Origin of the sequence: Actinomycetospora sp. NBC_00405 (assembly GCF_036044095.1) — a bacterium.
Lineage (GTDB): Bacteria > Actinomycetota > Actinomycetes > Mycobacteriales > Pseudonocardiaceae > Actinomycetospora > Actinomycetospora callitridis.
This window is the reverse complement of record NZ_CP107938.1, coordinates 5499620-5555142: the sequence shown is the minus strand read 5'-3', so window position 1 is coordinate 5555142 and position 55523 is coordinate 5499620. Positions and strand designations below refer to the sequence as shown.

Sequence of the window (55523 nt, the reverse complement as noted above, 5' to 3'; positions counted from 1 at the left end):
GGAGGACGGCGACGAAGCTGACCGACGACTCGTGCGCGATGCCGTGGACGAGCGTGAAGTAGCTCTCGCCGTTCTCGGCCTGCAGGTCGGGGAAGACCTTCGTCCCGCCGTAGATGCTCGAGCCCTCGGGCAGCGACGGGTGCGGGATCTCCTCGAGGCTCTTCTTCTCGACGTCGGAGAGCTCGGTGCTGGTCATGCGGTTCTCCCTCGGAGACGTTCGGTGGAGCGGGAACGTGGTGCGCCCTGCGCACCCGACGGCGTCGGGCGCGAGGGGAACTCGGGGGTGCGGGGTCCTCGCCGACCCCGCCGGGGTCCCGGTTCCTCGCTGAGATCAGCTCACCAACCGACCATTTCCGAAGTGTTTCTTCGTGACTACGAGAGCGGGTCGACCTCCGCCCCGTGTTTCGCGGTCATGACGGGGGCGGGGGTGTCAGCCTGGGGGCCATGCTGACGCTCAACGTCAGCAAAGCCCCCAGCTGGCCATCGAGGCGACCGGTGCACATCCGCCGAATGCGTCCACAGGCCACGGGCGAGGACTCACGCATCGGGCGGACCAGCAGTCACCGTCGACGGCATGCGGCGAGGTGACTGGGCGCTCGAGCCCGAGATGCTGTGGGCGGCGAGCAACGAGGGCGTGATCACGGCCCGCGAGCTGGAGCGGCTCGGGGTCCCTGAGGGGACCACCTACCGTCGGTGCCGCGACGGCGGCCCCTGGCAACGACTCGGCCCCGGAATCGTCGCATTGCACAACGGCACGCGGACCTGGCGCCAGCACCTGATCGCAGGGCTCCTCCATGCCGGGGACCACGCCGTGATCACGGGACGCGCGGCGCTCCGTCTGCACGGTCTCCGCCAGGGCCCCGAGCCCGACCGCGTGCACCTCCTGATCCCCCATGCGCAACAGGTGCGCAGCTGGCGGCTCTTCCACGTCGAACGGACGTCGCGGATGCCCCGTGCGATCGAGCGGGCGGGCCTCGCCGTCGCGCCCCTCTGCCGGGCCGTCCTCGACGAGGTCCGCGCTCTCCGGGACGCGCGGGAGATCGCGGCGTGCCTGGCCGAGCCCGTCCAGCGCCGGCTGGTGACTCCGCAGCAGCTGCTCGAAGAACTCGACGCGGGGTGCCGCAAGGGCAGCTCGACCCCCCGAGCCGTTCTGCGCGCGATCGAGGACGGCGTGAGATCGGTCGCGGAGTTCGACGCGCGGGCGTGGTGGCTCGCTCAGCCGGAGCTACCGCCGGCGCGCTTCAACGTGCGAGTCCTGGACGCCGCTCACCGGCAGGTGGGCATCGTCGACGTGCTCGTCGAGGAGTACGGGTTCGTCTGGGAGATCGACTCGACGGAACACCACTTCGCCACCCCCGACCAGGTCGAGGCCACCTTGTGGCGTCAGCGCGCTCTGCGAGCCGTCGGGCTGCACCTCGTCAGCACGCGCCCCTCCCAGCGACGCGACGATCCGGACGGGACCCTCCGGGACCTTCTGGACGGGCTGGCCGTTGCTGCCGCGCTGCCCCCACCGCGTGCAACGTTCGAGGACGACATCCGCCGCGTCGCCTGAGTCGCTCTCTCGAGCTGGGGGATTATCTGACGTTGAACGTCAGCATGGCCCCCACGCTGGCACTCCCGGACCCCCGCCCCCAGGACCTACGGGTCGATCGGGGTGGAGCCGTCGCCGGTCTCGACGGGGCCGGCGGGGTACGTGGTCGTGGTGGAGGACGACGAGCCGGTGGCGACGGCGAGGTTGTTGACGACGCTCGACAGGAACACCGTGATCGAGGTGCCCGCGTCGGCCAGGGTCGAGGCGCCGCCACGGGTCGTCGAGGCGGCGTCCTGGGGGTCGGAGACGATCGCGAACAGCACCAGGATGATCACGATGGTCCCGATGACGCGTGCGAGCATGCGCCTAGCATCACCCTTTCGTGACGAACGGTAAACACCGGGGTGGCTCTCAGTTGCCGAGAAGGCGATGAGCGGCGATGTCGACGAACCCGATCGGCGGTGGCAGCGCCATCGCCCGGTCGATGTCGGGTGGGCCGACCGGACGCTGGGGCTCCGGGACCCTCGCGGGGATCGATCGCGGTCGGCGGGCCGTGCGGGCCAGCAGACGGTCGCCGACGACCGTGCCGAGGTACCGGTCGGAGGGGTCGAGGACGTCGTCGCGCGGCTCGGGGGACGACTCGTGCGACCACGGGAACCAGCCGATCCAGCGGTCCCGGGTGTTCCAGACGTACGGCATCCCCGGGCGGTACCACGCGATCCAGCGCCCGCCGGAGTCGTAGAGGTGCACCGCGAGACCCACGCTCACGCCCCGGCCGCCGCCCGGTAGCGCGCGACGGCCACGCCGACGACGTCCGGGTGGTCCCCGAGAGGCTCGGCGACCAGCGCGGCGCCCGCCGAGGAGAGCCACCGGTGGAACGCCCCGGGCGCGAGCAGCCAGGTCGCGATCACGCTGCGGGGGCCCCGCGCCGCGGTGGACTCGACCACAGAGGCGACCCGCGGCTCCCCGCCCGCGATGTAGCCCACCGGCACGTCGTGGCCCACCCGCGCGGTCAGCAGGGCCGCGGCGGTGCGCAGGTCGTCCTGCGCCACGGGGTCGGTCGACCCCGCCGCGGCCAGCACCACCGTGTCGCCGGTCTCCGCGCCGGCCTCGGCGAGCCGGTCGAGCAGCACGCCGACCAGCGCCGGGTCGGGCCCGAACGGCTCGGCCACGACGACGTCGTCGCGTCCCGTCGCGGCGAGCTGCTCGGGGACGTCGACCCGCACGTGGAACCCGGAGGCGAGGAACGCCGGCACGACGACCACGGGGCCGGGCAGCTCGTCCAGCACGTCCGGCAGGGACGGGGCCGCCACCCCCGCGTACGCCAGCCGCACCTCGATCCCGGGCAGCGCCCGGTCCACGGCCGTCGCGAGCCGGTCCCAGGTGGCCTGGCCTGCGGGGTCCTCGGTGCCGTGGGCGAGCAGCAGCAGCGCGGGTGCCGTCACGGACGGGCCAGCACGGCGGCGTGCTCCTCCAAGCGCTTCACCATCGCCCCGAGCCGGAAGCGCTCGGGCGCGATGCCGACGACGCCCAGGCGCTCCAACGGCGCGGCGGTGACCGGTCCGACGCAGCAGGCCAGGACCTCGCCCGAACGCAGCGCAGCGAGCACCTCGTCGCGCATGCCCCGGCCCTCGGCGCGGTGGACGAGCCCCTCGACCGCCGGTGCGCTGGTGAACGTCACGGTGTGCACCTCGCGGGCCACGATCGCGTCCAGCAGCGTGTCGATGGCGGGCAGGTCCGGCGGCGGCTCCCACCGGTACACGGTCACGGTCACCACGTCGGCGCCGGCCGAGCGCAGCGCGGCGAGGAAGTCGGTCATCGGGTCGCCGTGCAGCTGCACCGCGATGCGCCGGCCGTCGACGCCCTCGTCGAGCAGGTGCGCCAGGACCTCCGGCGACGACTCCGTCTCGTCGGCCGACCACGCCTCGCGCAGCCCGGCACCGCGGATCGCCCCACGCGCCTTGGGGCCGCGGGCGAGCAGCGTCGCCGAGCCCAGCATCGCGTTCAGGGCGTCGCCCAGCCCCCAGTCCGACGCCACCTCGAGCCAGCCGCGGAAGCCCTGCCCGGTGGTGGCGACGACGACCGCGGGCGGGTCGGCGAGCAACGCCCGCGTCGTCTCCGCCAGCCGGGCGTCGTCCGAGAGCGGCACGATCCGCATCGTCGGCCCGTGCAGCACCTCCGCGCCCTTGCGCCGCAGCAGGTCGAGCTGGTCGTCGGCGCGGCGGTCGGCCGTCACGCCGACGCGCCATCCCGCGAGCGTCTGCGCGCTCACGGGCGACCGATCTCCGAGGACACCACCCGCACAGGATAGGTCGCCGCGACCCCGACGGTGCGGGGCTCGGCCGACGTCACGCCTCAGACCTCCGCGTAGGACATCCGCCGGCCCGTCCCGGGATCGGTCGCGGCCTTGCCCGAGCGCATGTAGACCACGTAGGTCACGACGAAGCAGACGGCGTAGAAGGCGACGAACGACCAGAACGCCGGGGTGCCACTGCCCGCCGTCCGGAACGACGACCGGAACGCGAGGTTGATCAGCAGGCCGCCGAACGCCCCGATCGCGCCGGCGATGCCGATCACCGCCCCGGAGATGCGGCGCGCCCACAGCAGGGCCTCCGCGGTGTCCCACCCGCGCTCCTCGGACGCCGCGAGCGCCTTGGTGCGGAAGACGGCCGGGATCATCTTGTAGACCGAGCCGTTGCCGATGCCCGAGGTGATGAACAGCAGCACGAAGCCGATCGTGAAGATCGCCAGGGACTCGATGGCGGAGGCCCAGATGCAGATCAGCGACGACGCGGCCATCGCCACGAAGTTCCAGAACGTCACCCTCGTGCCGCCGACGCGGTCGGAGAGCCAGCCGCCGACGGGGCGGATCAGCGAGCCGAGCAGCGGGCCGATGAACGTGACCGCCGCCGCCTGCAGCGGGGTGCGGTCGAACTGGTTCTGCAGCACGAGGCCGAACGCGAAGCTGTAGCCGATGAACGACCCGAACGTCCCGATGTAGAGGAAGGAGAGGATCCAGGTCTGCGCGTCGCGGGTGGCCTCCTTGAGCGCGCCGGAGTCGTTGCGCACCGAGGTCAGGTTGTCCATGAACAGCGCCGAGCAGAGGACCGCGACGACGATCAGCGGGATGTAGATCCCGAGCAGGATGCGCGGCGCGCCGGTGCCGGCGGTGGCGATGATCAGCAGCCCGATGAGCTGCACGACCGCGACGCCGAGGTTGCCGCCGCCGGCGTTGATGCCGAGCGCGGCGCCCTTCTGCTTCTCCGGGAAGAACGCGTTGATGTTCGTCATCGACGAGGCGAAGTTGCCGCCGCCGACCCCCGCGAAGACGGCGACGACCATGAACGTCGTGTACGAGGTGCCCGGGTGCATGACGAACGCGGCGAGGATCGTGGGGACCAGCAGCAGCGCGGCGCTGATGATCGTCCAGTTCCGTCCGCCGAAGACCGCCACCGCCATCGTGTAGGGCAGGCGCAGCACCGACCCGACCAGGGTGGGCACGGAGACGAGGAAGAACTTCCCGGCGGTGTCGACGTGGTAGGTCGCCTCGGGCATGAAGAGCACGAGGACCGACCACATCGACCAGATCGAGAACCCGATGTGCTCGGAGAGCACCGAGAACCACAGGTTCCGGTTCGCGATCTTCTTGCCCGTGCTCTGCCAGAACGACTCGTCCTCGGGACGCCAGTCGTCGATCCAGCGTCCACGCAGCAGGCTGCCGGCCTGCTGGGCCGGAGATGGGGCCGGGGATGCGGTCATGACGGCGGACGGTAGGAACCGCGTGTTACGTGGCGATGACCGCGTGTTGCGACGAGACGAACCCGCGTGCGGGGCTCGTCACCGGAGGCGGGTGGCTCCTAGTAGGGCAGGAGGCTGCCGACGAGGCGCGCGGCGTGCTCGAGCCCGTGGAGCGACTCGCGGGTGCACGACGGGTGCTGCGCGTGCACGGCGAGGCGGAAGAGCAGCGCGTGCAGCAGCATCTGCGGCCACTCCGCGAGGTGCGACCAGCGGGTGAGGATGCCGGGATCGGCGCCGCCCCAGGCCAGGGCGTCGATGACGACGACCGCAGCCGCCCACTCGACGGGCCGCCAGAACGGCACGAGGTCGAGCACGGCGGGCGGTGCGCTCGGGTCGGACGGATCGAACAGCACGGTGCCGAAGAGGTCGCCGTGCACCAGCTGCGACGGCCGGTCCAGGGGACGACGGCGGCGCGCGAGCTCGGCGAACAACGTCCCGCCGGTCTCGGGGTCCAGCGGGGGCTTGCGCTCGCCGAAGGCGGCGCGGTCGGCGCGGGCGAGCAGGTCGTCGCGGTCGTCGACCAGGCGCGGGCGCTCGAGGCGGGCGGTGGCGCGGTGCAGGCGCAGGGACGCGGCGATCACGTCGTCGTGGCGCGGCTCGACCCGGCCGGGGACGTCGTGGCTCGCGGCCCAGCCGGCCACGACCCGTCGGCCGTCGCTCGCGCGGACCGGACGGGCCAGGCGCAGGCCGTCGACGCCGGCGGTGCCCAGCTCCTCGATCGCGCCGGCCGACCACGCGGCGAGCACGGTGTCGGCCACCGGGCGCAGCACCAGCGCGTCGCAGCGCCACGCCGGACCGGGCAGGTCCGGGCGCGGCCGCGGCACCGCCTCGCGCACCCCGAACGCGGTCCGGACGTGCTCGGGCGGGCCGTGCTCGAGGCGGGGGTCGGCGCCGGCAGCGGCGTCGGCACCGGGGCCCGCGTCGGACCCGGTGGGGCGCGGCTCGGACGCGGCCGCACCCGTCGCGGCGTCCTCGTCGGGCGAGGGCGCCGTCTTGTGCGGGGGCGCGGCGGTCACGCTCCGCACGCTACTCGCGAGCGCGGAGCGACCCCCTCAGCCGCCACCGGCGTGTCGGGGGCTTCACCACACCTTGTAGGGCAGGAACTTGCCGTTGAACGTCAGCTTGACCCGGTCACCCTTCGGATCCTCGACGCGCTCGAAGTCGAGGGTGAAGTCGATGGCGCTCATGATGCCGTCGCCGAACTCCTCGCGGATGAGCTCGTGGAGGCTCGTGCCGTACACCTGCAGGGCCTCCTGGAGCCGGTAGGTGACGGGCTCGGTCGGGTCCATCGCGGCGTCGCCCCGCACCGGGGGCAGGAGGAGGGCCTCGACGGTCTCCTCGTCGAGGTCGAGCAGCTTCGCGACGGTGGTGGCCTGCGTCGCGTCGAGCGGCTGCTGGCCGAGCAGCGCCGACGTCGTCCACACCAACGACCGGTCGAGGGCCTCGGCGAGCTTCGCCCAGCTGACCCCCGCGGCCTCCTTGGCGCGCACGATCTCGCGGCCGGCCTCGAGGCGGTCGTCCCTGTCGGTCATCTCGGCGTTCTCCTCGGGCTGGGGCTGGTTCCGGCGAGAGCCTGCACCCGGCGCAGGCGGGCGGTCCACCACTGCTGCGCATCCGGATCCGCGTCGTAACGCGCCAGCAGACCCGGGTCGGGGACGGGCGGGTGCCGGGGCACGTCCAGGACGCCGGCCACCGGGTGCAGCGGAGCCGTGACGACGTCGGCGGCGAGCAGGTCGGCGGTGCCGAGGCCGCAGGCGTAGGGCAGGTCGGGCAGCGCGCCGGCCAGCGCGAGGCCCGCCGCGAGCCCCACCGAGCTCTCGACCGCCGACGACACCACGCACGGCAGGCCGATCTCCTCGGCCATCCGGAGCGCGGCGCGCACGCCCCCGAGCGGCGCGACCTTGAGCACCGCGACGTCGGCGGCCTCGGCGCGCACGACCAGCAGAGGGTCCTCGGCCCGGCGGATCGACTCGTCGGCGGCCACCGGGACGTCGACGCGGCGACGCACCGCGGCGAGCTCGTCGACCGACGCGCACGGCTGCTCGACGTACTCCAGCCCGCCGGCGGCGCGGGCGAGCGCGCGGATCGCGGCGACGGCGCCGTCGACGTCCCAGCCGCCGTTGGCGTCGACGCGGACCCTGCCGCCCGGCCCCAGCGCGTCGCGCACCGCCTCCACGCGGGCGAGGTCGTGAGCCGCATCCTGGCCCTTCTCGGCGACCTTGACCTTGGCCGTCCGCGCACCCGACGCGGCGACGATCCGGTGCGCGTGCTCCGGCCCGACCGCCGGCACCGTGGTGTTGACCTCGACCCGCTCGCGCACCGGGGCCGGCCACCCCTCGTGCGCGGCTTCCTGCGCGCAGCGCCACCACGCCAGCGCCTCGGCGTCGTCGTACTCGACGAACGGGCAGAACTCGCCCCACCCGGCCGGGCCCTCGACCAGCGCGAGCTCGCGTGCCGTGATGCCCCGGAACCGCGTCCGCAGGGGCAGGGCGACGACCGATGCGGGACCCATCACCCGCCTACCCTAGGTCGGTGCGCGCCGTCGTGACCGTCCCGACCGACGGGAGCCCGGACGCCGCCGCGCGCCTCGGTGCCACCGCCCTGGCGGCGCTCGAGGGCGACGGGCCGGCCGTGCTCCCGACCGGCCCCGGGGACCCGGCCCCGACCGACGACCTGCTCGCGCCCGTCGACGACGCCGTCGCCGCGGTGGTCACCACCACCGGCTCGACCGGCGCCCCGAAGGCCGTCGTGCTGCCCGCCGACGCGCTGCGGGCCTCGGCCGACGCGACGTACGCCCGCCTCGGACCCCCCGGCCGGTGGCTGCTCGCGCTGCCCGCCCACCACATCGCCGGGCTCCAGGTGCTGCTGCGCTCGGCCCGCGCCGGCGCTCCCGCCGCCGTGATGGACCTGCGCGAGGGCTTCCGTCCCGCGGCGTTCGCGGAGACGGCCACCCGCTGCGGCGCGGCGTACACCTCGCTCGTCCCGACCCAGCTCCTGCGCCTGCTCGACGCCGGCGGGCCCGCGCTCGACGCGCTGCGCACCTTCACCGCGGTCCTGCTCGGGGGCGCGGCCGCGGACCCCTCCGTCCTCGGACGCGCCCGGGCTGCGGGCGTCCGCCTCGTGACGACGTACGGGATGAGCGAGACCTGCGGCGGGTGCGTCTACGACGGGCGCCCGCTCGACGGGGTCACGGTGACGCTCGAGGAGGACGGACGCATCCGGCTCGGGGGCGCGACGGTGGCCGCGGGGTACCGGGGTGCGGTGTCCGACGCGGAGCGCGCGGCGTTCACCGACAGCGCTGACGGGACCCGGGGCTTCCGCACCAACGACCTCGGCGCGTGGAGGGCGGACGGCCGTCTCGAGGTGCTCGGGCGCGCGGACGACGTCATCGTCACCGGCGGGGAGAAGGTCGCGCCGGCGACGGTCGAGCGCGCGCTGCTCGCGCAGGCCGGTGTCCGCGAGGCGTGCGTCGTCGGCGTGCCCGATCCCGAGTGGGGGTCGCGGGTCGTCGCCGCCGTCGTGGGCGACGACCTCGACCCGGACGCCCTGCGCGCCGCCGTCGCCCCGGGCCTCGGCCGGGCGGCGCCGCGATCGGTGGCCGTGCTCGAGGCGCTGCCCCTACGCGGGATCGGGAAACCGGACCGGTCGGCGGTGCGCGCTCACTTCGGGGGCAGCGAGCGCACGTAGGACACGCCCTCGTCGACCCATCCCTGCAGCGTCGCGTCGTCGATCGTGGTGGCGTCGACGTCCAGCCAGCCGCTCATCGGCTTCCCGCGCATGACCATGGGCCGGACGCCCGGCCGGGCCAGCAGGTCGTCCGCACGGCTCGGGTGGATGCGGACCATGAGCTCGCCCCGGGAGTTCGCGGCGAGCGCCATGTGACCGTCGAGCAGGAACGCGAGCCCGCCGAACATCCGCTTCTCGGTGAGGTGCTCCTCGCCGGCCAGCAGCGCGCGCAGGCGGTCGGCGAGCTCCCCGTCGTAGGCCATGGCGGGAGTATGGCGCGCGTCCACGACACCCGGCGGTCGCGAGTCCCTTCGTCAGGACGCTTCGATTTCCGAAGCGTCTCCCGCCGGGTGGGTACGCGCGCTCGCTCCTAGGCTCGCGCCCATGGTCGACGCCGACGCCCCGCTGTTCGATCCGTCCGTGTGGCGCGAGGTCGCGAGCTTCACCGACATCACGTACCACCGTCACGTCGAGCTGGGCTGCGTGCGGATCGCGTTCGACCGTCCCGAGGTGCGCAACTCGTTCCGTCCCCACACCGTCGACGAGCTCGCCACCGCCCTCGAGCACGCCCGCACGAGCGCCGACGTCGGCGCCGTCCTCCTCACCGGCAACGGCCCGTCCGGCAAGGACGGCGGCCACGCGTTCTGCTCGGGCGGCGACCAGCGCATCCGCGGGCGCACGGGGTACCAGTACGCGGAGTCCGAGACCGAGGTCGGCGCCGACGAGAAGGGCCGGGCCGGGCGGCTGCACATCCTCGAGTGCCAGCGCCTGATCCGGTTCATGCCCAAGGTCGTCATCGCCGTCGTCAACGGGTGGGCGGCCGGCGGCGGGCACTCGCTGCACGCCGTCGCCGACCTCACGCTGGCCAGCGCCGAGCACGCCCGGTTCAAGCAGACCGACGCGGACGTCGGGAGCTTCGACGCCGCGTTCGGGTCGGCCTACCTCGCCCGCGCGGTCGGCCAGAAGTTCGCCCGCGAGATCTTCTTCCTCGGCCGGACGTACACCGCCGAGCAGATGCACGCGATGGGCGCGGTGAACGAGGCCGTCCCGCACGCCGAGCTCGAGACCACGGCGATCCAGTGGGCCCGCGAGATCCTCGGGAAGTCGCCGCAGGCGCAGCGGATGCTGAAGTACGCGTTCAACCTCCCCGACGACGGCCTCGTCGGCCAGCAGCTCTTCGCCGGCGAGACCACCCGCCTCGCCTACATGACCGACGAGGCGACCGAGGGCAAGGAGGCGTTCCTGGGGAAGCGGACGCCCGACTGGAGCCCCTACCCCTGGTACTACTGACCGCGGGACGCCGCTCCTGGTAGGACCGACGCCGTGGCCGAACACGAGGACGTCGACGCCTACATCGCCGCCGCGGCGCCCGGCCGCCAGGACGCGCTGCGGGCGCTCCGACGGGACTGCTGGCAGTGCCTGCCCGGCTTCTCCGAGGAGATCCGCCACGGGATGCCCGCCTACGTGCGCGACGGCGAGACGGAGCTGGCCTTCGCGAGCCAGAAGCAGCACCTCCCGCTGTACGTGATGCGCGCCGACGTCCTCGACCGCCACCGCGACGAGCTGGCGCACCTCGACGTGGGCAAGGGCTGCGTCCGGTTCCGCCGCGTCGACCAGATCGACCACGACCTCGTCCGCACGATGCTCACCGAGACCGCGGCGTCGCGGGACCCGGTCCGCTGAGCGGGGCAGGCCCCGGAAGACACGGCCGGCCGCCGGCGTTGCCGCGATCACCGAGGGAGCCGAGCACAGGGAGACGCCGGATGGGCGAGGACGGACGGCCGGGGATCGCGGTCACGGGAGCGACGGGGCGTCTCGGCGGGCGCGTGGCGCGGCTGCTCGCCGCGCGCGGCGTGGCCCAACGGCTCGCCGTCCGGAGCCCCGAGCGTGCCCCGGACCTCGCGGGCGCCCTCCCCGTCCGCTGCGCCTACGACGAGCCCGAGCTGGTCCGGACCGCGCTCGACGGCGTGGACACGGTGCTCATGGTCTCCGGCTCCGAGACGCCCGACCGCGTCGAGCAGCACCGGACGTTCATCGACGCGGCGGCGGCCGCCGGCGTGCGCCGACTCGTCTACGTCTCGTTCTTCGGGGCCTCCCCCGCGGCGACCTTCACCCTCGCGCGCGACCACTGGGCCACCGAGGAGCACCTCCGCGCGAGCGGGCTCGCCACGGTGCTGCTCCGCGACAACTTCTACCTCGACTTCCTGCCCGAGCTCGTCGAGGCCGACGGCGTCGTCCGCGGCCCCGCGGGCACCGGTCGCGTCGCGGCCGTCGCCCAGGACGACATCGCCGAGGCGGCCGCCGCGATCCTCGTCGACCCGGGCGCGCACGAGGGCGCGACCTACAGCCTCACCGGACCCGAGGCCCTCACGCTCGAGGAGGCCGCGGACGTCATCTCCCGCCGCACCGGCCGGTCCGTGACGTTCGAGGACCAGACCGTGGACGAGGCCTACGCCTCCCGTGCCGGACAGGCTCCCGACTGGCAGCTCGACGCGTGGGTCAGCACCTACACCGCCATCGCGAGCGGGGAGCTCGACGGCGTCACCGACGACATCCCGACCCTCACCGGGCACCGGGCGCGCTCCCTCGACGACCTGCTCGCCGAGCGCTGAACGGGTTGCGCCCACAGCGAGATCGCCCGCGCCGGGGCGCGCCGCACGACACGATCACTCCGAGCCACCGGCGGAGGAGGACCCCTTGGCGCGCACCGCGGTCGAGATCGAGACGCACGACGGGACCTGCCCCGCGACCCTGCACACCCCCGACGGCGACCGGTCGTGGCCGGGCGTCCTCTACTACCCCGACGCGGGCGGGGTCCGGGAGACCTTCGTCGCGATGGCCGACCGGCTCGCCGGACGCGGCTTCGCGGTGCTGCTGCCCGACATCTACTACCGGACGCCCTACGCGCCCTTCGACACGACGACGCTCTTCGGGGACCCCGAGGAGTTCGCCCGGCTGACGGCCCTCGTCCGCGCCCTGACCCCCGAGAAGTCGGACGACGACGCCGGCGCGTACCTCGCGGCACTCGCCGGGCGACCCGAGGTCGCGCACCCGGGGCTCGGCACCGTGGGGTACTGCTTCGGCGGCGGGATGGCGTTGCGCGCCGCCGGCCACCATCCCGGGTCGGTCGCCGCCACGGCCACCTTCCACGGCGGGGGCCTCGCGGTCGCCGACGACCCCACGAGCCCCCACCTGGTCGCCGACCGCATCCGCGCCGCCGTCTACGTCGCCGCCGCCACCGACGACGCCGCCTTCGACGCCGACCAGCACCGGCGCCTGCGCGACGCGTTCGATGCCGCGGGGGTGCGAGCCGAGATCGAGACCTACCCCGCCGCCCACGGCTTCGCGGTGCCCGACAACCCCACGCACGACCCCGCCGCCGACCGGCGCCACCTCGAGACGATGACGACCTTCCTCACGGCGCACCAGGCGCCCTGACCAGCGGGGCGCTCGTCCGGCACCGCCGTGCCGAGGGGCGAGCAGGGACTCAGGCCGCCCCGACCGTGGCCTCCTGCGCCGGCATCGGGTCCTCGGACGGGCTGTCGTCGGGGCGCCCGACCACCAGGGACCCGATCACGCAGACCCCGACGTTCACCGCGAGCCCGAGCAGCCCGCCCGGCACGCCGCCGAGGTCGTCGACGCCGGCGACGGTGAGGCCGCCGGCGATCAGCGCGCCGGCGAGCATCCCCCAGAACGCCGGACCCGCCGCCATGCGCCGCCAGTACAGGCCGAGCATGAACACCGGGGCGAGCTGCACGATCAGCTCGAACTTGAGCACGAAGATGTCGTAGAGCGTGCCCGGCGGGTTCCAGGCGATCACGAGGAGGATCGCGACGGCGACGACTCCCGCGATCTTGCCGACGAGCACCTGGCGCTTCTCCGGCGCGGCCGGGTTGACGTGCCGGCCGTAGACGTCACGGGCGACCACCGACGAGAACGCCAGCAGCGCCGAGTCGGCGGTCGACACGATGGCCGCCACGACCCCGCCGAACAGCAGGATCATCATGATGTAGAAGAAGACACCGAGCCCCGCGACCTCGTTGGCGATCATTCCGACGAGCTGCTCGGAGTCGTCCTCGGACAGACCGGGGAAGAGCTGGGTGCCGACGATGCCCACCACGAACACGACCGCGGTGGTCAGCAGCGGCATCCACGCCATGACCGCGAGCGAGCGCTTGAGCGTGCGCTCGCTGCGCGCCGCGTAGATGCGCTGGATCGCGTGCGGGTACACCGCAGCGCCCAACCCGATGAGGACGATCATCGACAGCCACTCGACGGAGTCGGCGGTGGCGGGCACGGCGACCTTCTCCGGGTCGGTGTCGGCCAAGGTCGCGGTCACACCCGTGACGTCGCCGCCGACGAGGTAGAGGGCCCCGAACAGCAGTACCGCGACCCCGACGAGCAGCGCGATGCCCTGCATGACGTCGGTGAGCGCCACGGCGCGCATCCCGCCCGACCACGAGTAGATCAGCATGACGAGGACGAACGCGATGACGCCGACCTCGTAGGGGATCGTCGCGCCGGTCAGCCCGGAGATCCCCTGGCCCATCGCCACCAGCTGCTCGAGCAGGTAGTTGGCGAGGCCCCAGAGCATGAGCACGGCGGCCAGGATCGTCAGTTTGCCCTTGCCGAACCGGTGCCGGACCCAGTCGATGGGGGTGATGAAGCCCTCGCGCTTGGCGATGACGTAGAGCCGCGGCGCGAAGATCAGGTACGCCGCGATGACGGCGACCATGAACGGCACCGACTGCCACCACGTGAAGCCCGACCGGTACGCCTCGGGCGCGTAGCCCACGATGGAGTTGCCGCTGTACTGCGTCGCATAGAGCGTGAAGAACAGCGCGACGAAGCCGAGGCCGCTCCCGGAGAGGTAGTAGCTGCGCGCCGAGCTCGACGTGGTGCCACGCCCGGCCCACCACCCGATGACCAACATGATCACGGCATAGGCGGAGAGGACGAGCACCCCGCTGGTGCCGGAGAACGTCAGGTCGTTCACGACGTCGCCTCCTCGCGTGCGGCCGCTTCCTCGGCGGGCTCGGCGAGGTTCCAGTCGCGCAGGCAGGCCCAGCACGTCAGGGCGCTGAACGCCAGCGTCGCCGCGACGCTGATCAGCAGCCAGTAGGGCACCCCACCCACGAGCGGGCGGATCGAGCCCGTCGGCAGGTACAGGGGCACGCCCGCAAGGATCACGACGGCCATGGCGATCCACAGCCGGGGACTGCGGATCGGCTCGCGCAGCGGCCGGGCCGGAGTCGGTGGTCCCCCGGCGTGCGGCGCCGGGTCGGGCGCCGGATCGGGCGCCGGATCGGGCGCCGGATCGGGCGATGTGGAACGTCCTCGGTCCATCGGTCCTCCCGTCGGTTCCGGCGGTCAGCGGCCGCCGTCGTCGGCCTGCCCGGTGCCCCCGCGGGATCCGGGGTCGGGGTCGGGGGCGCGCCGGGCGCGCAGGGTGGCGCCGGCCGCGCGGATGTGGGCCTGCATCACCGCGGCCGCCCAGTCGCCGTCGCCGGCGGCGAGGGCGTCGACGAGCTCACGGTGCTGGGCAGAGCTGCGGCGCAGCTCGGCCTCGGAGTAGGTGTGGAAGGTCCGGCGGACCACCGGCACGTCGATGAGCCGCGCGAGCAGGTCGGGCAGCAGCTTCCCGCCGGCCCGGTGCACCGCGCGGTGCAGCTCCATGTTCAGTCGGGTAATCTCATCGGCGCCGTCCCCCGGCTCCGTGCCCGGGAGCGCCTCCGCCTCCATGCGCTCGCAGAGCTCGGTCAGCGCGACGAGGTCGACACCTCCGCTGACGGCCGCGCGCCGGGCGGCGTGACCCTCGAGGAGGGCGCGCAGCTCCACGAGTTCGGCGAGGTCGTCGTCGCGCCAGCGCACGACCTCGGCCCCGCGGCGCGGGGTGACGGTCACGAGCCCGTCGGCCTCCAGCCGGCGCAGCGCCTCGCGGACGGGGGTGCGGCTCAGGCCGAAGCGATCGGCGAGCTCCTCCTCCCGCAGTCGGGAACCCGGCTCGCAGCGACCGCCGAGGATGTCGCCCCGCAGCTCCTCGTGGACCCGCACCGCCGACTGAGACACCCGACACCTCCTCGCTCTGTGCACAAGCTAGGAGGACGAACAGTCACAGACAAGGCATCGGCCGGGACGAATCAGGGCACGCGGGCGCGCTTGTACACAAGCGTGGCGGCGTGTGTGGCGCCTGTGAGGCCGATGTCAGCGTCGCGGCGCCGGGCCGTCGCCACGCCGGCTGTGCCGGCCGGGACGTCCGCCCGGCCGGTTCGCCGTCGCCGCATCCCCCGCCGCGTCCCCTGTCCCCTCGCGGAACGACAGCACCGGGTCGTGGTCCCGAGGACGGCTCGGCACGACCCCGGTCGCCGCGTCGGGCGTACGGGACGGCCGGGGCGGGGTGGGCGTGGGAGAGGGCAGCGGAGGCGGCGGGGCGGGCACGGGGACCGGCACACCGGGGACCGCCGGCGTGCGCGGCACCGGGGTGTAGCGACCGGTGCCCGGGCCCGCGGAGCCGACAGCACCCCGGGCCCCCACCGGGACCGGCACGCCGGTCGGCGGGGACGACGGCACGGGACGGCGGGCGCCGCCGGTCGGGACCGGAGCCCCGCGCGGCGCCGGCCGCGACGGCGGCGCGGGTGCCGCACGAGGCGCCTCGGTGGAGGACGGGCGGGGCGGGTCGGCGACGGGCTGTCCCGAGGGCGGCCGGTCGACGCCGGTCTGTCCTGGGCGCGGCTGCCCTGGGCGGGGCAGGACCGCGGCGACGCGGTCGGCGTGCCCCGAGGGCGGCGCAGCCCCGACGACCCGGCCGACGAGCGCGCGCAGCGAGCCCTGCGACAGCGCCGACGTGACCACGTTCTCGACGTCGTTGGGGATCACCGGCGGCCGAGGGCCCGCGGCGGCACGACGGGCCGGGCGACGGGCCCCGCCGCCGCTGTTCGGCAGCAGCGAGAGCGACCGCCCCGCGGCGAGGTCCTCGACCCAGCCGAACGCGAGCACGCTGACGACGACCAGGACGACGGCGATCGCGAAGTGCTGGCCCTCGGACTCCCGGCCGAGGACGTCGCCGATCGAGGGCGAGACCGCGATGGCCACGTTGTGCCACAGGTAGATCGTGATCGCCCGGGCGTTGACGACGGTGACCAGGCGCCCGAGCAGCGGCACCCGCTCCAGCCACGCGACCGCCGGGTTGAACCGCAGCACGAGCAGCACCGCACCGAAGGAGACCAGGGCCTGGGCGAACGGGATGTCGTTGAGGTCGATGCCGATGTCGCCTGCGGGGTGGGTGAACGCCCAGGCCAGGCCGCCCACGACGAGGACGGCGGCGCCGCCCCAGGCGAGGAGGACGGGCAGCTTGCGCAGCGTGCCGTCGCGGTGGGCGAAGCCGAGCATCCAGCAGGCGGCGAACGTGGCTCCGTCGACGAGCACGGGGCCGATCGCGCCCCACTCGCCCATCGGCGACCCGAGCACCGCGTCGAGGCCGACGACGAGCAGCGGCACCGACAGCGCAACCAGCGGGCGCCGCCGGAACACCCACAGCATCAGCGGCGTGAGCAGCACGAACCACAGGTAGGCGCGGATGTACCAGAGGCCGACGACCGCGTCGGAGCCCCAGTCGCTGCCCGGCGGGTCGACCAGCGGGAAGACCCAGTACAGGAGGTCCGACCACACGAGCGGCGACGTCACCGAACCGTCGGCGTCCTGCCCGGCCCAGCCGTGCCACAGCATCAGGGGCACGGCGAGCAGACCGAAGAACCACAGCGGGGGCAGCAGGCGACGCAGCCGGTGACCGATGACGTCGAGGGCCTCGCCGCGGCGCAGCGACTGCACCATGAGCGACCCCCCGAGGGCGAACATGACGCCCATCGACGGGAACACCATGCTCATCCAGCCGTCGCCGAAGGCGTGGTAGGTCACGACGCGGATCAGCGCGCCGGCGCGCAGCAGGTCGAGCCACCGTTCGCGGCCACCGCCGGTGCGCGGGGCGCGCGTCGCGGCGGGTTCCGCGGGCTCGGCGTCCGGCGCCGGCCCGCGCGCGGCCGCCGGGGCGGGCAGGCGGTCGGCCGCGGGGCGCGAGCGCCCGTCGTCGCCGAGCCGCGTGTCCGATCGCACCGGGGCCGGGGCCGCGGGCGCGAGGTGCTCGGCGACGGCGCCGGTGCGCTGGAGCTTCTGCCAGCGCACACCCGCGCCGGTGAGCGCGCTGATCACGGCCTGGACCAGCACCACGTACATGAGCTGGCGGTACATGATCTGCTGCACCGGCAGGGCCCAGAGCGGCCCGAGCGGCTCGCCGTCCATCCGGAACGCGAGCACGCCGGCGATCAGCTGCAGCAGCAGCATCGAGCCCCACAGCAGCAGCGCCACCGCCGGGTCGCCGAAGAGCAGCCCGTAGACGAAGAGCAGGTCGACCAGCGGGGCCGCCAGCGGCAGGGCGACGTGGAAGATCCCGATGTGGGCGAGCCCGAGGCGCCCCATGCGGCCCGACGCGCCGCGTTCCCGCAGCGCACGGCGGTGCTTCCAGAGCGCCTGCATGGTCCCGTAGCTCCAGCGGAACCGCTGGCGCCACAGCTGGCCGGCCGAGACCGGGGCCTCGGTCCAGGCGAGCGCACGCTCGGCGTACACGACACGCCAGCCCGCGCGCCCGAGCGCGATGGTGAGGTCGGTGTCCTCGGCGAGGGTGTCCGAGGAGAGCCCGCCGACCTCCTGCACGGCCTCGCGACGGAACGCGCCCGCCGCGCCGGGGATCGTCGAGATCGCGCCCCAGGTGTCCTGCACGCGCCGGTCGACGTTGAAGCCGACGACGTACTCGAGGTGCTGCATCCGCGGGATCAGGCGGACGCGGTTGGCGATCTTGACGTTGCCGGCGACCGCGCCGATCGCGGGGTCGGCGAACGGCGCCACGAGCTGCGCCACCGTGTCCGGCTGGAAGATCGTGTCGCCGTCGATCATGACGATGAGGTCGTGCTTCGCGGCCGCCACGCCCCGGTTGAGCGCCGCGGACTTGCCGGCGTTGGCCTGGCGCACGACGCGCACCCGGGGCAGGGCGAGGTCCTCGAGCAGGTCGGCGGTGCCGTCGGTGGAGCCGTCGTCGACCACCACGACCTCGAGGGGATGGTCGTTCGCGAGGATCGAGCGGACGGTCGCCTCGATGTTCTCGGACTCGTTGTAGGCCGGCACGACCACCGACACCGGGTCCGTGACCGGCTCGCCCCACGAGAACGACGGGTCGCGCCGCCGCTTCGCGTGCCGGCGGGCCACCACCAGCATCACGACCAGCCGCGCGATCACCAGGCCGCCGACGCCGATCAGCGCGATCTTCATCAGGGTCACGACGCCCTGCGCGACGCCGACCGTGGCCAGCAGGCCCTGCCCCACCATGCGGTCTCGCGACGGCGCGGGCTGCCCGTGGGGCCCGAGACCCGCGGCGTCGCTGACGGTGGCGAACCGGTAGCCCTGGGCCTGCAGCTGCGGGATCAGCCGGTCGAGGGCGGCGACGGTCTGCGCGCGGTCGCCGCCGGCGTCGTGCAGCAGCACCGTCGCGCCCGCGCCGTTCTGCGGGGTCGCGTTGCGGACGATCGCGTCGACGCCGGGGCGCTGCCAGTCCTCGCCGTCGACGTCGGTGAGCACCGTGACGTAGCCCTGGCGGCCGGCGGCGAGCACGGTGCCGTACCCCGGGTCGTCGAGGGCGTCGGAGGTCGACGAGAACGGCGGGCGCACGAGGTGGGTGGAGACGCCGGTCGCGCCGGCGATCGCCAGCTCGGTGTCGGCGATCTCGCGGTCGCGGCGCAGCTCGGACACGCCGGCGAGGTCGGGGTGCGTGAAGGTGTGGACGCCGATCTCGGAGCCCGACGCGACGACCCGCTGGGCCATGTCGGGGTGCCGGGCGACCATCGAGCCGACGACGAAGAACGTGCCGGGCACCCGGTGGCGCGCGAGCACCTCGAGGATCTCCGGGGTCCAGACGGGGTCGGGGCCGTCGTCGAACGTCAGGGCGACGGTGCGGTCGGGCAGCCGGCCCGAGCGCACCGGGTCCGTGCGGGCGTCGATGATCGGGCCGCCGGCGCTGATCGCCGCCGGCACGCTCTCGTGACCCTCGGGCGCGCGGGCGTGGGCGTCGTTGCCGATGCTGGAGCTCACCAGGCCCGAGACCGTCAGCACGGTCAGCACCATCAGGACGAGGACGCCGGTCATCGTCCAGACGCCCCACCGGCGTCTCGGGGCCGCCGACCGCGGGCGCCTGTTCACCACGCTGCGTCACCCCCTCCCGCCCCACCGCGGCACGACCGTGTCCGGACCGTCACCTCGTCGTGCACAGGACGATATCCGGGGCGCTCGACCGGTCACGCGGCGTGGGAGCGTTCCAGCCCCGATCCCCGCCGGTTCCGTGCCGCTCCGTGTCGCCCTGTCCCACGGTGTCCGGTTCTCCGGAGCGCCCGCGGGGCCGGGTCGGCACGCACGACGGCGATCCCCCGCTGAGCAGGGCACCGAGCGCCGCCCGGGCCCGGAGGGCGCCCGTGCGGTCCGCTCCGTCGCGGGCGTCCGATCCGCCCGGATCCGCGGGCCCACGCGCGGGGGCCGGGACCGCGCACGGACCGGCAGGACGGTGGCGCAGCGTGATCATCCGGGTCGCTCGCGCACCCGTCGCTCTCCGCAACCAGGACGCCCACCCGGACCGGACCCACGCTTGCGCGCGCGGCCCCGGGGCGCGACGGTCGGCCGGTGAGCGCCCCGTCGACCGACCCCCCGGACACCCGGGACCGCGGGGGCTCGCGGCTGGTGCGCCGGCTGCTCGTGCTGGAGATCGTCACCGTCGTGCTGACCGCCGTGATCGCGGGCGGGGTGAGCGCCTGGAGCACCCGGCAGACGATCGAGCGCGACGCCGCGGACAAGGTCCTCGCGGTGTCCGTGGCGCTCGCGGCGTCGCCGGGGCTGGCCGACGCCGTGGCCGCCCGGGACGTGCCGCGCATCCAGGCCGCCGCGGAGGCGACGCGCGCCGGCACCGGCGTCTCGTTCGTCACCGTCATGGACCCGGCCGGCACCCGCCTGAGCCACCCCGAGCCGGCGCGGATCGGCGAGACCTACCAGGGCACGTTCCTGCCCGCCGCCGGCGGCGCGACGCTCGTGGAGACGTTCCCCGGCACCCTCGGGCTCTCGGTACGGGCGATCGTGCCGGTGCTCGGGGCGGACGGCACCGTCGTGGGGATGGTCGCGGCCGGTCAGCTGCGTGTGCAGGTGGCCGACCGGATCGCCCGGGAGCTCGCGGTGCTCGCGCTGGCGGCCGCGGTCGCGATCGCCCTGGGGGTGGGGCTCGCCTGGCTCGCGGCGCGCCGGGTCAAGCGCGACACCCTGGGCCTCGAGCCGCACGAGATCACCGCCCTGCACCGCCACCACGAGGCCGTGATGGCCGCGATGCGCGAGGGCCTGCTGGTGCTCGACGCGGAATCCGGGCGGGTGGTGGTGCTCAACGCCGAGGCCGCCCGGCTCCTGGGCCTGCCCGCCACGCTCGCGCCCTCGCGCGCGGCCGGGCCGACGCTCGACGAGCTCGGCGTCGACCCCGCCCTGCGCGAGCGGCTCGCCGACCGCTCCCCCGTCACCGACGAGACGATGCTCGTGGGCGAGCGGCTCCTGCTGGTCAACCGGGCGGAGGTGGCCGGGCCGGCGCCGGACCTGGTCGTCACCCTGCGGGACCGCACCGAGCTGGAGGCGATGACGCGCGAGCTCGACGACGCCCGCTCGGTCACCCGCGCGCTGCGCTTCGCCGCCCACGAGCACGCGAACCACCTGCAGGCGGTGTCGACGCTCATCGAGCTCGGCGCCCAGGACGACGCCCGCGACCTGGCCCAGCGCTGGACCCGCGACCTCCTCGATGCCGGGGACGGGACCGGTCACGGCGCGGGCGACGGGGACCTGCGGGACCGTCTCGCGGACCCCGCGCTCGCCGCGCTCGTGCTGGACAAGGCCACCGACGCCCGCGACCGGGGGCTCGCGCTGCGCATCGGGGAGGGCACCGCGCTCGACCCTGCCGACACCGGGGACGAGCAGGCCTCGACCGACCGCGTCACCGTCGTCGGCAACCTCCTCGACAACGCCCTGGACGCCGCGCTCGAGAGCGCCCACGACGGACGGGGCGGCGGCGTGGTGGAGCTCGACCTGCACGTCGAGGACGGGGCGGTCGTCGTCCGGGTCGCCGACGACGGGCCGGGCCTCGCCGACGCGGAGGCGGCGTTCACGCCGGGCTGGTCCACCAAGCACGCCGAGGAAGGACGCCGAGACGGACGCGGCCTCGGCCTCGCCCTCGTGCGCCGCGTCGTCGACCGGCGCGGCGGCAGCGTCGAGGTCGGGGCGGGCGAGGACGGCCGCGGCACCGTCTTCACCGTGCGGCTGCCCATCAGCCCTCGGCCGGCTCAGTCCCCGGTCGACTCCCCCGCGGCCAGCCGGTAGCCGACCCCCCGGACCGTGACCACCGCGCCGGGGGCGTCGAGCTTGCCGCGCAGCGCGGCGACGTGGACCTCGAGCGAGTGCAGGCCCTGCTCCCGCCCCGGGTCGTCGGGGGCGAGGCCCCAGACGTCGTCGAGCAGGTCGGCCCGGGAGACGACGGCGCCGTCACGGCGGGCGAGGGCCGCGAGCAGGTCGAACTCCTTGCGCCGCAGGGTCACCTCGCGGCCCGAGACCTCGACGACGCGGCGCGACAGGTCGATGCGCACCGGCCCGGCCTCGATCACCGGGGCGACGACGTGCCCGGCACTGCGGCGCAGTACGGCGTCCATGCGCGCGGTGAGCTCGTCGATGGCGAAGGGCTTGACGACGTAGTCGTCGGCCCCGCTGCGCAGCCCGAGCACCCGCGCCTGCTGGTGGCCGCGGGCGGTCACGGCGATGATCGGCACCGTCGACCGGGCCCGCAGCCGGCGGCACACCTCGACGCCGTCGAGGTCGGGCAGCCCCATGTCCAGCAGCACGAGGTCGGGCGGGTCGGCGGCGGCCCCGGGGCCCGCGACGGCCTCGAGCGCCGCCTTCCCGCTGCCGACGGCGGACACGCGGTATCCCGCGGCGCGCAGCGCGGCCGTGAGGGCGTCGCGGACGGGCGCACTGTCCTCGACCAGCACGACCAGCACGGCCCACCCCGTTCCTCAACTCGTGCGCAACTCCGCGGCGTTCACGTCGCCGACGCCTCACACCCGCCTTAGCCTCACCTGCCAGGTGAGACGCACGCCACCCCAGGGCAGAGGAGACGACGATGTCGACGCAGGCAGCGGACGCGGGGCCCGCGCCGGGCTCCGGAGGGAGCTCCGGAGGCTCCCGACGGCGCGGGGTCTGGACCCAGCTGTGGTTCTGGGTGGTGGTGGGCATCACGGCCGGCGTCGTGGTCGGCCTCGCCGCGCCCGACTTCGCGTCGGACCTGAAGTTCCTGCCCGACATCTTCATCCAGCTGATCAAGATGATCACGGCGCCGGTCATCTTCTGCACCGTGATCGTCGGCATCGCCTCGATCGGCAGCCTCGCCGCCGCGGGCGGGATCGCGGCGCGGGCGCTGGCGTACTTCCTGCTCATGACGCTGCTGGCCCTCGGGCTCGGGCTGATCGTCGTCAACATCGTCGAGCCGGGCGCGGGCTTCCCGCCCATCCCGCCCGACCCCGAGACGCTCGCCGAGGCGCAGGCCGACGTGGCCAGCGGCGGCGACGAGGGCGGCGCGATCGGGTTCATCACCAACACGCTGCTGCCCGACAGCTTCGTCGGTCCGTTCGTCGAGAACGAGATCCTGCGCGTCCTGGTGCTGGCGATCCTCGTGGCCGCGGCGACGTCGATGCTCGCGCCGGCGCTGCGCAAGCGCGTGGTCGGCGGCATCGACCTCTTCGCCAAGGTCATCTTCGGCATGATCCGGCTGATCATGTTCCTCGCGCCCCTCGCGGCGTTCGGCGGGATCGCCTACACCGTCGGCGCGCTCGGCGGCGAGAGCCTCGGCAACCTGGCCGCGCTGATGGTCACCTTCTGGGGCACGTGCGCGCTGTTCGTGGTCGTGATCCTCGGCGGGGTCGCCGCGTACTCCGGGTTCAACATCTTCAAGCTGATCCGGATGATCAAGGACGAGATCCTCATCATCGTCGGCACGTCCTCGTCGGAGACGGTGCTGCCGCGCCTGCTGGCCAAGCTCGAGTCGGCCGGGGCCTCGCGCTCGACGGTGAGCATGGTGCTGCCCACCGGGTACTCGTTCAACCTCGACGGCACGTGCATCTACCTGACGATGGCGGCACTGTTCATCGCCCAGGCCGGCGGGCAGGACCTGCCCTGGGGCGTCCAGATCGGTCTCGTCGCGCTGATGCTGCTGACGTCCAAGGGCGCGGCCGGCGTCTCCGGCGCGGGCCTGGTGACCCTCGCGGCCTCGCTGCAGGCGTTCGGCGGTGACTTCTACACCACCGAGTCGATCGCCATCGGCATCGCGATCATCGCCGGCATCGACCGCATCATGAGCGAGGGTCGCGCGCTGACCAACGTCATCGGCAACACCGTCGCCGTCATGGTCATCTCGGGGTGGAACGGCGACCGCGACGACGAGCGCTTCCAGGCCGCGCTCGACGATCCCGAGCTCGTCCGCGACGCCATCGAGCAGGAGACCCACCGGGGCGACGACGAGGTCGACGAGGACACCGACCGCCCGGCCGACCGCACCCCGGCCGCGGCGGGCGCGAGCGCCTGACGGAAGGGGAGCGAGGGTCACCCCGGCTGCGTGCGACGCAGTCGGGGCGTCCTTCGCTGCGACCCGCCACCGCGGCCCCAAAGACACGAACGCGCCGTTCGCTGCTCCTATCGCAGCGAACGGCGCGTTCGTTCCGTGTCCGGGGGCCGCGCCTCAGTACGTCGGCAGCGTGGTGTCGACCTGCTGGGCCCAGCCGGTGACGCCGCCGCCGACGTGGACGGCGTTGGAGAAGCCGGCCTTGTGCAGCGCCGAGAGGGCCTCGGCGGAGCGGACGCCCGACTTGCAGTACAGGATCGTCTGGCGGTCCTGGGGGATCTCGGCGAACGCCTCGCCCGAGAGGATCTTGTCCTTCGGGATCAGCTTGGCACCGGGGATCTTCACGATCTCCCACTCGTGCGGCTCACGGACGTCGATGAGCTCGAACTTGTCGCCCGCGTCCATCTTCTCCTTGAGCTCGGGCGCGGTGATCGTGTTGCCGACCGCCGCCGTCTGGGCGTCGTCGGAGACGGTGCCGCAGAACGCCTCGTAGTCGATCAGCTCGGTGATCTCCGCGGCGTTCGGGTCGCGACGGATTTTCACCTCGCGGTACTCCATGTCGAGCGCGTCATAGATCTTGAGACGGCCGAGCAGGGTGTCGCCGATGCCGGTGATCAGCTTGATCGCCTCGGTGACCATGATCGAACCGATCGACGCGCACAGCACGCCCAGCACGCCGCCCTCGGCGCACGACGGGACCATGCCCGGCGGCGGGGGCTCGGGGTAGAGGTGCCGGTAGTTCAGGCCCTGGCCGTTCGGGGCGTCCTCCCAGAAGACCGAGACCTGGCCCTCGAAGCGGAAGATCGAGCCCCAGACGTACGGCTTGCCGAGCAGCACCGCCGCGTCGTTGACGAGGTAGCGCGTCGCGAAGTTGTCCGTGCCGTCGAGGATCAGGTCGTAGTCGCGGAAGATGTCCAGCGCGTTCGACGAGTCCAGCGGGACCTCGTGGAGGTTCACCGTGACGAGCGGGTTGATCTCGGCGACCGACTCCTTCGCCGACTGCGCCTTCGGCTTGCCGATGTCGGACTGCCCGTGGATCACCTGGCGCTGCAGGTTGGACTCGTCGACGACGTCGAAGTCGACGACACCGAGGGTGCCCACGCCGGCGGCGGCCAGGTAGAGCAGCGCCGGGCTGCCCAGGCCGCCCGCACCGACGACGAGCACCTTGGCGTTCTTCAGGCGCTTCTGACCCTCGACGCCGACGTCGGGGATGATCAGGTGGCGGCTGTACCGGGCGACCTCGTCCTTGGTCAGCTCCGCGGCCGGCTCCACCAGGGGCGGCAGGGATGCCATGACGGCCCTCAACTCCTGTCGGTTTCGATGCTTAGGTCCTCATCACGCACAACCGTCGCGGCCCCCGGGATTGTTCCTGACCGGTGGTTCAGCCGGCGGGGGCGACGGCGCCCTGCGGGTACGGCCACGCGTTGGGCTGGCACGTCTTCCCGTCGCGCGGGATCTGCGTGCCCTGCGGGTTCTCCTCGGTGAGCTGCGCGAGGTAGTCGTTCGCCGTGCCGAAGCTCTGCTGCATCATCACCGGCGCCAGGGCGCCGTTGACGGGGCAGGGCACGTGCGGGTTGTTGAAGACGTGCCCGACCTCGTGGTTGATCGCGTACTGGCGGTACAGGCCGAGCTGCCCGTCGAACGCGCCGGCGCCGCGCACCCATCGCGCGCCGTTGATGAGCACGCGCCCGATGTCGGACTTCCAGCACGACGCCTCGTACCGGATCGCGTAGCCGCACTGGCCGCGCGCGGTCATCTGCGCCGACAGGCTGACGCGGAAGTCGGGGTCGCCGGTGTCGATGCGCCGTACGGCGATCTGCCCGGAGCCGACCCAGCTCCGCGGGTCGGTGAGCGTGGCGTCGACGGCCGTGGCGAAGGCCTGGTCGCCCTCGGGGAGGACGGCGCCGTTCTCGACCTCGACGGTGTACGTGTAGACGCGCCCCGTGCCGGCCTGGGGCGTGGTGCCCGGGATGACGTGCCACGTGCCGGAGCCCGTCACGGGGAACGCGCCGCCCGCGGGCAGCTCCGCGGTGGGGATGTCGACGTTCTGCCCGGCGCCGGGCGGGGCCTCGCCCACCACCGGTGCGGCCGTCGGCGGCGCGAGCAGCGGCGAGGCCGAGCCGGCGTCGCCGTCGGGGGACACGGCCTCGACGACGGCGAGCACGGTGAGCACCACGAGCGCCGGGACCACCCACGTCCGCCAGGAGCGCAGCACCGAGGTGGCCGGGCCGGACCGGGCGCGTCCACGCGCGGGACCACGTCCGGAGCCCGCACGCTCGCGGACCGCGGTGGCGGCGGGGCGCTCCGCACGGCCTCCGCGCGCGCCGCGACCGTCACCCGGGTACGGGAGGTCGGGCGAGGAGTCGGCGGACGCGTCCTCCCCGCCGGCAGGGCGCCGCGCCGGCCGGGTCACACGGGAACTGTCCCACACGGGGTGTGGCCGGACCGCCCGACGCCCGCGCGGACGAGATCATCATCTGTCTGTGTGCCGGACCGGGTGGCCGCAGGTCCCGCGGCCGGCCACGACCCGTCCGCGGCGCCGTCGACCAGCCCGAGGACGGCCCTCGCGACGATCTCGGGGCGCTCGATCTGGGCGACGTGACCCACACCGGACAGGCGCAGCAGGCGCCCGGCCGGCAGCGCTGCGGCGGTGCGGGCGGCGCGTCCCACGCCGACGAGACGGTCCAGCTCGCCCCACACCACCAGCGTCGGCGCCGTGACCTGCGCGGCGGCGGCCCACAGCGAGCGCGACCGCGGCGCGATCCACGTGCCCACCAGCCCCAGGAACGAGCGGTGCAGCGCCTCGGGCGCCCACGCGAGCTCCGCGCGCTCCTCCGCCTCCGCGGCGGCCATGGCGAAGGCGTGCGGGCCGACCGCGTCCGGGTCGGCGTGGCAGAGCGCCATGGTGTGGGCGAGCCGGTCGCGGGGCGTGCGCGCCGCCTGCTCGGCCCGGGCGCGTCCCCCGAGCAGGGGCAGCAGCGCCAGCGCCGCGCGCCTGCCGCCGAGGCGTGAGGGCAGCGGCCGCAGGTCGGGCATGGCCGGGCTGACGAGGGTCAGCGTGCGCACCAGGTCGGGACGTGCGGCGGCGACGAGCAGGGACACCGCGCCGCCGAGCGAGTTGCCGAGCAGGTGCACGGGCCCGGACCCCTGCCGGTGGAGGTCCTCGAGGTACGCGACGACCGTGTCCGCGTGCGCCGCGGGCCGGTAGTCGCCCGTCGACGGCGGGCGCGTGCGGCCGAACCCGGGCAGGTCGACGGCGTACCCGTGGCAGCGGCCCGCGAGGGCGGCGGCGAGCTCGGTCCAGTTGTTCGCCGAGCCCCCGAGGCCGTGGACGTAGACCGCGGTCCCGCCCGTCCCGGGCCCCGGCGTCTCGCGGACGTGCAGCGTCACCCCGCCGGCCGCGACCTCCCGGCCCGGCCAGTACGGCGTCGGCGCCGCGGGGGTGCCGATCGGGGCGAGCGCGGCGGGGTCGGCGAGGGGGACCGGTCCGGTGGACGGCACGGAGCGGCGGACGATCACGCTCACCATCATGCGGTGTCCCCGCGGCGACGTCACGGTGACGCGCACGTGGACGGCGGACGACCGGCGCCGCTCGCCGGCGGGGTCCTGGTGCGTCGACCGCGTGGCGCAACGCCACACGATCGTCACCCGATGGGTAGGGTCGTGCGTTCGGGGCGGCCGACACACACGAGCCGCCGATGCGGTTCGAGCGGGGGACTGGGATGAACGGGCGCGCGAGCCTTCCGGGGGCGAGTCCCGGCTCCGCCGCGGGCCGTCCGCGCATGACGCGCTCCGCGCGCCGTGCCCAGCTGCTCGACGCCGCGCGGGAGGTGTTCGGCGCCCACGGCTACCACGCCGCGGCGATGGACGAGATCGCCGAGCGCGCCGGGGTCAGCAAGCCGGTGCTCTACCAGCACTTCCCCGGCAAGCTCGACCTCTACCGCGCCCTCGTGCAGGGCGCCGCGGACGACATGGTGCGCACGGTGCGCGCCGCGATCCGCTCGACCACCGACAACAAGGCGCGCGTGCAGGCCACGATCCAGGCCTACTTCGACGTCGTCTCGTCGCGCGACGGCGCGATGCGCCTGGTGTTCGAGACCGACACGCGGGCGACGCCCGAGATCGCCGGGCTCGTGGACCGCGCGACGTCGGACTGCATCGACGCGGTCACCGAGGCCGTCACCAACGACGCGGGCCTCGAGCCCGAGCGCGCCCGCCTGCTCGCCGTCGGGCTGGTGGGCCTGTCCACCACCGCCGCGCGCTACTGGCTCGACGCCGGCCTGCAGCCGCCCCGCGAGGACGCGATCACGCTGATGTCCCAGCTCGCCTGGCGCGGCATCGGCGGCTTCCCCCGCCAAGAGGGATAGCGGTCAGGAGGGGTGATCGTCGGGGCACCGGCGACCCGGCGCCCCGACGACCCCCGGACTAGCTCCCTACACCGAAGCCCACGCGACGGCCCTCCGACGGCGCGATCTCCACGTAGGCGATCCGGGCCGCGGGGATGACGTACCGGCGGCCCTTGTCGTCGGAGAGCACGAGGGTGCCGCCGCTCGAGGCGAGCGCCTCGTCGACGAGCCCCTGCACCTCGTCGGGCGTCTGGTCGCTCGCGACCACCAGCTCGCGCGGGCTCTCCGCCACGCCGATCTTGACCTCCACGCGTTCCTCCACCTCGGACGTCATTGGTGCCCGCGCGAGGCTAGTCCACCGGCGCCCCGGGGGCCGGGTCCTACAGCCCGAGCGCGTGCAGCCGCTTCGAGTGGCGTGTCTTGAGCGCCTTGAACACCACCCGGCGCGACGTCCCGCCGAGCAGCGCCGTCGCCGCCTCCGGGTGCGCGTCGAGCACCTCGGCGGCCGCGGCGAGGGTCTCCCCCAACAGCCGGCGGCCCCACAGGGCCAGGTGGCCGCGGGTCTGCTCGTCGGCGACGAGGTCGACGACGGCGCGCTCCGCGAACGCGTCGAACCCGCTCTCGCCCGCGGCCTCGCGGCCGGCGTCCGGGCCGCGCAGGAGCTCCGCGACGGCCTCGTCGCCCCCCTCCGCGTCGTCGGGGACCGCGCCCGTCGCGGCGACCAGGTCGACGGCCAGCGTGCGGCTCACGTAGGCGCCGACGAGGGCCTCGCCCCAGTTCCGCGGGACGGTCCGGGCCGCGAAGGCGTCGAGGACGGCCGCGAACGGCGCCATGGCCGCGACGAGGTCCACGCCCCGGTCGGTCAGGTGGGCGCGCACGCGCTCGACGTGCGCCATCTCCGCGGCCGCGAGGGCGGCCATCTCGGCGCGCCCGGTGAGGTCGGGGGCGAGCGCGGCGTCGGCCGCGAGGCGGGTGAAGGCGGTCAGCGCGCCGTACGCGACGGCTCCGAGCAGGTCGACGGGTGGGGCGGCGGCGGTGCTCCCGGGAGCACCGCCGGGGGTGCTGTCGGCAGCCCCCGTGGCGGTGGTGGCGGGGCGGCCGCGCTCGGGCTCGGTCACGGCGCTCCACCCTAGGGCCCGGTGCCCGGGACCGGCGGTGGCGCGGGCCTCCCGGGGCGGCGGGTAGCATGGGTGCGTCCCGCGGTGGCACGCACCGTCGCCGACCTCCCGGTCGCCGTCATGTCCCGCGGAACGTACCCGAGCGTGCGGGCGCCTCAGCCGGCTCTCCCGCGTCCGGTGACGTGGGGTCACGCTCCGACGATGGAGCGGGCCCGTGCACCACCCCGTGCACCGTCGCCGCCCCGACGTGGTCGAGCCAGCCGGCCCGCCTCGTGCGCACGAGCCGCGAGGAAGGCAGACCCCTGACCACCGTCACGACCGACACCCGATCCGAGTCCGAAGGCCACGGCGCCGACGAGGAGCCGGCCGTCGAGCCGCTCAAGGCCGACGCCCCCGTCGCCGAGGACTCCCCCACCTTCGCCGAGCTCGGCGTCGACCCCGCGATCGTCGCGGCCCTCGGCCGTGCCGGGATCGTGCGCACGTTCGCCATCCAGGAGCTGACGCTGCCGCTGGCGCTCGCCGGCGACGACCTCATCGGCCAGGCGCGCACCGGCACCGGCAAGACCCTCGGCTTCGGCGTCCCGCTGCTGCAGCGCTTCGGCCGCCCCACCGAGGACGGCACGCCGCGCGTCCTGGTGGTCGTCCCCACCCGTGAGCTGTGCGTGCAGGTCGCCAAGGACATCGAGGCCGCGGGCGCGGACCTCGGCACGCGCGTCCTCTCGATCTACGGCGGGCGCCCCTACGAGAGCCAGATCGCGGCGCTGCAGCGCGGCGTCGACCTGGTGGTGGGCACCCCCGGACGCCTGCTCGACCTCGCCCAGCAGGGACACCTCGTGCTGGCGAAGATCGGCGGCCTGGTCCTCGACGAGGCCGACGAGATGCTCGACCTGGGCTTCCTGCCCGACGTCGAGCGCATCCTCGGCATGCTGCCCGACCAGCGCCAGACGATGCTGTTCTCGGCCACCATGCCGGGGCCGATCATCACGCTGTCGCGCACGTTCCTGACGCAGCCGACGCACATCCGCGCCGAGCAGGTCGACTCGTCGGCCATCGGCGAGAAGACCGCGCAGTTCGTCTACCGCGCCCACGCGCTCGACAAGGTCGAGATGCTGGCCCGCACGCTGCAGGCCACCGACCGCGGTCCGACGATGGTGTTCACGCGCACCAAGCGCACCGCGAGCAAGGTCTCCGAGGAGCTCGCCGAGCGCGGCTTCGCCGTCGGCGCCGTCCACGGCGACCTCGGCCAGGGCGCCCGCGAGCACGCGCTCAAGGCGTTCCGCGACGGCCGGATCAACGTGCTGGTCTGCACCGACGTCGCCGCGCGCGGCATCGACGTCACCGGCGTCACGCACGTCATCAACTACCAGTGCCCGGACGACGCCAAGACCTACATCCACCGGATCGGGCGCACCGGCCGCGCGGGCCTCACGGGCATCGCCGTGACGCTCGTCGACTGGGACGACCTCCCCAAGTGGAAGCTCATCTCGGACGACCTGGCGCTCGGCGCGCCCGAGCCGCCGGAGACGTACTCGAACTCGCCGCACCTCTACGCCGACATGGGCATCCCCGAGGGGGCGACCGGGCGCGTCGCCCGTCGTCGCCGCCCCGCCGAGGAGGAGGCCGAGGACGGCCCGAAGCGTGAGACACGCGAGAGCGCCGGCGGGCGCGAGCGTTCCGCAGGCCGGTCGCGCGGGCGTCCCCGCGGCGGTGAGGGCGGCGACGCCAGCCGCGGCACCGGCGAGGACGCCGAGGGCAGCGAGGAGCAGGGACCCGGGCGGGGCGGGCGCCGCTCGCGGTCGCGCACCCGCCGCCGTGCCGGCGAGGTCGTCGCGGGGTCCGAGGGCGAGACCCCGGCCGAGGACGCCTCCGACACCGGCACCGACGGCGGCGCCGCCGGCGACGCCGTCTCCGAGCGCACCGAGGAGGCGTCGGACGGGGACCGTCCGCGCCGCCGGCGCCGTCGCGGCGGCCGGGGCTCCGGCTCCCGCTCCGGTGGCGGCCCGGGCGCCGAGGAGACCGCGAACGAGTCGGCGTCCGCCGCCGCCACCAGCGAGTAGGCCCGGCGCGCGGTGAGCTCGCCGACGTCGTCGCGGACGTCAGGGCCGGCATCCGGCCCCACGGCCGACCGGGCGGATCCACAGGACCCGCCCGGTCGACGCCGGCTGCCCCCGCCCGAGCGGCGGCGTCGCGGCGACCTGGTGGCCGTCGCGTTCCTGGCGGTCGCGGCCGTCGTCGGCACGCTGCTCGTCCTGGCCTCCGGCGACGCCGGGGACACCGACGCCCGGGTGGCCCCGGTGCCGCTCGCGCCGTCGCCCGACGGGCCGGTGCCGACCACGCTCACCGAGGCGTGGCGTGCCGAGAGCCCGGCGACCCCGGCACCGCTGGCCATCGGTCCGGCCGTCGTCACCGCGGGCCCGGACGGCGTCGCAGGCCTCGACCCGGCCACGGGCCGCGAGGCCTGGCGCTACTCCCGCCCCGAGGCGCCCTGCACCGTGGGGTCGGGCTTCGGCGACGTGCTCGCGGTCTTCCGTACCGACGGCGCGCTGGGCACCTGGTGCTCCGACGTCGCCGCCCTCGATCCGGCGAACGGGTCGCGTGGGCCGTCCCGCAACGCCGACCTGCGCGAGGGCACCCGCCTGCTCGCCGACCGCGACCACGTCACCGGCACGGGCGCCGACCACGTCGAGACCTGGCGCTCGGATCTGGTGCTGACCACCGAGGTCGGCCGCGTCGCGACGCCGGTGCAGCCCCCCGACGCCCAGCCGCGGGCCGGGTGCACCAACGGCTCGATCGCCGTCGGCGGCGGCACCGTCGGCATGATCCAGCGCTGTCCCGGCGACGACTCCGACCGCCTGACCGTGGTCGACGCCGACCCCTCCAGCTCCGAGAAGCCCGAGGAGCGCTCCAGCACGCTGCTCGGCGTGCGCGGCGCCCGGCTCGTCGCGCTCACCGACCAGCGCGCCGCCTGGGCCGCCCCGGGCGGCACCCTGCACGTCGTCGGCACCTCGCCCGACACCGCCGACCTCGCCGGCACGGTCGACGTACTGGGCCCTGCCGCGGGGCCGACCACCGACCCGCCGGACCTGGCCGCGACCGTCCGTCCCGTCGGGCCGGTGCTGCTCTGGTGGACCGGCACCGCCACGGTCGCGCTCGACGCCGGGGACCTGCGTCCGCGGTGGACCGTGCCCGGGGCGCTCGGTGCGGGCGCGGCCTGGCCGGGCAGCGCCCCGGGCGCCGTCGCCCTCGTGCCCGTCCCCGACGGTCTGGCCGTGCTGGACGCGGCCACCGGCGCGCCGCGCGGCCCGACGATCCCCGTCGCGCGCCGCCTGCCGGCCGGCAGCCCGGTCGCGGTGGCAGCCACGGGCACCACGCTGGTCGAGCTGCGCGGCTCCACGGTCGTCGCGCTGCGCCCGCCGGGCTGAGGGGCCGGACGGGCGGGCCCGATGGGGTCGCCGACACGCCCCGGACCGGCGCCGGATGCGGCAGAGTGACGTGGGTGGGCCGCCCCGAGACCCCTGACACCGCCCGGCCGGTCGGCGCCGCGGCGGACCGGGTCGCGCCGGGCCGCCCGCCCGATGCCTCCCCGGCCCTGCCCCCCGTCCGCGGGAGGGCCCAGCGCCACCCGCACGGGGCCCGCACGATCACCGTCGACTCCGCCCTCGGCCCCCTGACGGCCTGGCGCGCCGACGCCGACGAGGCCGCCGCGGTCGAGGGCCCGCCCGCGACGGCCGTGCTGCTGCCCGGGTACTCGGGCTCGAAGGAGGACTTCGCGCCCCTGGTCGACGCGATCGCCGCGGCCGGGATCGGGGTGCTGGCCCTCGACCTGCCGGGCCAGTACGAGTCGCCCGGCCCCGAGACCGAGGCCGACTACCGCCCGGGAGCGCTCGGCCCGGTGGTGGCCGGGGTCGTCGCCGACGAGGCCGCGGCCGGGCGACGGGTGCTGCTGCTCGGGCACTCCTTCGGCGGGCTCGTCGCGCGGGCGTCCGTGCTGGCCGGGGCGCCCGTGCACGGCCTGACCCTCATGGACTCCGGGCCCGGCGAGCTGCCGATGGGCGGGCGGCGCACCCAGCTCGACGTCCTCGAGCCCGTCCTGCGCCGCCGCGGCATCGACGCGGTCGTGGCGCTGCGCGACGCGTCGGGTGAATGGTCGTCGACCGACCCCGAGGTCGTGGCCCTGCTGCGCGAGCGCCTGCGCCGCTCGGCGGTCGCCGGGCTGCTCGGCATGGGCGACGCGCTGCGCTCCGAGCCCGACCGCACCGCCGAGCTCGTCGCCGCCGTCCGCGCCCGGCGGGTGCCGTGCCTGATCGTCTGCGGGGTCGACGACGACGCCTGGCCGGTGAGCATGCAGCGCACGATGGCCGACCGCCTCGAGGCCGAGTTCGCGAGCATCCCCCACGCGGCGCACGCCCCGAACGTCGAGAACCCGACCGCCCTGCTCGACGTCCTCGTCCCCACATGGCGCACCTGGCTGCGGGACGACATGCTCGGGTAGTGCGCTCCGACGACGGCTACTTCGGTCCCGGCAGCGTCACCTGGCGCGTGCTCGCCGACCCCGCCGCGGGCCCCGGCGGCATCTCGTCGCTGTTCATGCAGGCCCTGCACCCGCTCGCGATGGCAGGGGTCGAGCAGCACTCCGACTTCCACGACGCCTTCTGGCCGCGGCTGCAGCGCACCGCGGAGTACGTCATGACGGTGACGTTCGCCGACCGCGCGAAGGTGGACGGCGCCGCCGCCCGCGTGCGCGCCGCGCACGAGTGGGTCCGGGGCACCGACCCGGTCACCGGCCGCCCCTACGCCGCGGGCGATCCCGACCTGCTGCGCTGGGTGCACGTCACCGAGGTCAGCTCGTTCCTCGAGGCGGTGCGCCGCGCCGGCGCCCCGATCAGCGACGCCGAGGCCGACGAGTACTACCGCGAGCAGGTCGTCGCGGCGCAGCTGCTCGGAGCCGTCGACGTCCCCGCGAGCTGCGCGGACGTGGCCGACTACGTCGCCGACGTCCGCCGCACCGACCTGGTCGCGTCGTCCACCAGCCGCGCGGCCGCGCTGCGCCTGCTGGTGCCGCCGATGTCGCTGCGCACGACGCTGACCACCCCGGCCCGCCCGGCCTGGACCGCGCTCGCGGCCCTCGGCTTCGCCCTCCAGCCGCGCTGGGCGCGCAGCCTGCACGGCGTCCCCACCCTGCCGACCACCGACCTCGCGGCGACGCTGACGCTGCGCGCCCTGCGCACCGCCGTCCTCGCCCTGCCCGAGGACTGGCGCCGCGGGCCGGTCGCGCGCGAGGCGCTGGCCCGCGAGCGCGAGGCACTCTCCGAGGCGTCCTGAGTCAGGCCCACCAGGAGGTGGACAGCACCACCAGGAGGATCACCGGGACCGCCGCCGCGGCGGCGAGGGCGGGCCCGGACGGCGTGCGCCGGTGGGCGGCGACGGCCGTGGCGCCGATCGCGAGCACGGCGGCGACGACGTGCCCGGCGACGGTGTCGGTGCCCGCTCCCGGGCCGCCGAGAAGGTACGGCGCGGCGATGACCGCGATCGCGAGCACCACGAGACCGCCCGCGAGGACCCGGGCGACGGCCACGAGGCGACGGCGGGGCCGGGCGAGCCGGTCGCGGCGGTAGGCGCGGGGCATGCCACTGGTGGGGAAGCCCCCGGTGCCGGGGAACCCCGACGGCGGGGTGGGGCGCCCGGTCGGGCGGGGTCGGGGCGCGCCGCGACCCGGCGTCCGCCCGGCCGGGGTGCCCCCGTGCGGCGGGGTGGAGTCGTCCTGCGGGGCCCATCCCTGAGGCGGCGTGGGGCGCCAGGGGCCCCAGGCGTCGTCGGGGTCCGGCTCGGGCGCGGCGGCGCGGCTCACGGCGCGAGCCCCGCCCACGCCGGCTCGGCCGGGGCGGCGGCGCGGCCCTCGGGGCAGTGGCGGCGCACGTCGCAGGAGCTGCAGCGGGGACCCGGTGCGGGCGGGAAGAGGCTCTCGGCGAGACGCGGGTCCTCGTCGAGGGCGTCGGCGGCGGCGCCGAGCGCGACGGCCCCGGCCTCGGCGCGGGCGCGGTGCGCGGCCAGGGACTCCTCGTCGTGGTCGACGCCCGCGACGGTCTTGCTGGGCAGGTGGTGCAGCTCGACGCGGTGGCACGGGCGCCGCAGGGCCCGGCGGGCGGCGAGCGCGTAGAGGGCCAGCGCCGGCGACCGGCGGGCGTCATCGGCGTCGGGGATCCGACGTCCCGTCTTGTAGTCGACGACGACGACGTCGCCCTCGCGCTCGTCCAGGCGGTCCGCCCGGCCCTCGGCCACCATCGCCCCGACCGGCGCGCTGAGCCAGCGCTCGAGGCCGACGGTCTCCCCCATCGGCTCCGGGGCGCCGGTGACGGCGTGGCGCTCGACGTAGTCGGCGACCCACGTGCGGGCGCGCTCGCGGTGGGTGGCGGCCTGGGCGTCGTCGCGGAACCCCTCGGACGACCACTGCCGATCGACCTCGGCCGCCGCCCGGGCGGGGCTGCGCCGGGCGGGCGTCGTGCCGTACACCGCCTGCAGGGCGTTGTGCACGACGGCGCCGAGCGTGCTCGCCGCCCGGGGACCCCCGCGCGGGAGCGGGGGACGGTCCAGGTAGGTCAGGCGGTACCGCCGCCGGCAGTCCTCCCAGGTGGCGAGGCGCGACGGGGTCACGCGCACCAGGCGGGCGGGCATGCCCTCCAGACCCAGCTGCATGCTCATCACCGTCCACCCTAGGTGGCGGCGACTCCTCCGTCCGCGAGGACCTCGACGCCCGTCGCGCGGGCCGACGCCCGTACCACGAGGGCCTCGAACACGGCCGGCGCGGTCGTCTCCACCGCGATCGGCGTCGTCTTGTTCGTCCCGTGGTAGTCGCTCGAGCCGGTGACCAGCAGGCCCGTCTCCGCGGCCACCTCGCGCAGGGTCGCGCGGTCGTCGTCGGCGTGGTCGGGGTGGTCGACCTCGACGCCGTCGAGCCCCTCGCGGGCCAGGTCGCGGAGCACGGAGGCCTCCACGACGTCCCCGCGCCTGCGCGCGAACGGGTGCGCGAACACCGCCACGCCCCCCGCGGCGCGGATCATCGCGACGGCCTCGGCGATCGGGGTGTTGTACTTCTCGACGTAGTACGGGCCGCCCTTGCGCAGGAGTTCCCGGAACGCCTCGGAGACCGAGCCCACGACCCCGGCCTCGACCAGCGCCTGCCCGATGTGCGGCCGGCCGGCGGGCGAGTCGGCGGGCAGGCGCGCGAGCAGCGCCTCGCCGTCGATCGGCAGCCCGCCCGCGGCCATCCGCTCCCCCATCGCCCGGAGGCGGTCGCGTCGCGAGTTCCGCACCCGCTCCTGCTCCGCGACGACCGTGGCGTCCTCGGGGTCGAACAGGTAGCCCAGCAGGTGGGCGGTGACCTCCCCGCCCCGCCCGTCCGGGCTCACGGTGGAGAACTCCGCGCCGCGCACCAGCGTCATGCCCGACGGCCTCGCGGTGGCGGCCTCGGCCCAGCCGGCGGTGGTGTCGTGGTCGGTCAGCGCCAGCACCGTGACGCCCGCGGCGGCGGCCGTCGCCACCAGCTCGGTGGGGGTCTCGGTGCCGTCGGAGACCGTGGAGTGGGTGTGGAGGTCAATCAAAGCAGCACGCCGATAGGGATCACGACGCCAGTATCAGCGCCGGCGGCCCCGCGCCCCACCGAACCCCGACCCCGGGAGGGTGTACGAGCGGGTCTGGCGCTTGTCGCCGAACACCAGCTCGGAGATGGCCTCGTAGACCTCTTCGGGGTCGGGCAGGTAGTGGATCTGGTTGAGCGCCTGGATCTGGCCTGCCGACTCGATGACCATCGTCCCGTAGCCGAGCAGGCGCCCGTTGAACGTGCGGATGAAGCTGAGGTCGGTGACCTTCGTCAGCGGCATCATGCCGACGTTGTGGGTGAAGATCCCCTTGGTGAGCATCACCCGCTTGTCGGTGACGACGACCTTCTCCACCCACCACTCGCTGACCTTGTAGCTCGACTTCAGCAGCACGAGCAGCGCGCCGTACCAGAACAGGTTGTCCAGCACGACGTTCTGCGGGAGGAACGCGGCGCCGAGCGCGAGCAGGACGAACAGGACGACGGCCTGCAGCACCTCGCCGACGATGACCGCCCAGTGGCGCCGGAAGCGGATCACCCGCCGTTCGGTCGGCAGGACGTACTCGTCGACCTCGCGGGGTGCCAGCACGACGGCCTCCGGACCTAGAACAACGCTTGGATGAACGCGACCACGGAGGCGGCCGCGTCACCCAGGATAGTGAGGATGTTCAGCACGAGGTCGGCGGAATTCTGCGGCTGCGAGATGACGAAGAAGAGGGCGAACGCGACACCCACGATAATGCCGATCTTCTTCGCGTTCACCAGGTTCCCTCGCGGTGCTCGGTCGACGGTCGTGCGTCGGCAGTATGGGCCGGTCCGGGCGCGGACGGCCATCGGGTCACGGGTGATACTAGGGTGAACTCCTGTGACGATGCGTGACCCGGGGTCGGTGCCCGGCGCGTCGTCCCCGGACGAGGTCCTCTGCGTCGGCGGCATCGTCACCGACGCCGCCGGACGGCTCCTCCTGATCCGCCGTGGCCACCCGCCCGAGGCCGGCCGGTGGTCGCTGCCGGGCGGCAGGGTCGAGCCCGGCGAGACGGTGTCCGAGGCCACCCGCCGCGAGGTCGCCGAGGAGACGGGGCTCGACGTCGAGGTGGGCGAGGAGGTCGGCCGTGTGCGCCGGCCCGCGCCCGACGGCCGGGTCTTCGCGATCCACGACCTGCGCTGCCGCCCGCGCGACCCGGCCGCGACCCCGCGCGCCGGCGACGACGCCGCCGACGCGCGCTGGGTCGACGGCGCCGCCTACGACGCGCTCGACGCGGCCGGGGAGCTCGTCACCGGGCTCACGGCCGCGCTGCGCGGGTGGGACTGCCTGCCGCCCCAGGCCAGCTAGTCGCGCTGCGGGACCGGGCGGCGGGGCTGCTCCGCTTCGAAGGCGTCGTCCGTGCCCTCGGCGGCCGGGCGCTTGGGCACCATGACCTTGCGGCGGTAGATGCAGACCACCACGCCGTCCTGGTTGTAGCCGATCGTCTCGACCTGGACGATGCCGCGGTCGTTCTTCGACGACGACTCCTTCTTGTCCAGCACCGTCGACTCGCCGTAGATCGTGTCGCCGTGGAAGACCGGCTTGACGTGGCGCAGCGACTCGACCTCGAGGTTGGCGATCGCCTTGCCCGACACGTCGGGCACCGACATCCCCAGCAGCAACGAGTAGACGTAGTTGCCGACGACGACGTTGCGGCCCTGCTGGGTCCCGGACGCGTAGTGGTTGTCCAGGTGCAGCGGGTGGTGGTTCATCGTGATCAGGCAGAACAGGTGGTCGTCGTACTCGGTGACCGTCTTGCCGGGCCAGTGCTTGTAGGTCGCACCGACCTCGAACTCCTCGAAGTACCGACCGAACTGCACGAATCCGCCTCCTGAACGTCTGTGGTCATGGCGGTGTCGGACGGGCGACGGGAGAGTCCGCCGTCCGACGCCGCATGTGGCGGCCGTTAGGATGACGGATCGACCGACATGGTGTCGTGCGAGGCGAGGGAGGTGAGACGTGGACGACTCGAGGTCGGACCTTCCGCCCAGTACGGGCCGCGTCTCCTCCCGGACGCCCGCCGCGCGCTGACCGGCGCGGCTCGGCCGGGGAGGGACGCGGTGGCTCATCCGCCCGTAGCCCCCGTCTCCACACCGTCCGGTCCCCGGAGGTCCCCATGCCCAGCCTGCCCACGCTGCGCAACGCCGGTTCCCGCGTGATCCGCCCCGGCCGTCCCCGCACCCAGGACCCGCGGGTGCCGCACGTGCCCCTGTCCGCCTTCGTCGTCGACTGCGCGGTGTACGTCGACGGCAAGCGGCTCGCCGGCCGGTGGACCCACCGCGAGGCGATCGCGGAGGTCCGCCGCCGCGAGGAGGGCTTCGTCTGGATCGGCCTGCACGAGCCCGACGCCGAGCAGATCACCGACATCGCCGAGGTCTTCGGGCTGCACCCGCTCGCCGTCGAGGACGCGGTGCACGCGCACCAGCGCCCGAAGATCGAGCGCTTCAGCGGGACGCCGGGCGGCGGGGACGACATGTTGTTCTCGGTGTTCAAGACCATGCGCTACGTCGCGCACGCGTCGCCGACGACGGCCAACGAGATCGTCGAGTCGGGCGAGCTGATGGTCTTCCTGGGCCGCGACTTCGTGGTCACCGTCCGCCACGGCCAGCACTCCGGTCTGCGCCGCGTCCGGCACCAGCTCGAGTCCGACCCCGAGCACCTCGCCCAGGGCCCGGCGGTCGTGCTGCACGCGATCGCGGACCACATCGTCGACGCCTACCTCGACGTCTCCCAGAGCGTCGAGGGCGACATCGACACGATGGAGGCCGAGGTCTTCGCGCCGTACAGCGATGTCGGCGCGGAGCAGATCTACCTGATGAAGCGCGAGGTCCTCGAGCTGCGCCGCGCCGTCGGCCCGCTCGTGACGCCCGTGCGCCGGCTCACCGAGGGCTACTCGCCCCTCGTGCCGTCGGAGGTCCGCAGCTACTTCCGCGACGTCGACGACCACCTCGCGACGGTGGCCGAGCGCGTGGCGTCGTTCGACGAGCTGCTCACGACCCTCGTCGACGCGGTGCTCGCGAAGATCACGCTGCGTCAGAACAACGACATGCGCAAGATCACCGCCTACGCCGCCCTGCTCGCGGTCCCGACGATGCTCGCCGGCATCTACGGCATGAACTTCGACTACATGCCCGAGCTGCACTGGGAGTTCGGCTACCCGGCGGTGATCCTCGTGATCCTGACCATCTGCGCGGTGCTCTGGCGGACGTTCCGCCGCAACCGCTGGCTGTGAGCTCGGCCGACGATCAGGTGTCGGTGCCCAGCGCCAGCTTGCTCAGCATGTCCCGGGCCTTCTCGGCGTTGCGGGGCTGGCAGAGGACGTCGTAGCGCCCGGCCACGATCTGGCTCTGCGAGGTGAAGTCCCGCCTGCCCCGCGAGGCGCCGTAGGTGATCGCCCCGGACACGACGCCGAAGATGATGCCGATGACGAGGCCGGTGAGGATCGACCCGAACCCGCTGCCGACGGGCGCGAGCAGCGAGAGCACCAGGCCGACGAACAGACCCAGCCAGGCGCCGGACGCGGCGCCGGTGAGCAGCACGCGGCCCCAGGTCAGCCGGCCGATGACCCGCTCGACGAGCATGAGGTCGACGCCGACGATGGTCACGTCGGCGACGGGGAACTCGTTGTCCGCCAGGTGGTCGACGGCGCGCTGGGCCTCCTCGTACTTGGCGTAGGAGCCCACGGGCCAGCCCGACGGCGGCTCGGGGAGGTTCGGCAGCCCGGGCTGGGCGCCGGGGCGGTTCCCGGTGAACGGCGCAGTCACGACTCTTCCCTCGCTGTCCTTCTGACGGCCTTCTGACGTGTCAACGGTGCACCCGGCCGGGGAGTGCCCGGGCCGGTTGCACTGTGACGCGAAACGGTACCGCCGATCGGTGCAGCGAAGGTGATCAGCGCAGCTTGTAGTCCTTGAGCAGGCCGCGGCTGATGATCGTCTTCTGGATCTCCGAGGTGCCCTCGCCGATGAGCAGGAACGGTGCCTCGCGCATGAGGCGCTCGATCTCGTACTCCTTCGAGTAGCCGTAGCCGCCGTGGATGCGGAACGACTCCTCGGTGACCTCCTTGCAGTACTCGGAGGCGAGCATCTTGGCCATGCCGGCCTCGACGTCGTTGCGCTCGCCGCGGTCCTTGAGGCTCGCGGCGTTGACCATCATGTGGTGCGCGGCCTCGACCTTGGTGGCCATCTCGGCGAGCTTGAACGCGATCGCCTGGTGCTGGGCGATCGGCTTGCCGAACGTCGAGCGCTGCTGGGCGTACTCGATGCCCAGCTCGAAGGCGCGGATCGCGATGCCGCAGGCGCGGGCGGCGACGTTGACGCGGCCGACCTCGACGCCGTCCATCATCTGCGCGAAGCCCTTGCCGGGCGCGTTGCCCAGCACCTGGCTCTGCGGGATGCGGTGGCCGTCGAACACCATCTCGGTGGTGTCGACGCCCTTGTAGCCCATCTTGTCGATCTTGCCGGGGATCGAGAGGCCCTCGGCGACCGTGCCGAAGCCGCGGGGCTTGTCCACCAGCAGCGTCGTCAGGTTCTGGTAGGGCTTCTCGGCGCCCTCGTCGGTCTTGACCAGCACCGCGGTGAGGTTCGACGAGCCGCCGTTGGTCAGCCACATCTTGGCGCCGTTGACGACGTAGTCGTCCCCGTCGACCTTCGCGCTGGTCTTGATCGCGGCGACGTCGGAGCCGAGGTCGGGCTCGGACATCGAGAACGAGCCGGTGATCTCGCCGGTCGCCATCTTCGGCAGGTAGTGCGCCTTCTGCTCCGCGGTGCCGTGCTGGCGCAGCATGTAGGCGACGATGAAGTGGGTGTTGATGACGCCCGAGACGCTCATCCACCCGCGGGCGATCTGCTCGACGACGAGCGCGTAGGTCAGCAGCGACTCGCCCAGACCGTCGTACTCCTCCGGGATCATGAGCCCGAACAGGCCCATCTCCTTCATCCCGTCGACGATGTCCTGCGGGTAGACGTCGTCGTGCTCGAGCTGCTGCGCGTGCGGGATGATCTCCTTGTCCACGAAGTCGCGGACGGTGGACAGGATCTCCTGCTGCACATCGGTGAGACCGGCGGTCTGGGCGAGGCGTGCCATGCGTGGTGCTCCTGCTGAGTAGAAGTTACCGACCAGTATGCCGTCGATCCGTCCCGGCGAAGGGCGCCTCTCGCCGCTCTATCCGGCTGAAGGTGCCCTTCGCGCGAGAACGCGGGCGACGGCTCACGACTCCGGCGGCGTCCAGCGCTCGCCGCGGGTCATCCCGGCGGCGCGACCCTTGCCCGCGATGACGAGGGCCATCTTGCGGGACGCCTCGTCGATCATCTCGTCGCCGATCATCGCCGAGCCCTTCTTCCCGCCGGCCTCGGAGGTGAAGTACTCGTAGGCGTCGAGGATGTTCTCGGCGTGGTCGTAGTCGTCCTGGTCGGGCGAGTAGACCTCGTTCGCGGCGTCGATCTGGCCGGGGTGCAGCACCCACTTGCCGTCGAAGCCCAGGGCGGCCGACCGGCCGGCGACGCGGCGGAAGCCGTCGACATCGCGGATCTGCAGGTACGGGCCGTCGATGGCCTGCAGGTCGTAGGCACGGGCCGCCATGAGGATCTGCATGAGGATGTAGTGGTAGGCGTCGCCCACGTCGTAGCCGGGGGGCTGCTCGCCGACCACCAGCGACTTCATGTTGATCGAGGCCATGAAGTCGGCCGGGCCGAAGATGATGGTCTCGTTGCGCGGCGACGCGGCGGCGATGGCGTTGACGTTGGTCAGACCCATCGCGTTCTCGATCTGGGCCTCGATGCCGATCCTGCCGACCTCGTAGCCCATGGTCTTCTCGATCTGGGTGAGCAGGAAGTCCAGCGCGTGGACCTGCTCGGCGTTCTGCACCTTCGGCAGCATGATCGCGTCGAGGTTGGCCCCGGCGCCCTCCACGACCTCGGTGACGTCGCGGTAGGTCCACTCGGTGGTCCAGTCGTTGACGCGTACGACGCGCGTCTTGCCCTCCCAGCCGCCCTCGTTGAGCGCGGCCACGATCGTCTTGCGGGCCTCGGGCTTCGCCAGCGGTGCGCAGGCGTCCTCGAGGTCCAGGAAGATCTGGTCGGCCGGCAGGGTCCGGGCCTTGTCGATGAACTTCTGGCTCGACCCGGGCACCGCCAGACACGACCGGCGGGGGCGGTTCTCGACACTCACGAGTAGCTGACCTCCATGTCCACGTGACCGGCGCCGATGCTGACACGCGCGTCGGCGCAGCATCGGCCGAGGTGGCGACCCTCTCACCCGTGTGCGGATCCGACTCGATACAGCCCGCCGCAGGTCCCGACGGTTAGCCTGCTCCGGTGACTACCGCCATGGGCAGGGTGTTCGTCGCCCGCATGGTCGGGCTGCCCGTCCTCGGACCGGACGGCGAACGGATCGGCCGGGTGCGCGACGCGGTGTGCGCGGTGGCCGTGGGTCCGCGGCCGCCGCGCGTGCTCGGGCTGGTCGTCGGCGTCGCGTCGCGGCGCCGCATCTTCGTGCCGATGCTGCGGGTCACCACCGTCGACGCCGCCGCGGTCACGCTGGCCACCGGGCAGGTCAACCTCCGCGCGTTCGCCCAGCGCCCCAACGAGGTGCTCGTCGTCGGCGAGATGCTCGACGCCCGCGTCCGCGTGGTCGACCACGACGCCGACGCCCAGGTCGTCGACGTCCTCATGGAGCACCAGCGCAGCCGCGACTGGCTGGTCACGCGCCTGGCGGTGCGCGAGCTCGTCGGACGGCTCGGACGGCGGGGGCCGGTGCAGGTGCTGCCCTGGGCCGCGGTGTCGGGGCTGTCGCTCTCGGAGTCCGGGCAGGGCACCGAGCAGCTGCTGGCCACGTTCGAGGACATGCGCCCCGCCGACATCGCCCACGCGCTGATGGACCTCCCGCAGCGGCGCCGCCACGACGTCGCCGACGGCCTCGGCGACGACCGCCTGGCCGACGTGCTCGAGGAGCTGCCGTCCTCCGAGCAGCAGGACCTCCTGCGCCACCTCACCACCGACCGCGCCGCCGACGTCCTCGAGGAGATGGACCCCGACGACGCCGCCGACCTGCTCGCCGACCTGCCCGGCGCCGAGTCCGAGGAGCTCCTCGGCCTCATGGAGCCCGAGGAGTCCGAGCCGGTCCGGCGCCTGCTGACGTACTCGTCGAACACCGCAGGCGGCCTCATGACACCGGAGCCGATCGTGCTCGCGCCCGGGGCGACGATCGCCGAGGCGCTCGCCCACGTCCGCAACCCCGACATCACCCCGGCGCTGGCCTCGATGGTGTTCGTCGCCCGGCCGCCGTCGGCCACCCCCACCGGCCGCTACCTGGGCTGCGTGCACGCCCAGCGCCTGCTGCGCGAGGCGCCGTCGGACCTGGTCGCGGGCGTGCTCGACTCCGAGCTCACCCGGCTCGGGCCCGAGGCGTCGCTGGCCGAGGTGACCCGCTACTTCGCGACGTACAACCTCGTCTGCGGGCCCGTCATCGACGAGGCGGGACACCTGGTCGGCGCGGTGACCGTCGACGACGTCCTGGACCACCTGCTCCCCGAGGACTGGCGGTCGCACCCCGACCCGGAGCCGGCCGCGCGGGGTGGTGGCCATGCCTGAGCCCAGCACCCGCCGGCGCCTCGACCAGCCCGCCGGCACGCGCCGCCTGCGCCTCGGCGTGGACGCGGAGTGGTTCGCCAAGGTCGCGGAGCGCCTCGCCCGGTTCCTCGGCACCGGGACGTTCCTGCTGTGGCAGTCGGTGATCGTGCTGATCTGGATCACGCTGAACGTCTTCGCGATCAGCCTGCAGTGGGATCCCTACCCGTTCATCCTGCTCAACCTCGCGTTCTCCACCCAGGCCGCGTACGCCGCGCCGCTGATCCTGCTGGCGCAGAACCGCCAGGACGACCGCGACCGCGTCTCCCTCGAGGAGGACCGCACGCGGGCGGGCCGGCTCTCCGCCGAGACCGAGTACCTGGCCCGCGAGCTGGCGTCGATGCGCCTGCAGCTCGGCGAGGTCGTCACCCGCGACTACCTGCGCGGTGAGCTCGAGCAGGCGCGCGGCGGCCGGGACGGGCGCGACGACCGGGGCGGCAAGAGCGACAAGGCCCTGGAGAAGGCGGTCACGAAGGCCGTCGACCGGGCCGTCGACCGGCAGCTGGGCACCGTCGTCGAGCAGGCGCTCGTGCGGGCCCTGGAGCGGACGTCGGATCGGGCCGGGGAACCGGCATCGACCACCGACGGCGGGCCGCACAGCAACGGCCGGTGACGGCCCGGTGACCCGGCAGTGACGTGCGACGCGTCCGGGCCGGACAACACGGGCCGGACCGGCACGTAGCATGGCGGTGAGCCGACGGGGGCTGGGCGCGCTCGAGAGAGCCCGGCGCAGCCTCCGCCCCCGGTCCCGACGCAGGGCACTCCCCCGGGACCCCCACGTCCGAGAAGTCGAGAAGGGTCCGATGGCCGAAGCACCGTCCGTCGACGCGATCCGGTCCGCACTGGCCGGCGTCGAGGATCCCGAGATCCACAAGCCGATCACCGAGCTGGGCATGGTCAAGGACATCCGCGTCCTCGACCACGGCAAGGTCGAGGTGGCCGTCTACCTGACCGTCGCCGGCTGCCCGATGAAGGACACCATCACCTCGCGGGTGACCACGGCGGTGTCGGCGGTCTCCGGTGTCACCGCGGTGTCGGTCGAGCTCGACGTCATGAACGACGAGCAGCGCCGCGAGGTCCGCAAGACCGTCCGCGGCGACGCCGACGAGCCGGTCATCCCGTTCGCCCAGCCGGGCTCGCTGACGCGCGTCTACGCCGTGGCGTCGGGCAAGGGCGGCGTCGGCAAGTCGTCGGTGACGGTGAACCTCGCGGCTGCCATGGCCGACCGCGGCCTGTCGGTCGGCGTGGTCGACGCCGACATCTACGGGCACTCCGTACCGCGCATGCTGGGCACCGACGAGCGGCCCACCAAGGTCGACGACATGATCCTCCCGCCGCAGAGCCACGGCGTGAAGGTCATCTCGATCGGCATGTTCACCCCGGGCAACACCCCCGTGGTCTGGCGTGGCCCGATGCTGCACCGCGCGCTGCAGCAGTTCCTCGCCGACGTGTTCTGGGGCGACCTCGACATCCTGCTGCTCGACCTGCCCCCGGGCACCGGCGACATCGCGATCTCCGTCGCGCAGCTGATCCCGGGCGCCGAGCTGCTCGTGGTCACCACGCCGCAGCAGGCGGCCTCCGAGGTCGCCGAGCGCGCCGGCGCGATCTCGCTGCAGACGCGCCAGCGCCTCGCGGGCGTCGTCGAGAACATGTCGTGGATGGACATGCCCGACGGGTCCCGCATGGACCTGTTCGGCTCCGGCGGCGGTCAGAAGGTGGCCGACTCGCTGGCCAAGTCCGTCGGCGGCAACGTCCCGCTGCTGGGCCAGATCCCGATCGACACCCGCCTGCGCGAGGGTGGCGACGCGGGCATGCCCCTCGTGCTCACCCAGCCCGAGTCCCCCGCCGGTGCCGCCCTGCGCGCCGTCGCCGAGAAGCTCTCGGTGCGCTCCCGCGGGCTCGCGGGGATGTCGCTGAACATCTCGCCCGCCGGGCGGTAGCTCGCCCGGTTCCGCAGCGAACGCTGCGTTGCCGGGGACCTCAGCGGCCCCGCTCGCGGTACGCCGCCCGCTGGGCCTTGGTGATCGTCTTCGACCGGCCCCGACGCTCGGCCGCGAGCCGGGCGTCGGTGCGCGCCGCCGCCCACTCGTCCTCGCGCTGGAGCTTGCGGTAGGCCTCCCAGCGCCGCTCCGGGAGCTCGTGCGCGTCGACCGCGGCCCGCACCGCGCACCCGGGCTCGCGGTCGTGCGCACAGTCGGCGAAACGGCAGCCGTCGGCGAGCTCGACGACGTCGGTGAACGCCTTGTCGATGCCCTCGGCGGCGTCGATGAGCCCGACGGCCCGCAGGCCCGGCGTATCGATCAGGACGCCGCCGGCGAAGGGCACGAGCTCCCGGTGCACCGTCGTGTGGCGACCCTTGCCGTCGGAGGCGCGGACCTCCCCGACGGCCAGGGCCTCCTCGCCGAGCAGGGCGTTGGCGAGCGTGGACTTGCCGGCCCCGGAGGGACCGACGAGCACCGTGGTGCCCCGCGCGGCCGTCGCCACGTCGTCCAGTCCCTCGCCGGTCACGGCGCTGACGGCCAGGACCTCGACGCCGGGCGCCGAGAGGGCGAGCTCGGCGACCGCGTCGGCGACCACCTCGAGGCGGTCGGTCTTGGTCAGCACGACCACCGGCGTCGCCCCGCTCTCCCAGGCCAGGGCGAGCAGGCGCTCGACGCGGCCGGCGCGCCCGCCGGCCTCGCACGGGACGGTGACGAGCACGGTGTCGACGTTGGCGGCGAGCACCTGGGCCTCGGAGCGTCCGGAGACGGTGGCGCGCACCAGGGCGGTGCGCCGGGGCAGGACGGCGGCCACGGACGGGGTGCCGCCGGGATCACCGGCGGGATCGACGAGCACCCAGTCCCCCACCGCGGGCGGGACGGGGCAGCGGGCGCGCACGCGGCCGCTGTCGGTGAGGACGTCGACGCGACCGCGGTCGACGCGGGCGACGCGGCCGGGCAGCCGTCCGGCCCTGTGGTGCGCGAGGGCGAGCTGCTCCCACGCGTCGTCCCAGCCGTAGCGGGACAGGGTCGAGATCGATGAGGGTGAAGCAGAGAGCACTGGAGGGGACCCTTCGAGGAGCCGCCGTCGCGTGACGGCGGCGAGGAACCCTGGTGCGCAGCACTCGGCGCGAGCCGGTCGGCGTCACCAGGCGGTGCGTCGGACGGCGCCTCTCATGGCGCCCGTGCGGGCCGCCATGGCGTTCACTCCTCGAACTCCGAGCCCGGGATCGTCCCCGGTCCGGGTCAGCATGCTCCGAGCATCCGGCCGTCGCCAAGCCCTTTCCCGACGAACGAACGGGGAGTTCGTCCGCCTAGAAGCAGCGAACGTCCTACTGAGCACGCCGATAGGGCGTTCGCTCCAACAGGAGGCGAGCTTCAGGCCACCTGCAGCGACCGGCGGGACAGGCCCCACATGGTGCCGTCGATCGTCGTCGTCACCGGCGCCTCGGGATCGGTGGCCGCGCCGAGGGTGACGAACAGCGGCACGAAGTGCTCGGCCGTCGGGTGCGCGTAGGGCATGCCCGGGGCCTCGCGGAAGCGGTACAGCGTCTCGAGGTCGCCGCGGTCGAGGGCCTCGGCAGCCCAGGCGTCGAAGTCGCCCGTCCAGCCCGGGGTGTCCTTCCCGGCGAGCATCTCGCGGGACAGGAACGGCAGCCCGTGGGTCATGAAGCCCGAGCCGATGACGAGCACGCCCTCGCTGCGCAGTTCGCGCAGCCGGGCCCCGATCGCGAGCAGGCGGTCCGGGTCCTCGGTGGGCATGCTCATCTGCAGGACGGGCACGTCGCCGAGCGGGTACATGACCTTGAGCGGCACCCAGGCGCCGTGGTCGAGCCCGCGGCGCGACGCGTGCGCCGGCTGGCCGTCGGGCAGCGTGGCGGCGACGCGGGCGGCGAGCGCGGACGCGTCCGGCGTAGCGTAGGTCATCCGGTAGAAGCGCTCGGCGAAGCCGCCGAAGTCGTACACCAGCGGTATGTTCGCCTCGGCGCTCGTGAGCGTCAGCGGCGCGGACTCCCAGTGCGCCGACACGATGAGGATCGCCTTCGGCGTCGGCAGCCGGTCGGACCACGCGCCGAGGCGCGTCATCCACTCCGCGTCGTCGAACAGCGGCGGGGCACCGTGGCTGAGGTAGAGCGCGGGCAGCGGCCCGTCCTGCGGGGTCCAGGGTGTGCGGCCGGCGGCGCGCTCGCGGGCGCCCGGCTCGAAGGCGTCGAACGCCGCTCCCGGGTGGGCGGTGGCGAACGGGTCCATGGCGGCACGCTCCCGGTCGGTGGTTGATGGTTCAACACCGAACACTACCTGCGAAGAGTTGAAGCATCAAGTAATGTGGGCCCCATGACCGAGGGGCCCTGGCTGGACGACGACGAGCAGCGGGCGTGGCGGCGCACGGCCGCCGTGATGACGCTGCTGCCCGCGGCGCTCGACGCGCAGCTCCAGCGCGACGCCGGACTGACCCAGTTCTCCTACCTGACGCTGGCCATGCTCTCCGAGACGCCGGGCCGGACGCTACCGATGAGCGCGCTGGCCGCCACGGTCAACTCGTCGCTCTCGCGCCTCTCGCACGTGGTCGCGCGGCTCGAGCAGCAGGGCTGGGTCGTCCGCGAGCCCTCGCCGGAGAGCGGCCGGGTCACCGTCGCGCGGCTCACCGACGCCGGCATGGAGAAGGTGCGCGAGACCGCCCCCGGCCACGCCGCCGAGGTCCGCCGGCTCATCTTCGACGCGCTGGACTGCGACGGCGTCGAGTCCCTGGCGTGCGTCGCCGCCGCCATCCTCGGGCGGCTCGACCCCTCCGGCGGGATGCGGGCGAACCCGCTCAGCCAGGAGACCCCCCGGGCTTCCGGCGACCGACGCGCCACGGGGTGATGTCCGGGGGCACGCCCTTGCCCCGGCGCCGGCTCAGCGGGAACGTCGCGTAGGAGCCGTCCAGGAGCGCGCGCGTCGGGCTCGAGACGCACACCTCCCCGGCGCCCGCCGCGTCCGTGATCCGGGCCGCGATGTTGACGTCGCGCCCGTAGTAGTCGCCGCCGAGCTGCTGGGGACGGCCGACGTGGACGCCGGCGCGCAGGTGCAGGCGGTGGCCGTCGACGTCCAGCTCCTCGACGGCGTCGCGGGCCGCGAGCGCCACCTCGACGGCGTCCTGCACGGTCGGGTGGACGGCCATCAGCCCGTCGCCGAGGCGCTTGACCACCCGGCCCCGCCGGCGCACCAACGGCTCGACGGCCGCGCCGACGCGTCGCAGGGCGGTGACGGCGAGGTCGTCGCCGACCTCGAGCGTCCAGTCCGAGAAACCCGCGAGGTCGGTGAACAGCACGACGACGTCGTCCCCGTCCGGCCGCTCCTCGACCCCGGCGTGGGCCTGCCAGAGCTGCAGTGCCGTGAGACCGACCTCGCGCAGCACGCTGGGGCGCGTCGCGGCCAGCGGGGCGAGCTGGGCGGCCACGCGGCCGACCGCGTCGTCACCCGTCGAGAGCGGATCGCCGTAGAACGGGTCGCCCGGGAGCCACGAGCGCGTCCACTCGACGGCCGCGAGCAGCCGCGGGTCGCTGTCGAGGCGGCTGGCCGCCGCGAGCACCCGCCGGCGCATCGGCTCGCCCTGACGCACGATCACGCTGATCGACGCTAACAGCGGAGCCCCGATCGGCTGCCGGCTCATCCCCGTGAGGAGCGACACGAGGATCCGGTAGGCGACCCCGTCAGGTCGCGTCGGGGTCCAGCGGGGCGATCTCGCCCGGTCCGAGAGGGCGGTCCGCCTCCCGGCGCGTGGTCGAGGGCACCGGGACCCCCGTGGCCGTCGGCGGGACCGCCGGGGCCGGGGAGGCGGCCGGGGCGCCCGGCGCGGTCGAGCCGCTCCAGGTGCCGTCGACGGGCGGGTCGGTGAACAGGTGCTGGCGCACGGCGCGGCGGGGGTTGAGGTCACGCACGGAGCGCAGGTCCTCGAGGGGCTTGCGCAGGTCCTCGAACTCGGGGCCGAGCTCGGAACGCAGCTGGTCGCGGGCGCCGGTGGCGTAGTCGCGGACCGTCCGGACGGTGTTCGCGACCCAGGCCGCCGCGGCGGGGAGCCGCTCGGGCCCGAGGACGAAGAGACCGACGAGGGCGAGGACGAGCAGCTCGGGCCAGCCGATGTTGTCGAACATCCCGCCCCCTAGAGCGCGACCTGCAGCGAGAGCGGACGGCCCTGCCGCACGACGCCGAGGGTGATCGCCTGGCCCGGCGGGTGCTCCCGCACGGCCACGACGAGCTCGTCGGCCGACGCGATCGGGCGGTCGTCGACCCGCAGGACCACGTCGCCCTCCAGCAGCCCGGCGCGCGACGCGGGTCCACCCTGGCGCACGTTGAGCACCTGCGCACCGTCCGAGGCGCCGTCCGTGACCGACTTCGCGTTCACCCCGAGGTCGCTGTGGGTGTAGCCGCCGGTGCGGATGATCGACTCGGCGATGACGCGGACGTCGTCGATGGGGATGGCGAACCCGAGCCCGATCGACCCGCCCTCGCCACCGCCCAGCGTGCGGATCGCGGTGTTGATGCCGACGACGGCCCCCGAGGTGTCGACGAGCGCGCCGCCGGAGTTGCCCGGGTTGATCGCCGCGTCGGTCTGGATGGCGTCGATGACGGGGTTCGCCTCGGCGGACTCGGCGTCGAGGCGCACCGGGCGGTCGACCGAGCTCACGATGCCCTCGGTGACCGTGCCGGCCAGGCCGAGCGGCGACCCGATCGCGATGACCCCGTCGCCCACCTGCAGGTCCGACGAACGTCCGAGCTGCGCGACCACGGGGTTGGCCAGCTCGACCTTGACGACGGCGATGTCGGTCTGCGGGTCGCGGCCGACCACCCGCGCCGGCGCCCGCAGCCCCGAGGCGAAGACGGCCTCGAGCGTGGCGCGCGGGTCGGTGGCCGCGAGCTCGACGACGTGGTTGTTGGTGACGATGTAGCCGTCGGGGCTGAGCACGACCCCCGACCCGGTGCCGCCGCTCGACCCCGCCTGGAGCTCGAGGGACACCACGGCAGGCGCGACCCGGCCGGCCACGTCGGCGACCGAGCCCGGCGGGCGCTCGCGCCCCGGCGAGACGGGGGTCAGCGAGGCACCCGGGTCGACGAGACGGTCGGCACCGCCCGCGACCGCCCACCCGACGACGCCCCCGACCCCGCCGAGCACGAGCGCGACGACGGCGAGCAGGGCCAGGGCCGCGGGCTGCACGCGGCGGCCGAGGACCAGCTCGCGCGCCGACAGGCGGGGGCCGACGGGCCGCTCGGCAGTGCTCCCGTGCGGCTCGCGCAGCGCCGGGCCGCCGAGCTCGGCGGCGGCGTCGGGGTTGCGCCACGGGTCGACGGACGACGTGTCGTCCCAGAAGTCGTCGGGGCGGTCGGCGTCCGCGTCGGCGGGGCGGTCGGGGCGCTGCAGTGACGCGGCGGACGTGTCGCTCGCGCCGCCGGGGCGCCCGAACGCGGAGACCAGCGCCGGGGCCGGCGGCTCGTGACGTCCGGACGGATGGGAGCCCGAGTGGCCGTTGACGCCCGCGCCCGGCCCGAACGCGCCCCGGACGCCCTCGGGGCGGCCGAACACCGCCGCCAGCTCGCGCTCCACCGGAGCGGACCGGTGGCCGTTGCCGGTGGCTGTGCCGTTGGCGGTGCCGTTCCCCGAGCCGTGGCCGTTGCCCGTGTGGCCGTTCGTGGTCGGTGACGCGTGGCCGTTGGTGGCGTGGCCGTTCGTCGGGGCGTCGGCACCCGAGCTGCCACCCGGGCCGGCGCCCGACTCGGTCTCCGGCGCGGCGGCGCCGCCGGGCTCCGTGGGGCCGGTCATCGGGTCGCCCCCGTGATCCGGACAAACCGGACGGCGTGGCCGCTGCTGCCCGAGCGGTGGGCGGGGAGGGTCCCGGGCTCAAGGGTGGTGCTCATCGCCCCACCACCGTAGAGCCTCGGGGCGCGGCCTGCGTCGACACCGTCACAGCGTGCGACCAGTGCGGTGAAGGGCCGGTCAGCGCAGGAGGAACGGGTCAGGGTGCGCCGGGACCGTGCGGCGCGGACGCCGGGCTCGACGGGCCCTCGGGGCGGGCGGCATCGCGGACGGAGTCGCTCGCGGTGTCCGTGTCGCGGGTGGCGAGCTGGGCGGCGGCCGCCGTGGGCGTGACCCGCGGCGCGACGCTGCCGGGCGCGGCAGGCGCGGTGCCCGCGACCACGGCCGGGCCGGCGAACGCCGCGAGGGCCGCGGCGCCGACGACGACGCCGGAGCTCACGGCGACGGGCAGACCGAGCGCGCGTCGGCGACCCCAGCGGGACCGCCCGGTCTTCGTCGCACCGCCGGTGACGTCCGCGGTGTCCGGGGTGTCGGCGGTGCGTCCGGCCTGCGCGGGCACGACGAGGGTGCCGTCGGCGGCCACGGCGAGACCCGCGGGAGCGCCGGGCAGCGGCGCGACGTCCGGGATCGAGCACAGGGTGCTGAAGAGGGAGCTCGGCACGCACGGGTCGCCCGCGGCCCGCACCCGGCGCCGGGCCTGCCGCTGGGCGGCGACCTCGGCGGCGCAGGTCAGGCAGCGGTCCACGTGCGCGGACGCGCGGTGCGCCGGGCCGGGCGGGAGCTCCTCGTCGACGAAGGCGACGACCGCGTCGAGGGCGAGGTGCCCGGACTCGGTGAACCGCTCCGACCAGCCCGACCACCCGGAGCGCCCCGAAATCATGCGGGCCCCCCGACGGGGACGGCGGCGACGCGCTCGGCGGCGCGGGACTCGAGCGAGGCGCGCAGCGCCTGGCGCCCGCGGTGGATGCGACTCCTCACGGTCCCCAGTTTGACACCCAGCGTCGCCGCGATCTCCTCGTACGACAGTCCTTCGACGTCACAGAGAACGACGGCGGCGCGGAACTCGGGCGCCAGGGCGTCGAGCGCGGCCTGTAGATCGGGGTCGAGGTGGGCGTCGGACCACACCTGCTCCGGGCTCGGGTCGCCGCCGGGGAGACGGTCGGTGTCCTCGGGCAGTCCCTCCATCCGCAGCCGGGCGCGGCGGCGCACCATGTCGAGGAAGAGGTTGGTGGTGATGCGGTGCAGCCAGCCCTCGAACGTCCCGGGCTTGTAACCGGCGAGCGAGCGGAACACGCGGATGAACGTCTCCTGCGTGAGGTCCTCGGCGTCGTGGGCGTCGCCGGTGAGGCGGAAGGCCAGCCGGTACACGCGGTCGGCGTGCTGGCGCACGACGTCGTCCCACGTCGGCGGAACCCAGGCCTCACCCTCACCGGCGTGGTCGGAGGCCGACTCGACGTCGGTCACGGTCTCGACGGGGCGGTCGAGGACCGCGGTGGCGGGGCGGTCGGGCATCGGGGTGCGTGCTCCTCGGCTCGTCCTGGTGGTGCCGGTCGGGGATTCCGGCGACCTGGTACCACCATGGCGGGCCCTCATGTCACGGACGTGAGGTCGTGCTGAGAGACGGCTGAGGATCCTGGGGGTTGCTCGTCACACGCCTCGGCCCCGACCGGGTGAGCGGCGAGTCGGCGCGGCACGCCGTCCGGGCCGCCCGGACGATCTAGCCTGTTCGGATGGCGACGGGGCGCCCCGGGGGGCGCGGTGGAGGCGTGCGCGGCACGCCCCGCGCGCTGCGGGCGGTCCGGCGTGACAACCCTGCGGCGAACGGTACGGCGACCGACGGCGACGGCGCCAGCGAGGCCCCGTCGCCCGCGGCCGTCCGCGCGGGCTCCCGCATCGGCGAGCGCGCCGAGGCCTTCCTCGCCGAGGACCCCCTGCTCGCCGGCCTGCGCGAGCAGTCGGTGGCCGAGGGCGTCGTCGCCGTCGCGCCGGCCACGGCGGCCGCGCTGACCTTCCTCGCGACGTCGACGCGGGCGCGCGCCGTCGTGGAGATCGGCACCGGGCTCGGCGTCGGCACCGTGGCCCTGCTGCGCGGGATGCCCGCCGACGGCCTCCTCACGAGCATCGACACCGACGGCGGCCGGCAGGCCCGGGCCCGGGCGGCGTGCGTCGAGGCGGGCTTCGGGCCGGGCCGCGTGCGGATGATCACCGGGTCGTCGCGGCAGGTGCTGCCGAAGCTCTCCGACGGCGGGTACGACCTCGTCGTCGTCGACGGCGTCACCACCGACTTCCCCCGCGACCTCGAGGCCTCGCTGCGCCTGCTCCGCCCGGGCGGGGTGGTCGTGCTCGACGACGTGCTCTGGCAGGGCCGCGTCGCCGACCCGGTGCGCCGCGAGGCCGTCGCGGGCGCGCTGCGCGAGACGGTGCGGGCCGTGCGCGAGGACGAGCGCCTGGTCCCGCTGCTGCTCCCGGTGGCCGAGGGCCTGCTCTGCGCGGCGCGACGCTAGGGGCTCCGCCGCAGGCCCCTCGCCGCGCAGAACTCGACCAGCGTCCGGGTGGCGAAGCCCGTGGCGCCCTTGGCGACCTCCTCGTGCGGGGAGTCGCAGCGCGCCGGGCCGGCGATGTCGAGGTGCACCCACGGCCGCCCGTCGGTGAAGCGGCGCAGGAACAGCGCCGCGGCGATGCCGCCGGGGCCGGGCGGGGCCTGGCGCACGTCGGCGATCGTCGAGTCGACGTCGGTGTCCAGGTGCTCCGACAGCGGCATCGGCCACCACGACTCGCCGACGGCGGCGCCGGCGTCGACGATCGCGGTGCGGAGGTCGGGCGAGCTCGCGAACACCCCGCCGGTGCGCACGCCGAGCGCGACCTTCATGGCCCCGGTGAGCGTGGCGACGTCGACGACGACGTCCGGCGCGAGCTCCTCGAGAGCGAACGCGATCGCGTCGGCGAGCACCATGCGGCCCTCGGCGTCGGTGTTGGTGACCTCCGAGGTGGTGCCCCCGCGGTGCCGCACGACGTCGCCGGGCCGGTAGGCCGAGCCGGACACGTGGTTCTCGGCCAGCGGGACGAGGCCGGTCACCCGGACCGGGACGTCCAGGCGCGCCACCGCCCGCATCGCGGCGACCACGGCGGCGCCGCCGGAGCAGTCGGTGCGCATGTCCGCCATGCCGGCGTTCGGCTTGATCGAGATGCCGCCGGTGTCGAACGTGATGCCCTTGCCGACGAGGACGACGTGGCCCGCGTCCGGCGCGGCGCCCGTCTCCGTATCGGG

The 55523-nt window shown here is 74.6% G+C and carries 56 protein-coding genes and 1 pseudogene (2 of these 57 running past the window's edge); 20 read left to right on the top strand and 37 right to left on the bottom strand.

Annotated features, from left to right (window positions below):
* Positions 1 to 196, bottom strand: partial view of an MSMEG_0572/Sll0783 family nitrogen starvation response protein gene (locus OG774_RS27390; protein ID WP_328305484.1) — the 5' end (the start) only. 323 nt of this gene lie to the left of the window's left edge; the window shows 196 of its 519 coding nt (coding positions 1–196); the start codon lies at positions 194 to 196; the stop codon falls past the left edge of the window.
* 378 nt (positions 197 to 574) lie between these two features.
* Here OG774_RS27390 and OG774_RS27385 point away from each other — a divergent pair, with 378 nt between their 5' ends.
* Positions 575 to 1552: a hypothetical protein gene (locus OG774_RS27385; RefSeq protein ID WP_328305483.1), complete on the top strand. Its 978-nt coding sequence runs from the start codon at positions 575 to 577 to the stop codon at positions 1550 to 1552.
* An 86-nt stretch (positions 1553 to 1638) separates the two neighbouring features.
* Here OG774_RS27385 and OG774_RS27380 read toward each other — a convergent pair whose 3' ends face one another.
* The 8 genes from OG774_RS27380 to OG774_RS27345 all read right to left on the bottom strand — a co-directional run bounded on the left by OG774_RS27380 (position 1639) and on the right by OG774_RS27345 (position 7841).
* Positions 1639 to 1893 (bottom strand): hypothetical protein, encoded by a 255-nt coding sequence (locus OG774_RS27380; RefSeq protein WP_328305482.1) that lies wholly within the window; start codon positions 1891 to 1893, stop codon positions 1639 to 1641.
* Between the two features lie 49 nt (positions 1894 to 1942).
* The gene (locus OG774_RS27375; protein ID WP_328305481.1) at positions 1943 to 2299 is read right to left on the bottom strand and encodes a hypothetical protein; all 357 of its coding nucleotides are present in this window, start codon (positions 2297 to 2299) and stop codon (positions 1943 to 1945) included.
* Positions 2296 to 2976, bottom strand: coding sequence for a sirohydrochlorin chelatase (locus OG774_RS27370; RefSeq protein WP_328305480.1), 681 nt, complete (start codon positions 2974 to 2976; stop codon positions 2296 to 2298). The genes OG774_RS27375 and OG774_RS27370 overlap by 4 nt, the downstream gene beginning before the upstream one ends.
* Complete coding sequence (locus OG774_RS27365; protein ID WP_328305479.1) at positions 2973 to 3803, bottom strand: uroporphyrinogen-III synthase; 831 nt, start codon at positions 3801 to 3803, stop codon at positions 2973 to 2975. Before OG774_RS27365 ends, OG774_RS27370 begins: the two co-directional genes overlap by 4 nt.
* 83 nt (positions 3804 to 3886) lie before the next feature.
* Entirely contained in the window at positions 3887 to 5290 is a 1404-nt protein-coding gene (locus OG774_RS27360) for a nitrate/nitrite transporter (RefSeq protein WP_328305478.1), read from the bottom strand.
* A gap of 98 nt (positions 5291 to 5388) precedes the next feature.
* A complete protein-coding gene (locus tag OG774_RS27355; protein ID WP_328305477.1) occupies positions 5389 to 6345 on the bottom strand; it encodes a TIGR02569 family protein in 957 nt (318 codons plus the stop codon).
* Between the two features lie 63 nt (positions 6346 to 6408).
* A complete protein-coding gene (cynS, locus tag OG774_RS27350; protein WP_274193842.1) occupies positions 6409 to 6861 on the bottom strand; it encodes a cyanase in 453 nt (150 codons plus the stop codon).
* Entirely contained in the window at positions 6858 to 7841 is a 984-nt protein-coding gene (locus tag OG774_RS27345; RefSeq protein ID WP_328311180.1) for an o-succinylbenzoate synthase, read from the bottom strand. Before OG774_RS27345 ends, cynS begins: the two co-directional genes overlap by 4 nt.
* On the opposite strand from OG774_RS27345, the gene menE reads away from it, so the two are divergent.
* Complete coding sequence (gene menE, locus OG774_RS27340; RefSeq protein ID WP_442873918.1) at positions 7829 to 9016, top strand: o-succinylbenzoate--CoA ligase; 1188 nt, start codon at positions 7829 to 7831, stop codon at positions 9014 to 9016. The two genes, OG774_RS27345 and menE, sit on opposite strands and share 13 nt — an antisense overlap.
* Here menE and OG774_RS27335 read toward each other — a convergent pair.
* On the bottom strand, positions 8989 to 9318 hold the full coding sequence (locus OG774_RS27335; protein ID WP_328305475.1) for a TfoX/Sxy family protein: 330 nt from the start codon (positions 9316 to 9318) through the stop codon (positions 8989 to 8991). The two genes, menE and OG774_RS27335, sit on opposite strands and share 28 nt — an antisense overlap.
* A 121-nt stretch (positions 9319 to 9439) precedes the next feature.
* Here OG774_RS27335 and OG774_RS27330 point away from each other — a divergent pair, with 121 nt between their 5' ends.
* The 4 genes from OG774_RS27330 (at position 9440) to OG774_RS27315 (ending at position 12493) form a co-directional block, all read left to right on the top strand.
* Positions 9440 to 10345, top strand: a complete 906-nt coding sequence (locus tag OG774_RS27330) for a 1,4-dihydroxy-2-naphthoyl-CoA synthase (RefSeq protein ID WP_328305474.1) — start codon at positions 9440 to 9442, stop codon at positions 10343 to 10345.
* 33 nt (positions 10346 to 10378) lie between these two features.
* A complete protein-coding gene (locus tag OG774_RS27325; RefSeq protein WP_328305473.1) occupies positions 10379 to 10738 on the top strand; it encodes an iron chaperone in 360 nt (119 codons plus the stop codon).
* An 80-nt stretch (positions 10739 to 10818) separates the two neighbouring features.
* Positions 10819 to 11667 (top strand): SDR family oxidoreductase, encoded by an 849-nt coding sequence (locus OG774_RS27320; protein ID WP_328305472.1) that lies wholly within the window; start codon positions 10819 to 10821, stop codon positions 11665 to 11667.
* An 85-nt stretch (positions 11668 to 11752) separates the two neighbouring features.
* A complete protein-coding gene (locus tag OG774_RS27315) occupies positions 11753 to 12493 on the top strand; it encodes a dienelactone hydrolase family protein (RefSeq protein ID WP_328305471.1) in 741 nt (246 codons plus the stop codon).
* Between the two features lie 49 nt (positions 12494 to 12542).
* Here OG774_RS27315 and OG774_RS27310 read toward each other — a convergent pair whose 3' ends face one another.
* From OG774_RS27310 to OG774_RS27295, 4 genes are all read right to left on the bottom strand, one after another.
* Entirely contained in the window at positions 12543 to 14051 is a 1509-nt protein-coding gene (locus OG774_RS27310) for a sodium:solute symporter family protein (RefSeq protein WP_328305470.1), read from the bottom strand.
* On the bottom strand, positions 14048 to 14401 hold the full coding sequence (locus OG774_RS27305; RefSeq protein WP_328305469.1) for a hypothetical protein: 354 nt from the start codon (positions 14399 to 14401) through the stop codon (positions 14048 to 14050). The genes OG774_RS27310 and OG774_RS27305 overlap by 4 nt, the downstream gene beginning before the upstream one ends.
* Before the next feature lie 24 nt (positions 14402 to 14425).
* Complete coding sequence (locus tag OG774_RS27300) at positions 14426 to 15124, bottom strand: GntR family transcriptional regulator (RefSeq protein ID WP_328305468.1); 699 nt, start codon at positions 15122 to 15124, stop codon at positions 14426 to 14428.
* 135 nt (positions 15125 to 15259) lie between these two features.
* On the bottom strand, positions 15260 to 19243 hold the full coding sequence (locus OG774_RS27295) for a glycosyltransferase (protein WP_328305466.1): 3984 nt from the start codon (positions 19241 to 19243) through the stop codon (positions 15260 to 15262).
* Positions 19244 to 19771: 528 nt separating this feature from the next.
* On the opposite strand from OG774_RS27295, the gene OG774_RS27290 reads away from it, so the two are divergent.
* Positions 19772 to 21493: a sensor histidine kinase gene (locus tag OG774_RS27290; protein WP_328305465.1), complete on the top strand. Its 1722-nt coding sequence runs from the start codon at positions 19772 to 19774 to the stop codon at positions 21491 to 21493.
* Here the strand turns inward: OG774_RS27290 and OG774_RS27285 are convergent.
* Positions 21457 to 22164: a response regulator transcription factor gene (locus OG774_RS27285; RefSeq protein ID WP_328305464.1), complete on the bottom strand. Its 708-nt coding sequence runs from the start codon at positions 22162 to 22164 to the stop codon at positions 21457 to 21459. The genes OG774_RS27290 and OG774_RS27285 overlap by 37 nt on opposite strands.
* A 122-nt stretch (positions 22165 to 22286) precedes the next feature.
* On the opposite strand from OG774_RS27285, the gene OG774_RS27280 reads away from it, so the two are divergent.
* Complete coding sequence (locus OG774_RS27280; RefSeq protein ID WP_328305463.1) at positions 22287 to 23744, top strand: cation:dicarboxylate symporter family transporter; 1458 nt, start codon at positions 22287 to 22289, stop codon at positions 23742 to 23744.
* Positions 23745 to 23897: 153 nt separating this feature from the next.
* Here OG774_RS27280 and moeZ read toward each other — a convergent pair whose 3' ends face one another.
* The 3 genes from moeZ to OG774_RS27265 all read right to left on the bottom strand — a co-directional run bounded on the left by moeZ (position 23898) and on the right by OG774_RS27265 (position 27428).
* Positions 23898 to 25073, bottom strand: a complete 1176-nt coding sequence (moeZ, locus tag OG774_RS27275; RefSeq protein ID WP_328305462.1) for an adenylyltransferase/sulfurtransferase MoeZ — start codon at positions 25071 to 25073, stop codon at positions 23898 to 23900.
* 88 nt (positions 25074 to 25161) lie between these two features.
* A complete protein-coding gene (locus tag OG774_RS27270; protein ID WP_328305461.1) occupies positions 25162 to 26193 on the bottom strand; it encodes a DUF3152 domain-containing protein in 1032 nt (343 codons plus the stop codon).
* Complete coding sequence (locus OG774_RS27265; protein ID WP_328305460.1) at positions 26190 to 27428, bottom strand: alpha/beta fold hydrolase; 1239 nt, start codon at positions 27426 to 27428, stop codon at positions 26190 to 26192. The genes OG774_RS27270 and OG774_RS27265 overlap by 4 nt, the downstream gene beginning before the upstream one ends.
* A 134-nt stretch (positions 27429 to 27562) precedes the next feature.
* On the opposite strand from OG774_RS27265, the gene OG774_RS27260 reads away from it, so the two are divergent.
* Positions 27563 to 28147, top strand: coding sequence for a TetR/AcrR family transcriptional regulator (locus OG774_RS27260; RefSeq protein WP_274193861.1), 585 nt, complete (start codon positions 27563 to 27565; stop codon positions 28145 to 28147).
* 58 nt (positions 28148 to 28205) lie between these two features.
* Here the strand turns inward: OG774_RS27260 and OG774_RS27255 are convergent, their stop codons facing one another.
* Positions 28206 to 28436, bottom strand: coding sequence for a DUF3107 domain-containing protein (locus tag OG774_RS27255; protein WP_328311179.1), 231 nt, complete (start codon positions 28434 to 28436; stop codon positions 28206 to 28208).
* A 70-nt stretch (positions 28437 to 28506) separates the two neighbouring features.
* Positions 28507 to 29244 carry a ferritin-like fold-containing protein gene (locus tag OG774_RS27250; RefSeq protein ID WP_328305459.1) on the bottom strand — a complete coding sequence of 246 codons (738 nt, stop codon included), beginning with the start codon at positions 29242 to 29244 and terminating at the stop codon, positions 28507 to 28509.
* Positions 29245 to 29546: 302 nt separating this feature from the next.
* On the opposite strand from OG774_RS27250, the gene OG774_RS27245 reads away from it, so the two are divergent.
* The 4 genes from OG774_RS27245 to OG774_RS27230 all read left to right on the top strand — a co-directional run bounded on the left by OG774_RS27245 (position 29547) and on the right by OG774_RS27230 (position 34566).
* Positions 29547 to 31301, top strand: a complete 1755-nt coding sequence (locus OG774_RS27245; RefSeq protein WP_442874015.1) for a DEAD/DEAH box helicase — start codon at positions 29547 to 29549, stop codon at positions 31299 to 31301.
* A gap of 12 nt (positions 31302 to 31313) precedes the next feature.
* Positions 31314 to 32666, top strand: coding sequence for an Rv3212 family protein (locus OG774_RS27240; RefSeq protein WP_442873917.1), 1353 nt, complete (start codon positions 31314 to 31316; stop codon positions 32664 to 32666).
* Between the two features lie 74 nt (positions 32667 to 32740).
* Positions 32741 to 33736: an alpha/beta fold hydrolase gene (locus OG774_RS27235; RefSeq protein ID WP_328305456.1), complete on the top strand. Its 996-nt coding sequence runs from the start codon at positions 32741 to 32743 to the stop codon at positions 33734 to 33736.
* Positions 33736 to 34566 (top strand): oxygenase MpaB family protein, encoded by an 831-nt coding sequence (locus OG774_RS27230; protein ID WP_328305454.1) that lies wholly within the window; start codon positions 33736 to 33738, stop codon positions 34564 to 34566. Before OG774_RS27235 ends, OG774_RS27230 begins: the two co-directional genes overlap by 1 nt.
* A gap of 1 nt (position 34567) precedes the next feature.
* On the opposite strand, the gene OG774_RS27225 is transcribed toward OG774_RS27230, so the two are convergent.
* From OG774_RS27225 to OG774_RS27205, 5 genes are read right to left on the bottom strand one after another with little or no spacing between them, the layout of a single operon-like run.
* Positions 34568 to 35092 carry a hypothetical protein gene (locus tag OG774_RS27225; protein ID WP_328305453.1) on the bottom strand — a complete coding sequence of 175 codons (525 nt, stop codon included), beginning with the start codon at positions 35090 to 35092 and terminating at the stop codon, positions 34568 to 34570.
* Entirely contained in the window at positions 35089 to 35943 is an 855-nt protein-coding gene (locus OG774_RS27220) for a RecB family exonuclease (protein WP_328305452.1), read from the bottom strand. The genes OG774_RS27225 and OG774_RS27220 overlap by 4 nt, the downstream gene beginning before the upstream one ends.
* Positions 35944 to 35954: 11 nt before the next feature.
* Positions 35955 to 36842 (bottom strand): PHP domain-containing protein, encoded by an 888-nt coding sequence (locus OG774_RS27215; RefSeq protein ID WP_328305451.1) that lies wholly within the window; start codon positions 36840 to 36842, stop codon positions 35955 to 35957.
* Between the two features lie 33 nt (positions 36843 to 36875).
* Complete coding sequence (locus OG774_RS27210) at positions 36876 to 37427, bottom strand: PH domain-containing protein (RefSeq protein ID WP_328305450.1); 552 nt, start codon at positions 37425 to 37427, stop codon at positions 36876 to 36878.
* Between the two features lie 14 nt (positions 37428 to 37441).
* A complete protein-coding gene (locus tag OG774_RS27205) occupies positions 37442 to 37600 on the bottom strand; it encodes a hypothetical protein (protein WP_274188210.1) in 159 nt (52 codons plus the stop codon).
* Between the two features lie 109 nt (positions 37601 to 37709).
* Between OG774_RS27205 and OG774_RS27200 the strand changes: the two genes are divergently transcribed.
* Positions 37710 to 38171, top strand: a complete 462-nt coding sequence (locus OG774_RS27200; RefSeq protein ID WP_328311176.1) for an NUDIX hydrolase — start codon at positions 37710 to 37712, stop codon at positions 38169 to 38171.
* Here OG774_RS27200 and OG774_RS27195 read toward each other — a convergent pair.
* Positions 38168 to 38683: a MaoC family dehydratase gene (locus OG774_RS27195; protein ID WP_328305449.1), complete on the bottom strand. Its 516-nt coding sequence runs from the start codon at positions 38681 to 38683 to the stop codon at positions 38168 to 38170. The genes OG774_RS27200 and OG774_RS27195 overlap by 4 nt on opposite strands.
* 296 nt (positions 38684 to 38979) lie before the next feature.
* On the opposite strand from OG774_RS27195, the gene OG774_RS27190 reads away from it, so the two are divergent.
* A complete protein-coding gene (locus OG774_RS27190) occupies positions 38980 to 40095 on the top strand; it encodes a magnesium and cobalt transport protein CorA (RefSeq protein WP_328305448.1) in 1116 nt (371 codons plus the stop codon).
* A gap of 13 nt (positions 40096 to 40108) precedes the next feature.
* Here the strand turns inward: OG774_RS27190 and OG774_RS27185 are convergent, their stop codons facing one another.
* The 3 genes from OG774_RS27185 to OG774_RS27175 form a co-directional block, all read right to left on the bottom strand.
* On the bottom strand, positions 40109 to 40627 hold the full coding sequence (locus tag OG774_RS27185; protein ID WP_274188206.1) for a general stress protein: 519 nt from the start codon (positions 40625 to 40627) through the stop codon (positions 40109 to 40111).
* A 124-nt stretch (positions 40628 to 40751) separates the two neighbouring features.
* A complete protein-coding gene (locus tag OG774_RS27180) occupies positions 40752 to 41945 on the bottom strand; it encodes an acyl-CoA dehydrogenase family protein (RefSeq protein WP_328305447.1) in 1194 nt (397 codons plus the stop codon).
* Between the two features lie 123 nt (positions 41946 to 42068).
* A complete protein-coding gene (locus OG774_RS27175) occupies positions 42069 to 43028 on the bottom strand; it encodes an HpcH/HpaI aldolase/citrate lyase family protein (RefSeq protein ID WP_328305446.1) in 960 nt (319 codons plus the stop codon).
* A gap of 158 nt (positions 43029 to 43186) precedes the next feature.
* Here OG774_RS27175 and OG774_RS27170 point away from each other — a divergent pair, with 158 nt between their 5' ends.
* The 3 genes and pseudogenes from OG774_RS27170 (at position 43187) to OG774_RS27160 (ending at position 46425) form a co-directional block, all read left to right on the top strand.
* Positions 43187 to 44449, top strand: coding sequence for a magnesium transporter MgtE N-terminal domain-containing protein (locus tag OG774_RS27170; RefSeq protein ID WP_328311174.1), 1263 nt, complete (start codon positions 43187 to 43189; stop codon positions 44447 to 44449).
* Positions 44442 to 44891: pseudogene (locus tag OG774_RS27165) on the top strand (DUF1003 domain-containing protein); the annotation flags it as partial. The gene OG774_RS27170 and the pseudogene OG774_RS27165, both read left to right, overlap by 8 nt.
* A gap of 397 nt (positions 44892 to 45288) precedes the next feature.
* The gene (locus OG774_RS27160; RefSeq protein ID WP_328305445.1) at positions 45289 to 46425 is read left to right on the top strand and encodes an Mrp/NBP35 family ATP-binding protein; all 1137 of its coding nucleotides are present in this window, start codon (positions 45289 to 45291) and stop codon (positions 46423 to 46425) included.
* 40 nt (positions 46426 to 46465) lie between these two features.
* On the opposite strand, the gene rsgA is transcribed toward OG774_RS27160, so the two are convergent.
* Both rsgA and OG774_RS27150 read right to left on the bottom strand, forming a co-directional pair.
* Positions 46466 to 47524 (bottom strand): ribosome small subunit-dependent GTPase A, encoded by a 1059-nt coding sequence (rsgA, locus tag OG774_RS27155; RefSeq protein WP_328305444.1) that lies wholly within the window; start codon positions 47522 to 47524, stop codon positions 46466 to 46468.
* A gap of 317 nt (positions 47525 to 47841) precedes the next feature.
* Positions 47842 to 48714 carry a dioxygenase family protein gene (locus OG774_RS27150; protein ID WP_328305443.1) on the bottom strand — a complete coding sequence of 291 codons (873 nt, stop codon included), beginning with the start codon at positions 48712 to 48714 and terminating at the stop codon, positions 47842 to 47844.
* An 84-nt stretch (positions 48715 to 48798) separates the two neighbouring features.
* Between OG774_RS27150 and OG774_RS27145 the strand changes: the two genes are divergently transcribed.
* Positions 48799 to 49326 (top strand): MarR family winged helix-turn-helix transcriptional regulator, encoded by a 528-nt coding sequence (locus OG774_RS27145; RefSeq protein WP_328305442.1) that lies wholly within the window; start codon positions 48799 to 48801, stop codon positions 49324 to 49326.
* Here the strand turns inward: OG774_RS27145 and OG774_RS27140 are convergent.
* The 5 genes from OG774_RS27140 to sigE all read right to left on the bottom strand — a co-directional run bounded on the left by OG774_RS27140 (position 49277) and on the right by sigE (position 53767).
* Positions 49277 to 50071: an adenylate/guanylate cyclase domain-containing protein gene (locus tag OG774_RS27140; RefSeq protein ID WP_328305441.1), complete on the bottom strand. Its 795-nt coding sequence runs from the start codon at positions 50069 to 50071 to the stop codon at positions 49277 to 49279. The genes OG774_RS27145 and OG774_RS27140 overlap by 50 nt on opposite strands.
* Before the next feature lie 85 nt (positions 50072 to 50156).
* A complete protein-coding gene (gene tatB, locus OG774_RS27135; protein ID WP_328305440.1) occupies positions 50157 to 50597 on the bottom strand; it encodes a Sec-independent protein translocase protein TatB in 441 nt (146 codons plus the stop codon).
* Between the two features lie 8 nt (positions 50598 to 50605).
* Entirely contained in the window at positions 50606 to 52261 is a 1656-nt protein-coding gene (locus OG774_RS27130; protein WP_328305439.1) for a S1C family serine protease, read from the bottom strand.
* Between the two features lie 193 nt (positions 52262 to 52454).
* Positions 52455 to 53135: a hypothetical protein gene (locus tag OG774_RS27125; RefSeq protein ID WP_328305438.1), complete on the bottom strand. Its 681-nt coding sequence runs from the start codon at positions 53133 to 53135 to the stop codon at positions 52455 to 52457.
* Positions 53132 to 53767: an RNA polymerase sigma factor SigE gene (sigE, locus tag OG774_RS27120; RefSeq protein WP_328305437.1), complete on the bottom strand. Its 636-nt coding sequence runs from the start codon at positions 53765 to 53767 to the stop codon at positions 53132 to 53134. The genes OG774_RS27125 and sigE overlap by 4 nt, the downstream gene beginning before the upstream one ends.
* A 218-nt stretch (positions 53768 to 53985) precedes the next feature.
* Between sigE and OG774_RS27115 the strand changes: the two genes are divergently transcribed.
* Positions 53986 to 54759: an O-methyltransferase gene (locus tag OG774_RS27115; RefSeq protein WP_328305436.1), complete on the top strand. Its 774-nt coding sequence runs from the start codon at positions 53986 to 53988 to the stop codon at positions 54757 to 54759.
* Here the strand turns inward: OG774_RS27115 and OG774_RS27110 are convergent.
* On the bottom strand, positions 54756 to 55523 hold the end of the coding sequence (locus tag OG774_RS27110; RefSeq protein WP_328305435.1) for a leucyl aminopeptidase family protein. The gene runs 801 nt beyond the window's last position; only the last 768 of its 1569 coding nucleotides appear in the window; the start codon falls outside the window, past its right edge; its stop codon occupies positions 54756 to 54758. The genes OG774_RS27115 and OG774_RS27110 overlap by 4 nt on opposite strands.

What these genes read in the sequence shown, in the direction of transcription:
- OG774_RS27385 (WP_328305483.1), top strand. Translation starts at nt 575, where the DNA reads ATGCGGCGAGGTGACTGGGCGCTCGAGCCCGAGATGCTGTGGGCGGCG.
- OG774_RS27380 (WP_328305482.1), bottom strand. Translation starts at nt 1,893, where the DNA reads ATGCTCGCACGCGTCATCGGGACCATCGTGATCATCCTGGTGCTGTTC.
- OG774_RS27360 (WP_328305478.1), bottom strand. Translation starts at nt 5,290, where the DNA reads ATGACCGCATCCCCGGCCCCATCTCCGGCCCAGCAGGCCGGCAGCCTG.
- cynS (WP_274193842.1), bottom strand. Translation starts at nt 6,861, where the DNA reads ATGACCGACAGGGACGACCGCCTCGAGGCCGGCCGCGAGATCGTGCGC.
- menE (WP_442873918.1), top strand. Translation starts at nt 7,829, where the DNA reads ATGCGGGACCCATCACCCGCCTACCCTAGGTCGGTGCGCGCCGTCGTG.
- OG774_RS27345 (WP_328311180.1), bottom strand. Translation starts at nt 7,841, where the DNA reads ATGGGTCCCGCATCGGTCGTCGCCCTGCCCCTGCGGACGCGGTTCCGG.
- OG774_RS27335 (WP_328305475.1), bottom strand. Translation starts at nt 9,318, where the DNA reads ATGGCCTACGACGGGGAGCTCGCCGACCGCCTGCGCGCGCTGCTGGCC.
- OG774_RS27330 (WP_328305474.1), top strand. Translation starts at nt 9,440, where the DNA reads ATGGTCGACGCCGACGCCCCGCTGTTCGATCCGTCCGTGTGGCGCGAG.
- OG774_RS27320 (WP_328305472.1), top strand. Translation starts at nt 10,819, where the DNA reads ATGGGCGAGGACGGACGGCCGGGGATCGCGGTCACGGGAGCGACGGGG.
- OG774_RS27305 (WP_328305469.1), bottom strand. Translation starts at nt 14,401, where the DNA reads ATGGACCGAGGACGTTCCACATCGCCCGATCCGGCGCCCGATCCGGCG.
- OG774_RS27295 (WP_328305466.1), bottom strand. Translation starts at nt 19,243, where the DNA reads ATGACCGGCGTCCTCGTCCTGATGGTGCTGACCGTGCTGACGGTCTCG.
- OG774_RS27280 (WP_328305463.1), top strand. Translation starts at nt 22,287, where the DNA reads ATGTCGACGCAGGCAGCGGACGCGGGGCCCGCGCCGGGCTCCGGAGGG.
- moeZ (WP_328305462.1), bottom strand. Translation starts at nt 25,073, where the DNA reads ATGGCATCCCTGCCGCCCCTGGTGGAGCCGGCCGCGGAGCTGACCAAG.
- OG774_RS27260 (WP_274193861.1), top strand. Translation starts at nt 27,563, where the DNA reads ATGACGCGCTCCGCGCGCCGTGCCCAGCTGCTCGACGCCGCGCGGGAG.
- OG774_RS27220 (WP_328305452.1), bottom strand. Translation starts at nt 35,943, where the DNA reads ATGAGCATGCAGCTGGGTCTGGAGGGCATGCCCGCCCGCCTGGTGCGC.
- OG774_RS27200 (WP_328311176.1), top strand. Translation starts at nt 37,710, where the DNA reads ATGCGTGACCCGGGGTCGGTGCCCGGCGCGTCGTCCCCGGACGAGGTC.
- OG774_RS27190 (WP_328305448.1), top strand. Translation starts at nt 38,980, where the DNA reads ATGCCCAGCCTGCCCACGCTGCGCAACGCCGGTTCCCGCGTGATCCGC.
- OG774_RS27180 (WP_328305447.1), bottom strand. Translation starts at nt 41,945, where the DNA reads ATGGCACGCCTCGCCCAGACCGCCGGTCTCACCGATGTGCAGCAGGAG.
- OG774_RS27170 (WP_328311174.1), top strand. Translation starts at nt 43,187, where the DNA reads ATGGGCAGGGTGTTCGTCGCCCGCATGGTCGGGCTGCCCGTCCTCGGA.
- OG774_RS27160 (WP_328305445.1), top strand. Translation starts at nt 45,289, where the DNA reads ATGGCCGAAGCACCGTCCGTCGACGCGATCCGGTCCGCACTGGCCGGC.
- OG774_RS27150 (WP_328305443.1), bottom strand. Translation starts at nt 48,714, where the DNA reads ATGGACCCGTTCGCCACCGCCCACCCGGGAGCGGCGTTCGACGCCTTC.
- OG774_RS27145 (WP_328305442.1), top strand. Translation starts at nt 48,799, where the DNA reads ATGACCGAGGGGCCCTGGCTGGACGACGACGAGCAGCGGGCGTGGCGG.
- tatB (WP_328305440.1), bottom strand. Translation starts at nt 50,597, where the DNA reads ATGTTCGACAACATCGGCTGGCCCGAGCTGCTCGTCCTCGCCCTCGTC.
- OG774_RS27130 (WP_328305439.1), bottom strand. Translation starts at nt 52,261, where the DNA reads ATGACCGGCCCCACGGAGCCCGGCGGCGCCGCCGCGCCGGAGACCGAG.
- OG774_RS27125 (WP_328305438.1), bottom strand. Translation starts at nt 53,135, where the DNA reads ATGATTTCGGGGCGCTCCGGGTGGTCGGGCTGGTCGGAGCGGTTCACC.
- sigE (WP_328305437.1), bottom strand. Translation starts at nt 53,767, where the DNA reads ATGCCCGACCGCCCCGCCACCGCGGTCCTCGACCGCCCCGTCGAGACC.
- OG774_RS27115 (WP_328305436.1), top strand. Translation starts at nt 53,986, where the DNA reads ATGGCGACGGGGCGCCCCGGGGGGCGCGGTGGAGGCGTGCGCGGCACG.